At 72.0% G+C, this 55,518-nt stretch carries 51 protein-coding genes and 3 tRNA genes (1 of these 54 only partly in view); 21 read left to right on the forward strand and 33 right to left on the reverse strand.

What is annotated here, in order from left to right:
- The first annotated feature begins 752 nt into the window (after positions 1–752).
- Positions 753–1,727 carry a helix-turn-helix domain-containing protein gene (locus ASG32_RS08585; RefSeq protein ID WP_056524597.1) on the forward strand — a complete coding sequence of 325 codons (975 nt, stop codon included), beginning with the start codon at positions 753–755 and terminating at the stop codon, positions 1,725–1,727.
- Between the two features lie 107 nt (positions 1,728–1,834).
- On the opposite strand, the gene ASG32_RS08590 is transcribed toward ASG32_RS08585, so the two are convergent.
- The 8 genes from ASG32_RS08590 to ASG32_RS08625 form a co-directional block, all read right to left on the reverse strand.
- Complete coding sequence (locus ASG32_RS08590; RefSeq protein ID WP_056524601.1) at positions 1,835–3,553, reverse strand: FAD-dependent monooxygenase; 1,719 nt, start codon at positions 3,551–3,553, stop codon at positions 1,835–1,837.
- The gene (locus ASG32_RS08595; RefSeq protein ID WP_056524604.1) at positions 3,550–4,110 is read right to left on the reverse strand and encodes a helix-turn-helix domain-containing protein; all 561 of its coding nucleotides are present in this window, start codon (positions 4,108–4,110) and stop codon (positions 3,550–3,552) included. The genes ASG32_RS08590 and ASG32_RS08595 overlap by 4 nt, the downstream gene beginning before the upstream one ends.
- Before the next feature lie 154 nt (positions 4,111–4,264).
- Positions 4,265–5,317, reverse strand: coding sequence for a DNA polymerase III subunit delta' (locus tag ASG32_RS08600; protein WP_056524607.1), 1,053 nt, complete (start codon positions 5,315–5,317; stop codon positions 4,265–4,267).
- A 166-nt stretch (positions 5,318–5,483) separates the two neighbouring features.
- The gene (gene tmk / locus ASG32_RS08605) at positions 5,484–6,206 is read right to left on the reverse strand and encodes a dTMP kinase (RefSeq protein ID WP_091977642.1); all 723 of its coding nucleotides are present in this window, start codon (positions 6,204–6,206) and stop codon (positions 5,484–5,486) included.
- Between the two features lie 10 nt (positions 6,207–6,216).
- Complete coding sequence (locus ASG32_RS08610) at positions 6,217–7,437, reverse strand: D-alanyl-D-alanine carboxypeptidase family protein (protein WP_056524610.1); 1,221 nt, start codon at positions 7,435–7,437, stop codon at positions 6,217–6,219.
- A 171-nt stretch (positions 7,438–7,608) separates the two neighbouring features.
- The gene (locus ASG32_RS08615) at positions 7,609–8,952 is read right to left on the reverse strand and encodes a septal ring lytic transglycosylase RlpA family protein (RefSeq protein WP_056524613.1); all 1,344 of its coding nucleotides are present in this window, start codon (positions 8,950–8,952) and stop codon (positions 7,609–7,611) included.
- A gap of 458 nt (positions 8,953–9,410) precedes the next feature.
- Positions 9,411–9,734, reverse strand: a complete 324-nt coding sequence (locus ASG32_RS08620) for a ribbon-helix-helix domain-containing protein (protein ID WP_020095560.1) — start codon at positions 9,732–9,734, stop codon at positions 9,411–9,413.
- Entirely contained in the window at positions 9,718–10,365 is a 648-nt protein-coding gene (locus ASG32_RS08625; RefSeq protein ID WP_012318487.1) for a ParA family protein, read from the reverse strand. Before ASG32_RS08625 ends, ASG32_RS08620 begins: the two co-directional genes overlap by 17 nt.
- Positions 10,366–10,737: 372 nt before the next feature.
- Between ASG32_RS08625 and ASG32_RS08630 the strand changes: the two genes are divergently transcribed.
- Together ASG32_RS08630 and ASG32_RS08635 are read left to right on the forward strand one after the other, a co-directional pair.
- Positions 10,738–11,298 (forward strand): PAS domain-containing protein, encoded by a 561-nt coding sequence (locus tag ASG32_RS08630; RefSeq protein ID WP_020095561.1) that lies wholly within the window; start codon positions 10,738–10,740, stop codon positions 11,296–11,298.
- 106 nt (positions 11,299–11,404) lie between these two features.
- Complete coding sequence (locus tag ASG32_RS08635) at positions 11,405–13,042, forward strand: acyl-CoA synthetase (RefSeq protein ID WP_056524616.1); 1,638 nt, start codon at positions 11,405–11,407, stop codon at positions 13,040–13,042.
- Positions 13,043–13,085: 43 nt separating this feature from the next.
- Here ASG32_RS08635 and ASG32_RS08640 read toward each other — a convergent pair whose 3' ends face one another.
- Positions 13,086–13,271, reverse strand: a complete 186-nt coding sequence (locus tag ASG32_RS08640) for a hypothetical protein (protein WP_056524620.1) — start codon at positions 13,269–13,271, stop codon at positions 13,086–13,088.
- A gap of 285 nt (positions 13,272–13,556) precedes the next feature.
- Here ASG32_RS08640 and ASG32_RS08645 point away from each other — a divergent pair, with 285 nt between their 5' ends.
- Together ASG32_RS08645 and ASG32_RS08650 are read left to right on the forward strand one after the other, a co-directional pair.
- Positions 13,557–14,942 (forward strand): alpha/beta hydrolase, encoded by a 1,386-nt coding sequence (locus ASG32_RS08645; protein ID WP_056524622.1) that lies wholly within the window; start codon positions 13,557–13,559, stop codon positions 14,940–14,942.
- 229 nt (positions 14,943–15,171) lie between these two features.
- Positions 15,172–17,418 carry a TonB-dependent siderophore receptor gene (locus tag ASG32_RS08650; RefSeq protein WP_056524625.1) on the forward strand — a complete coding sequence of 749 codons (2,247 nt, stop codon included), beginning with the start codon at positions 15,172–15,174 and terminating at the stop codon, positions 17,416–17,418.
- A gap of 156 nt (positions 17,419–17,574) precedes the next feature.
- Here the strand turns inward: ASG32_RS08650 and ASG32_RS08655 are convergent, their stop codons facing one another.
- The 8 genes from ASG32_RS08655 to ASG32_RS08690 all read right to left on the reverse strand — a co-directional run bounded on the left by ASG32_RS08655 (position 17,575) and on the right by ASG32_RS08690 (position 28,216).
- Positions 17,575–19,134 carry a hypothetical protein gene (locus tag ASG32_RS08655; protein WP_056524629.1) on the reverse strand — a complete coding sequence of 520 codons (1,560 nt, stop codon included), beginning with the start codon at positions 19,132–19,134 and terminating at the stop codon, positions 17,575–17,577.
- Entirely contained in the window at positions 19,134–19,850 is a 717-nt protein-coding gene (locus ASG32_RS08660) for an ATP-binding cassette domain-containing protein (protein ID WP_056524633.1), read from the reverse strand. Before ASG32_RS08660 ends, ASG32_RS08655 begins: the two co-directional genes overlap by 1 nt.
- A gap of 5 nt (positions 19,851–19,855) precedes the next feature.
- A complete protein-coding gene (locus ASG32_RS08665; RefSeq protein ID WP_244491860.1) occupies positions 19,856–20,818 on the reverse strand; it encodes a putative selenate ABC transporter substrate-binding protein in 963 nt (320 codons plus the stop codon).
- Between the two features lie 136 nt (positions 20,819–20,954).
- Positions 20,955–22,280, reverse strand: coding sequence for an adenylate/guanylate cyclase domain-containing protein (locus ASG32_RS08670; protein ID WP_020095569.1), 1,326 nt, complete (start codon positions 22,278–22,280; stop codon positions 20,955–20,957).
- On the reverse strand, positions 22,280–23,692 hold the full coding sequence (gene hflX, locus ASG32_RS08675; RefSeq protein WP_020095570.1) for a GTPase HflX: 1,413 nt from the start codon (positions 23,690–23,692) through the stop codon (positions 22,280–22,282). Before hflX ends, ASG32_RS08670 begins: the two co-directional genes overlap by 1 nt.
- A 249-nt stretch (positions 23,693–23,941) precedes the next feature.
- Positions 23,942–24,193 carry an RNA chaperone Hfq gene (hfq, locus tag ASG32_RS08680; RefSeq protein ID WP_007563033.1) on the reverse strand — a complete coding sequence of 84 codons (252 nt, stop codon included), beginning with the start codon at positions 24,191–24,193 and terminating at the stop codon, positions 23,942–23,944.
- Positions 24,194–24,389: 196 nt separating this feature from the next.
- The gene (locus ASG32_RS08685; protein WP_020095571.1) at positions 24,390–25,754 is read right to left on the reverse strand and encodes a sigma-54 dependent transcriptional regulator; all 1,365 of its coding nucleotides are present in this window, start codon (positions 25,752–25,754) and stop codon (positions 24,390–24,392) included.
- Positions 25,751–28,216 (reverse strand): PAS domain-containing sensor histidine kinase, encoded by a 2,466-nt coding sequence (locus ASG32_RS08690; protein ID WP_056524636.1) that lies wholly within the window; start codon positions 28,214–28,216, stop codon positions 25,751–25,753. Before ASG32_RS08690 ends, ASG32_RS08685 begins: the two co-directional genes overlap by 4 nt.
- A gap of 131 nt (positions 28,217–28,347) precedes the next feature.
- Between ASG32_RS08690 and ASG32_RS08695 the strand changes: the two genes are divergently transcribed.
- Positions 28,348–28,440 (forward strand) — tRNA-Sec (locus tag ASG32_RS08695).
- 210 nt (positions 28,441–28,650) lie between these two features.
- A complete protein-coding gene (locus ASG32_RS08700) occupies positions 28,651–28,911 on the forward strand; it encodes a hypothetical protein (RefSeq protein ID WP_056524639.1) in 261 nt (86 codons plus the stop codon).
- A gap of 22 nt (positions 28,912–28,933) precedes the next feature.
- Here ASG32_RS08700 and ASG32_RS08705 read toward each other — a convergent pair whose 3' ends face one another.
- A complete protein-coding gene (locus ASG32_RS08705; protein ID WP_056524642.1) occupies positions 28,934–29,329 on the reverse strand; it encodes a hypothetical protein in 396 nt (131 codons plus the stop codon).
- Between the two features lie 197 nt (positions 29,330–29,526).
- Between ASG32_RS08705 and ASG32_RS08710 the strand changes: the two genes are divergently transcribed.
- Together ASG32_RS08710 and ASG32_RS08715 are read left to right on the forward strand one after the other, a co-directional pair.
- Complete coding sequence (locus tag ASG32_RS08710; RefSeq protein ID WP_020095575.1) at positions 29,527–29,763, forward strand: DUF4170 domain-containing protein; 237 nt, start codon at positions 29,527–29,529, stop codon at positions 29,761–29,763.
- A gap of 226 nt (positions 29,764–29,989) precedes the next feature.
- A complete protein-coding gene (locus ASG32_RS08715) occupies positions 29,990–30,934 on the forward strand; it encodes a ribose-phosphate pyrophosphokinase (RefSeq protein WP_012318471.1) in 945 nt (314 codons plus the stop codon).
- A 45-nt stretch (positions 30,935–30,979) separates the two neighbouring features.
- On the opposite strand, the gene glgX is transcribed toward ASG32_RS08715, so the two are convergent.
- The gene (gene glgX / locus ASG32_RS08720; protein ID WP_056524645.1) at positions 30,980–33,103 is read right to left on the reverse strand and encodes a glycogen debranching protein GlgX; all 2,124 of its coding nucleotides are present in this window, start codon (positions 33,101–33,103) and stop codon (positions 30,980–30,982) included.
- A 54-nt stretch (positions 33,104–33,157) separates the two neighbouring features.
- On the reverse strand, positions 33,158–34,579 hold the full coding sequence (locus ASG32_RS08725) for a trehalose-6-phosphate synthase (protein WP_026605310.1): 1,422 nt from the start codon (positions 34,577–34,579) through the stop codon (positions 33,158–33,160).
- 430 nt (positions 34,580–35,009) lie between these two features.
- Between ASG32_RS08725 and ASG32_RS08730 the strand changes: the two genes are divergently transcribed.
- The 4 genes from ASG32_RS08730 to ASG32_RS08745 all read left to right on the forward strand — a co-directional run bounded on the left by ASG32_RS08730 (position 35,010) and on the right by ASG32_RS08745 (position 37,328).
- A complete protein-coding gene (locus ASG32_RS08730) occupies positions 35,010–35,555 on the forward strand; it encodes a hypothetical protein (RefSeq protein ID WP_082557795.1) in 546 nt (181 codons plus the stop codon).
- 4 nt (positions 35,556–35,559) lie between these two features.
- On the forward strand, positions 35,560–36,009 hold the full coding sequence (locus ASG32_RS08735; RefSeq protein WP_199866092.1) for a phage holin family protein: 450 nt from the start codon (positions 35,560–35,562) through the stop codon (positions 36,007–36,009).
- Between the two features lie 5 nt (positions 36,010–36,014).
- Complete coding sequence (locus ASG32_RS08740) at positions 36,015–36,386, forward strand: DUF3618 domain-containing protein (RefSeq protein WP_020095580.1); 372 nt, start codon at positions 36,015–36,017, stop codon at positions 36,384–36,386.
- A gap of 129 nt (positions 36,387–36,515) precedes the next feature.
- Entirely contained in the window at positions 36,516–37,328 is an 813-nt protein-coding gene (locus ASG32_RS08745; RefSeq protein WP_056524648.1) for a hypothetical protein, read from the forward strand.
- Between the two features lie 169 nt (positions 37,329–37,497).
- Here the strand turns inward: ASG32_RS08745 and ASG32_RS08750 are convergent, their stop codons facing one another.
- The 3 genes from ASG32_RS08750 to ASG32_RS08765 all read right to left on the reverse strand — a co-directional run bounded on the left by ASG32_RS08750 (position 37,498) and on the right by ASG32_RS08765 (position 40,989).
- On the reverse strand, positions 37,498–39,015 hold the full coding sequence (locus ASG32_RS08750; RefSeq protein ID WP_020095582.1) for a malonyl-CoA synthase: 1,518 nt from the start codon (positions 39,013–39,015) through the stop codon (positions 37,498–37,500).
- 116 nt (positions 39,016–39,131) lie between these two features.
- Positions 39,132–40,541, reverse strand: coding sequence for a malonyl-CoA decarboxylase (locus ASG32_RS08755; protein WP_056524651.1), 1,410 nt, complete (start codon positions 40,539–40,541; stop codon positions 39,132–39,134).
- A gap of 256 nt (positions 40,542–40,797) precedes the next feature.
- On the reverse strand, positions 40,798–40,989 hold the full coding sequence (locus tag ASG32_RS08765) for a hypothetical protein (RefSeq protein ID WP_012318462.1): 192 nt from the start codon (positions 40,987–40,989) through the stop codon (positions 40,798–40,800).
- A gap of 332 nt (positions 40,990–41,321) precedes the next feature.
- Here ASG32_RS08765 and ASG32_RS08770 point away from each other — a divergent pair, with 332 nt between their 5' ends.
- A complete protein-coding gene (locus ASG32_RS08770; protein WP_056524657.1) occupies positions 41,322–42,497 on the forward strand; it encodes an MFS transporter in 1,176 nt (391 codons plus the stop codon).
- Here the strand turns inward: ASG32_RS08770 and cobD are convergent.
- Positions 42,490–43,524 (reverse strand): threonine-phosphate decarboxylase CobD, encoded by a 1,035-nt coding sequence (gene cobD / locus ASG32_RS08775; protein WP_056524801.1) that lies wholly within the window; start codon positions 43,522–43,524, stop codon positions 42,490–42,492. The two genes, ASG32_RS08770 and cobD, sit on opposite strands and share 8 nt — an antisense overlap.
- On the opposite strand from cobD, the gene cbiB reads away from it, so the two are divergent.
- Positions 43,516–44,511, forward strand: a complete 996-nt coding sequence (cbiB, locus tag ASG32_RS08780; protein WP_056524805.1) for an adenosylcobinamide-phosphate synthase CbiB — start codon at positions 43,516–43,518, stop codon at positions 44,509–44,511. The genes cobD and cbiB overlap by 9 nt on opposite strands.
- Before the next feature lie 175 nt (positions 44,512–44,686).
- Complete coding sequence (locus ASG32_RS08785; protein ID WP_056524660.1) at positions 44,687–45,601, forward strand: NAD(P)-dependent oxidoreductase; 915 nt, start codon at positions 44,687–44,689, stop codon at positions 45,599–45,601.
- Between the two features lie 41 nt (positions 45,602–45,642).
- Here ASG32_RS08785 and ASG32_RS34410 read toward each other — a convergent pair whose 3' ends face one another.
- The 5 genes from ASG32_RS34410 to cobU form a co-directional block, all read right to left on the reverse strand.
- Entirely contained in the window at positions 45,643–45,819 is a 177-nt protein-coding gene (locus ASG32_RS34410) for a hypothetical protein (RefSeq protein WP_010687019.1), read from the reverse strand.
- 101 nt (positions 45,820–45,920) lie between these two features.
- On the reverse strand, positions 45,921–47,267 hold the full coding sequence (locus ASG32_RS08790) for an MFS transporter (RefSeq protein WP_056524663.1): 1,347 nt from the start codon (positions 47,265–47,267) through the stop codon (positions 45,921–45,923).
- Positions 47,268–47,345: 78 nt separating this feature from the next.
- Positions 47,346–48,788, reverse strand: a complete 1,443-nt coding sequence (locus tag ASG32_RS08795; protein WP_056524666.1) for a cobyric acid synthase — start codon at positions 48,786–48,788, stop codon at positions 47,346–47,348.
- 35 nt (positions 48,789–48,823) lie between these two features.
- A complete protein-coding gene (cobO, locus tag ASG32_RS08800; protein WP_056524669.1) occupies positions 48,824–49,426 on the reverse strand; it encodes a cob(I)yrinic acid a,c-diamide adenosyltransferase in 603 nt (200 codons plus the stop codon).
- Complete coding sequence (gene cobU / locus ASG32_RS08805; protein ID WP_199866093.1) at positions 49,423–49,980, reverse strand: bifunctional adenosylcobinamide kinase/adenosylcobinamide-phosphate guanylyltransferase; 558 nt, start codon at positions 49,978–49,980, stop codon at positions 49,423–49,425. The genes cobO and cobU overlap by 4 nt, the downstream gene beginning before the upstream one ends.
- Positions 49,981–50,142: 162 nt before the next feature.
- On the opposite strand from cobU, the gene ASG32_RS08810 reads away from it, so the two are divergent.
- The 3 genes from ASG32_RS08810 (at position 50,143) to ASG32_RS08820 (ending at position 51,258) form a co-directional block, all read left to right on the forward strand.
- Positions 50,143–50,218, forward strand: a tRNA-Glu gene (locus ASG32_RS08810).
- 378 nt (positions 50,219–50,596) lie between these two features.
- The gene (locus ASG32_RS08815) at positions 50,597–51,115 is read left to right on the forward strand and encodes a hypothetical protein (protein WP_056524675.1); all 519 of its coding nucleotides are present in this window, start codon (positions 50,597–50,599) and stop codon (positions 51,113–51,115) included.
- Between the two features lie 70 nt (positions 51,116–51,185).
- Positions 51,186–51,258 (forward strand) — tRNA-Ile (locus ASG32_RS08820).
- A 545-nt stretch (positions 51,259–51,803) separates the two neighbouring features.
- On the opposite strand, the gene dcd is transcribed toward ASG32_RS08820, so the two are convergent.
- From dcd to ASG32_RS33730, 3 genes are all read right to left on the reverse strand, one after another.
- On the reverse strand, positions 51,804–52,424 hold the full coding sequence (gene dcd / locus ASG32_RS32285; RefSeq protein ID WP_082557796.1) for a dCTP deaminase: 621 nt from the start codon (positions 52,422–52,424) through the stop codon (positions 51,804–51,806).
- The gene (locus ASG32_RS33725; protein WP_157861918.1) at positions 52,408–53,295 is read right to left on the reverse strand and encodes a hypothetical protein; all 888 of its coding nucleotides are present in this window, start codon (positions 53,293–53,295) and stop codon (positions 52,408–52,410) included. Before ASG32_RS33725 ends, dcd begins: the two co-directional genes overlap by 17 nt.
- A gap of 145 nt (positions 53,296–53,440) precedes the next feature.
- Positions 53,441–53,764, reverse strand: coding sequence for a hypothetical protein (locus tag ASG32_RS33730; RefSeq protein WP_157861920.1), 324 nt, complete (start codon positions 53,762–53,764; stop codon positions 53,441–53,443).
- A 348-nt stretch (positions 53,765–54,112) separates the two neighbouring features.
- Here ASG32_RS33730 and ASG32_RS08830 point away from each other — a divergent pair, with 348 nt between their 5' ends.
- Together ASG32_RS08830 and ASG32_RS08835 are read left to right on the forward strand one after the other, a co-directional pair.
- Positions 54,113–54,520 carry a hypothetical protein gene (locus tag ASG32_RS08830; protein WP_056524681.1) on the forward strand — a complete coding sequence of 136 codons (408 nt, stop codon included), beginning with the start codon at positions 54,113–54,115 and terminating at the stop codon, positions 54,518–54,520.
- 43 nt (positions 54,521–54,563) lie between these two features.
- Positions 54,564–55,262, forward strand: a complete 699-nt coding sequence (locus ASG32_RS08835) for a thermonuclease family protein (RefSeq protein ID WP_056524684.1) — start codon at positions 54,564–54,566, stop codon at positions 55,260–55,262.
- Between the two features lie 91 nt (positions 55,263–55,353).
- On the opposite strand, the gene ASG32_RS08840 is transcribed toward ASG32_RS08835, so the two are convergent.
- A protein-coding gene (locus tag ASG32_RS08840; RefSeq protein WP_056524687.1) for a helix-turn-helix domain-containing protein crosses the window boundary here: on the reverse strand, positions 55,354–55,518 show its 3' portion. It continues 42 nt past the right edge of the window; the window shows 165 of its 207 coding nt (coding positions 43–207); its start codon lies beyond the right edge, outside the window; the stop codon is at positions 55,354–55,356.

Genomic DNA, 55,518 nt, shown 5'->3' on the forward strand with positions numbered 1-55,518 from the left:
CCGTCGCCCGGGGCGATGGCGGCTGAGAGCCACCGACGCGGGCGCCGCCCCGTCCCCGGACCCGCACGGTCAGCCACCGGGCGGGCCCCCGAAGGACGCCCCGGGATCGCTCCCGGGCCGCCGCGGACAGGTGCGGTCAGGAAGCACAAAATAGGAACATTGTCAAGGTAATTCGAGCCGCGCGCCGCTGTCGACGCGCACCTCTCCGTCATCGCGAGCGCAGCGAAGCGACCCAGGGCGGCGCAACATCGGCAAGGTCGCGCTGCTGGATTGCTTCGCTCCGCTCGCAAGGACGTCGGTGCCGAAGACTCATCGGCCGCGGGCACTGTCACGTGGGCCGAGCCCTGCCGGCGTTCCGTCGCGCCGCCGGATCGGTGCACCACGCACGGCCGCCCTCGACGTCACATCGGCCCGGAATGCCGAGCGCCAGCGGACGCAGATCCGCTCGCTAAGTCATTCTCGGAGCTCGAGGGACGCAGGAGCGTGACATATGAGCGATTCGAATCGGTATTGCCGGGTCTTTGTCGACGAAATGTCTATAGAGATCGGACTTATGGCCGTACACGGTTCGATATATTGCTAGTTATCGGAAAAGTAAGTCGATTATTGCTGAATTGGTCGACCAAATATGGTGGAGATGTGATCTATCCGTCGTCGATGACTTGTCTTCAGGTCACGCTCCGGGGCATCCGGCTCCGCGCAACGGACGGGTCCTCCGGAGGCCGCGCGCCGGCGCCTCTCCGAGCGGCCTGATGCGCCGGGTCTTCTCGACGGCCGGGACACATCCCCGGACGCGCTTCAAGCTCTGGCAGGAGGTCGTCGCCGAACGGATCGGGCCGATCGAGCAGCGCCGGCGCGCCGACGGGCCGTTCGCGGGCGAGATCGAGATCGGCGCCGTCGGCCCGCTGACCTTCAGCCGGATCACACAGAGCGCCCTCACGACCACGATCACCGCCGATACGGTCCGGCGCCGGCCTGACGGGCTGATCCGCGTGAACTTCCGTCTCGCCGGCGCGTCCACCGTCCAGCAGCACGGCCGCGAGGCGGTGCAGGGGACGGGAGACCTCACCGTCATCGACCATCACCCGGGCGTGCTGGACGCGCGCACGGATGGCCAGACCCTGGTCATGGCCCTGCCGCGGGAGCGCCTCGAGAGCCTGCTCGGACCGGCCCGGCTGTTCGCGGCCCTGACGATGCCCGCCGGATCGGCCACGACCCGCCTGGTGACGACCTTCTTCGGGGATCTGCTCCGGGTGAACCGGCAGCTCTCCCCCGAGGCGGCGGAGCGCATGGCGACCATCGGCGTGGATCTGATCGTGGCCGCGCTCGCGGATCGGATGGCCCGGGAGGTGCCGCATTCCCTGCACGGCAGCGTCGTGGTCCAGCGCGCCAAGGCCCATGTCGAGGCGAATCTCGGCGACCAGACCCTCGATCCGCCCCGGCTCGCCGCCGCGATGGGCGTGTCCCTGCGCCGGCTCCAGGAACTGTTCCACGAGCGCGGCCAGCACATCTCCGACTGGATCTGGGCGCGCCGCCTCGCGGCGGCGGCCAGGCGCCTCTCCGATCCGGTCAGCCTGCACCGCCCGATCGGCGTCGTGGCCTACGAGTGCGGCTTCGCGAGCCAGGCCCATTTCGCCCGGCGCTTCAAGGACCGCCACGGCCTGTCGCCCCGCGCCTACAGGAAAGCCGCGATCCTGCGCCTGTCCGGCAGCCGGCCGGATCCGTGAGACGCCGCGACTCCGGTGCCGGTCGCGGGCGGCCGGGACGCGGCGCCGGGACGAGGGGCGGTGCCGTGCCCCGGGGCACGGCTCCGACGTCGCGGCCCCCGCTGCCCTCACCCGGCGCAAGCCGCCTCCGGCCGCACCGCTTCCCCGGCCGCGCGCCCCGCCGCGTCGAAGAGCGCGCGGCAATACGCGATCAGGCGGTCGGTCCGGTCCGCGCCGCTCCGGAAGGCGATGTGCCCGTCCGGGCGCACCAGCACGAGCGCCGGCCGGCCCTCCAGCCCGTAGGCGCCGTGTGCCCGGCCGTCCAGATCCGACAGGACGGGCACCTCCGCCGCCGCGATCAGGGGGCCGGCGAGGACGAGCCGCGGACGCAGCCAGGGCCAGGGCGCCACGGCCCGGACCGCCTCCAGAAGGGCGGGCGCCGCCTCCGGCGACCGTCCGTCGAAGCACAGGAGCGCCCAGCCCGTCGTCCATCCGTCCGGGTTGTAGAGGAACGGGAACAGGCGCGTGCGCACCCCGTCCCGCGTCACCGGCGCGTCCGGCGCGCGCTGGCCCGGCTTCGGCCCCGGCCGCAGCAGGTGCGTCAGGTTCGCGAGGCCCGACAGGTGATCCGCGTTCAGGAGGCTGCCGGGATAGGCGACGCCCATCTGCTGCATGTCGTCCGTCCCCTGCAGCAGGGAGCCCAGGTTCGGCAGCGCCTTCGCGGCCAGCCCCAGCACCGTGTCGGTGACGGGGCTGCGATAGACGGTCCACCGGAATCCGCGCACCTGCTGGGCGCTCAGCCGGGCGTGCTCGCCGCCGCGCTCGCCGTCGTAGGAGTCGAGGATGGCGGGCGCCGCCTCGCCCCGCAGGGTCATGGCCAGCCGCCACGCGATCTCGACCGCGTCGTGGAGGCCGGCATTCATCCCCTGGCCGCCGATCGGCAGGGACAGGTGCCCGGCATCGCCCGCCAGGAACACGCGGCCCCGCGCGTAGCCGGGGGAGACCCCGTAGGCGAAGCGGCTGTGCGTCAGCCATTGCGGGTCGCTCAGGGTGAGGGTCTCGTCGCCGGTGACCTCCCGGGCGAGGGCCTGGATCTCCGCGAGCGTCGGGTCGCGGTCCGGCACGCCGGCGTCGTCGGCCAGGAAGAACAGCCGGTGGTAGCCGCCCCAGACCGGCATGATGCCGGCGAAGCCGCGCGGGTAGTAGAAGAACCAGAGCTGGTCCGGCTCGGACCCGCGGCGCCAGGACAGCCGGGCGTCGACCTGCCGGTTCATGCAGCCCGCGAGCCGCTCGGGCTCGAAATCCAGGCCGAGCCGGGCGCGGACCGTGCTCCGGGCCCCGTCGGCGGCCACGCAGTAGCGGGCGCGCAGCCGCGTCTCCGGCCCGTCCGCGCCCCGCCGGAGGGTCACGGTGACGCCCGCCGCGTCCTGGTCGATGCCGGTCACCGTGCAGCCCCGGTCCAGCCGGCCGCCGCGGGCCTCGAACGCGTCGGTCAGGGTCCGCTCGATCACGTCCTGCCCGCTGTAGAGGACGTCGGGATAGGGGCTGGCGACGTCGGCGATGGGGATCGGCGTCGTCGGCGCGCCGTCGACGAAGAAGTTGATGGTGCGGACCGCGTAGGCGTTCTCCGCCAGGGCGTCGCGCAGGCCGATGCCGGCGAGCAGCTCCTGCGGGCGGGCCCAGAGATTGTTGGCCCGCGAGTACGCCCTGACCTCCGCGCGCTGCTCCAGGATCAGGCACGACACGCCGTGATGGCGCAGGGCGCAGCCCGCGGTCAGGCCGACGGGGCCCGCGCCGACGACGATCACGTCGGCGTCGTAGCCCGGGGCGGCGTGGGCGTCGGTCATCGGTCGGTCTCCTGTCGGGTTTCCTGTCGGGTCTCGTGCGGCGTCTCCTGCCGGGCCTCCGCGGCGATGGACGCGATGGCGGCGTGGGAGGCGCCGATCCGCCGCTGCAGGCCCTGCAGCAGCGCGGCGGCGGCCTCGACGCTCTCGGGCGCGAGGCCCTCGGTGAGCCCGTCCGACCAGAGGGCGTTGCGCGCCATCGCCTGCCGATAGGCCTCCGCGCCCCGCGGGGTCATGGCGACGAGGGGCGCGCGGCGGTGGTGGGGGTTGGGCGCGAGCCGGATCAGCCCGTCGGCCCGCATCTCGCCGACGAGGCGCTGCACCGACTGGCGGGCGAGGCCCATGTTGCGAGCGATGTGGGCGACGGGCAGCGGCGCCGGCGCGAGGGCGATGGCCCCCAGCACCTGCCAGCGGGCGCTGGTGAGCCCGAGATCCTGCACCAGCGTGTCGCCGGCCGCGAGCAGGTCGCCGTTGAGGCGGAACACCGCGACCACGAGGTCCGACAGGGCGTGCCGGGTCCGGTCGCGGTCGCGGGCTGTCCGAGGCGGGTCGGGCTCCATGGGGCACGTCCTGGCGGCAGGATGTTGTCAGAATGACAGTATGCTGTCATCGCGCGGACAACGGCGCCTGGGCCGGGCAGTTCCACGCCGGCGGCGGGCCGGATCCGGATGTCGGATACGGGCGACGGGGACGGGGACGGGTGCCCGCCGGGCCCTAAGCCACCGCCGCGAGATCCCCGAACAGCGACAGCACGACCGGGCGCCGGTCGAGGTTGTAGATCGCCGCCTCGCGGGCGGCGCGGCCGAACCGGTCGGCGACCTCCACCAGGGCCGCGAGGCGGGCGGGGGGCTCATCCCGGCGCCGGTCGACCTCGGCCGAGACGAAGCGCAGCACCGCGTCCTGGGCGGCCTCGAACCGCGCCTCGGCGTCGCGGCCCGCCAGGGTCTCGGCGAGCTTGAGCACCCGGCCCCAGTCGGGCGTGCGCGCCCGCGCCAGCAGGGTCTCGATCTCGGCTACGAGGCCGGCGGTGACCGGATCGAGCATCGCGAGCGCGCGGGCGACCGAGCCCTCGCACTGGGCCAGCGCCCGGGCCAGGGCGGTCTCGTCGGGCTGCGCGAAGGGCTCGGGCAGGCCGCGCACCACCCGGGCGACGTCCTCGGCCGGGAGGGGGCGCAGCATCAGCGCCCGGCAGCGGGAGCGGATGGTCGGCAGCAGCCGGCCGGGCTGGTGGGACAGGATCAGGAACAGCGCGCGGGGCGGCGGCTCCTCCAGCACCTTGAGCAGGGCGTTGGCGGCGTTGGCGTTCAGGTCCTCGGCGCTGTCGAGGATGCAGACGCGCCAGCCCGAATCCGCGGCCGTCGAGGCGAACAGGTCGAGGGCGCGGCGCACGGCGTCGACCGAGATCTTGGTCGGCAGCGTCTTGGCGCCGGCGCTCCGGTGGCGGCGCAGGACCACGAGGTTCGGGTGCGACAGGCCCGCCACCTTGCCGAGGACGGCGTCGCCCGCCGGCACGGCGAGGCCCGCCGGGCCCCCGCCCCCCGGGTAGGCGAGCAGGCGCCGGGCGACCCGGTAGGCCAGGGTCGCCTTGCCGATGCCGGGGGCGCCGCCGATCAGCCACGCGTGGTGCAGGCGCCCCGCCGCGATGGCGGCCGCGAAGGCGTCGGCCGCGGCCGCGTGGCCGACGAGCCCGAGGGTCTCGCGCGGGCGCGGGATCCCGGCGAGGTCCCCGGGCTCGACGTCGTCGGCGGCGCGGTCGGTGGGCTTCACGGGGCGGGTCTCACGGGGCGGGCTTCACGGGCGGGCTTCATGGAGTGGGTCTCACGGCGCGGGCCGGCGGGCTCCGATCTGGGCGGCGCGCCCGCGCGACTGCTTACACGGCCGCCGGCCAGGATGGGACCGGTCGGGCCGGGACCGGCCACGCCCGTACGGCCGCTCACGCGGCGTCGCCGCTCCGGCCCGCCCCCGCCGGCCGGTCGGGCAGGAGCGCCGGCAGCCGGGACGCGACGGCGGCGCGGATCGCCGCCTCGACCGTGTCGGGATCGCGGGACGCGTCGATCACCGCGCAGCGCCCCGGTTCCGCCCGGGCGATCGCCAGGAAGGCCTCCCGCAGCCGGACGTGGAAGTCGAGGGCCTCGGCCTCGAACCGGTCGGCCCCCTGCCCCGTCCGGGCGCCGCGCCCGGCCGCGCGGGCGAGGCCGGACTCGGGGGCGAGGTCGAGGATCAGGGTGAGATCGGGCCGGGTCGGGCCGACGACGACCCGCTCCAGGGCGTCCACGAGCCCGGGATCGAGCCCCCCGGCGGCGCCCTGGTAGGCCCGGGTCGAGTCGATGAACCGGTCGCACAGCACGGTCTCGCCCCGGCGGAGCGCCGGGCGGATCAGCCGGTCGAGATGGTCGATCCGGGCGGCGCTGAACAGCAGGGCCTCCGCGAAGGGGCCGTAGGGCTTGGCGACGCCGTCGAGCAGCGCCGTGCGGATCTCCTCCGCCCGCGGCGAGCCGCCGGGCTCGCGCGTCACGCAGACGGGCCGCCCCGAGCGCGCGCGCAGGGTCGCGGCGAGGCGGGCGATCTGGGTCGACTTGCCGGCCCCCTCCCCGCCCTCGACGGTGATGAAGGTGCCGCCCGCCCCGGCGGGATCCCCGGACAGCGGCCCGGTCACGCGCGCGCCGTCACGACGGGTTGGCCGCCCCGGCAGCACCCTTGTCGGTTCCCTTGCCGGCCCGGTCGAAGGCCTTGCGGACGAGGCCGGTGCCGAATTCCAGCGCCGCGTCCATCGCCCGCTGCGACAGGGTGCCGGGCTCCACCGCGGCGCCGGCGAAGAGCGGCTGGTCGAGGGCGACGGTGTCGCCGCGCTGGACGCGCAGGATCCCGACCCGCTGGCCCTCCTCCACCGGGGCGATGAGCGGCCCGGTATAGATCGCCCTGGCGCTGACCCGGTCGCTGGAGCCCCGCGGCAGCAGCACCCGCACGGGCTTCTTCGCCACCAGCGGCACCGAGCCCGACTGGCCGCCGAACACCGAGGCCTCGGCCACGGTCTCGCCCGGCGCGAAGACCTGCCGGGGCTCGAAGGCGCGGAACCCCCACTCCATCAGCTTGCGCGACTCGGAGGCGCGGTCCCGGGCGGTCTTGAGCCCCGAGACCACCAGCACGAGCCGCTGGCCGTTCTGCACCGCCGAGCCGGTGAGCGCGTAGCCGGATTCCTCCAGGTAGCCGGTCTTGAGCCCGTCCGCGCCGATGTCGAGGGCGAGCAGCGGGTTGCGGTTCTGCTGGCGGATCTTGTTCCAGGTGAACTCCTTCTCGGCGAAGATCTTGTAGTAGTCCGGGTAGGTGTCGATGATGTGCAGCGCGAGCTTCGCCATGTCCCGGGCCGTGACCTTCTGGTCGGGCGCCGAGTAGCCGGTGGCGTTGCGGAAGGTCGAGTTCGTCAGCCCGATCTCCTTGGCGCGCTGGTTCATCAGCCCGGCGAAGGCCTCCTCGGAGCCGGCCATGTTCTCCGCGATGGTGATGGCCGCGTCGTTGCCCGACTGCACGATCAGGCCGCGCAGCAGGTCCGCCATCTTGATGCGGCTGTTCACCTGCGCGAACATCGACGAGCCGCCGCCCCCGGCCCCGCCGCGCTTCCACGCGTCCTCGGTGACGGTGAACTCCGTGTCCATCGACAGGCGGCCGGATTTCAGCGCCTCGAACACGATGTCGGTGGTCATGAGCTTGGCCATGCTGGCCGGCGAGAACCGCTCGTCGGCGGCCTTCTCGAACAGGACCGAGCCGGAATCGGCGTCGATCAGGATCGCGTGCGGGGCCGCGGTCTGGAAAGTCTGCGCGGCGGCGGCGGCGAGGCCGGCGCCCAGCGCGCAGGCGGCCGCGAGAAGGGTGAGAAGGGGTCTGCGCATCACCGTTCCGTCCCGCGCCTGCCGTCGGGCCGGAAGCGTCCCGCCCGTATCCCAATAACAAGCGTGACCATATTACGGTTTCGGCGCCGGATCGAATGCGAAATGCCGCATCGGCCGCCACATCGGCCGCCGGACCCGTCGGGCGGCCGCGGGTCGGCCCGGGCGCCGCCGTCAGTAGATCCCGGCGAGGCGGGCGTGTCCCGCCTTGCCGGCGGTCTTGGTGGCCGGCCCCTTGGCGGCGGGGGCCTTGGGGGCCGTCTTGCCGGAGGCGGTCCCGGCCGGCGCGCCGCCCTTGGGGGCCGCCTTGCCGGGCGCCGCGGCGAGGCGGGCCATGGCGAGCTTGGCCGCGGCCGGCATCGCGGCCGGCGTCGAGGCCGGGGACGCGGCGTGCGGGGGATGGGCCGGGCCGGACGACGCCTTGGCGAGCCTCACGGGCGCCGGGGCCGCCCGGCCCTGGGCCTCAGCGAGCGCCGGGCCGGCCTTCGGGCCGGCCTTCCCGGCGGCATGACCGTGCGCCGGCGGCGCGGCCGGGGCGAGGCCGGGGGTGTGGGCCGGGTTGAGGCCCGCGACCTTCAGGGTCCCGGCCCCGAGGCCGCCCCTGGCGGCGACGGCCGGCACCGGGGCGGGCCGGAACTCGCGCACCCGCGGGGCGGTGGGCTGCACGGCCGCCGGGACCGTCACGGCGGCCGAGGCCAGCACGATCGGCGCGCGCACCGGCGCCGTCCGCTCGGGCCGGGCGGCCGGGGCCTCGGCGGGCGCCTTCCCGGCCGCCGTCCCGGCCTCCTCCGCCTCCTGGGCGGGCCTGAAGGCCAGAGCCGGGGCTGAGCGCGTGTAGCGCTCGGTGTCCTCCGTCGGGCCGAGATCGGCCATCATCACGGTCGAGCGGCCGGCCGGCCGCCCGTCGGTGCGCAGGCTCGCGAGGAGCTTGCGGTCGTCGCTGCCGGCCACCGAGGCCTTGCCGACATACTCGACGCGCACCCGCGCGGTGCCCCTGCGGTGGAAGCCCAGCGCTTCGGCCGCATCCTCCGACACGTCCATGACCCGGCCGGCATGGTAGGGGCCGCGGTCGTTGACGCGCACCAGCATCGAGTAGCCGTTCTCGAGGTTCGTCACCCGGGCGTAGCTCGGCAGCGGCAGGGTCGGGTGGGCGGCGGCGATCGAGTGGCGGTCGAAGACCTCGCCGTTGGCGGTCATGCGGCCGTGGAAGGCCGAGCCGTACCAGGAGGCGAGCCCCTCGCGGACGTAGCCGCTCGGATTCTCCTTCGGCACGTAGGTCTGCCCGGCCACCACGTAGGGCTTGCCGGTGTAGCGGCGCCCGCCGCCCTTCGGGATCACGTCGCCCTCGTTGTAGAGGCGCGGGCTCGCCTTGACCCCGTATTTCGGGTCGATCCCGTTCCCGGCGGCGAGCTTCTGCTGGGGCGAGGTCGCGCAGTTGGCCGTGGCCAGGGCCACGCCCGAGACGGCGATGAGCCGCAGGGCGAGGCGCGCCGGCCGGGGAAGCGTCGTGCGCACCATCGTGGACTTCACCAAACTCTACGCGTGAGCGGGGCCCGACCGGACCGGAGCCGGCCGCGTGCACGGGGCCGCGATCGGTCCACCCAGATTTGTAGCGGTCGCGTAAAGGAAGCCTGAACGATGGGCTGCGGCCGGGTTCAGGAAGCGGGCCGCGCGGCCGGTCGGTTCTCGAGCATTGCGCGCGGATCGACGGGCAACATCTTGTTCGGGAACGGATTTTTCAAATTCTTACTGGCGCGCCCGTCCGACCGCCCCCGGGCGCGGCGCTCCACTTTTCCGTGTGGGAGCGGGGCCAGGATCGCGATGGCTCGGGACCGAGCCGGTGCGGAGGCCGCGGGCCGCTTGATCCGCGCCGGCCCTCCGCGGCGCCGCGGTCCCGGAGGGCCGGAAGGCGCCGCGCGCAGCAGCAGCACGCTCCGGAGCGGCCGCGCCGCCCCGGGTTCGAGCCCGGTCCGCCCTCAGCGGGACTGCGTGTCGGTGAGCTGCCCGATCGACTGGGCGCCGCGCTGCTTGAACAGCAGGTCGAGGCCTTCCAGCATCAGCGCGTGCATCTTGGTCCGCTCGGCGTAGGCGAGGTCGCGCAGCTGGTCGTAGACCGGCGGCTCCAGGTAGACCGACATCTGGCGGGCGCGCTGCTTGAGCGTGGCCGCCTGCTTCGGCGCCGGGGGCGCGAGGGTGAGCGACACGATCTCGGCGCCCTGCGGCCGGGCCGCCTGGGGCCGGGCCGGCGGGCTCGCCGAGGCCACGATCGCCGCGAGGCTGAGCTTAGGCGGCTTGGACATGCTGGCCCGTCCTCAGGGACTGCGTGCGGCGCTCGATCCACGACCAGAGGCGGCGGACCTCGCCGGCGGCCTGGCCCTTGGGGTTGAACTCGGTGACGCCCTGGCCGAGGCCGATCGCGTCCTGGTGGTCGGTGCGGGCGACGATGTTCACGTCGGGCAGGATGCCGAGCACCGCGAGCCCGTCCGCGGCGTCGCGGACCCGGTAGGAGCGCGGCGGGGTCTGGTTCAGCACGAAGGCGAACTTCTTCTCCAGCCGGTAGACGGCGGCCAGGGTCGGCTTGAACGCCCGCAGGTCCGCGGGGGTCGGCCGGCACGGGATGATGCAGAGATCCGCGGCGCGGATCGCCGAGAGGGTGCCGGTGGAATCGACGCCGGGCGTGTCGATGAACACGTAGTCGTAGGCGGAGTCGCGCAGGCGCTCCATCACGGCGTCGATCTGGGTGGCGTCGATCTGCGCCACCTCGGGACCGTCGGCCGTGCGGTGGTCCAGCCAGTCGGAGATCGTGGCCTGCCGGTCCATCTCCAGGATGCAGACCGTGTGGCCCGCCTCCCGGGCGGCCACCGCCAGGGAGATGCACAGCGTGCTCTTGCCGCTGCCGCCCTTCTGCGTGACGAAGGTGATCGCTTTCATCCCGGGCGTCCTCCAGAAGGCCCCATGCATCCGTCCGGGCGCCCGCAACTGCCGGTCGCCGCGCCGTCTGTGCCAACCTCAGGTATGGGATTCGCGGCGTGCCGCGATCCTGTGACCCAAGGATGTCGGGGCACAGGTTGGGGCCGACATGGTTAACGAGCCGTTAAGACAACGGTCCCTCCCGGATATCCCCGCCCAGTGCGGCAGCAGGACAGCAGTCTAAACTTCAAGTTAAGATTCTTGGCATATAGAGGGTTAACAGCCTTTCCAGCGACGCCCGGATACCGTAGCGTGAGCGCGGGTGAGACGAGGAGCTTGGTGGGGGTGAAAACCTCAAGTTTAAAGACAAGGATCGCCCTATCGAGGAATGGCATGTCCGAAGCCCCGATCCCGCAATCCATTCTGGAGGCCTCCGGCGTCGTGGGCACCTGGGCCCACGATTACTGGGCGGGGCAGCTGGCGCTCTCGGCCCCGCTCGCGGATCTGCTCGGCCTGGACCCCGAGGCGGCCGCCGCCGGCGTGTCCCTGGAGGCCTTCCTCGACCGCACCCATCCCGAGGACCGCGTCCGGATCGAGAGCTATCTCCACGCGGTGGCCGAGACCGGCGGTCCCGTCGAGGCGGAGTTCCGCACGAAGGACACCCGCACCGGGATCCGCACGCTGCTGATGCGCGGCCGGATCGAGCGCGACCCCGCCGGCGGGGCGACCCGCGGGCGCGGCATCGCCATCGACCGCACCGAGGAGCAGGCCGCGAACCTCGTGCAGAGCGAGCGGGTGGTGAACCGGATGGCCGAGCACGTCATCGCCCTGCGCGACCTCGCCCGCGCCCTGCACCGGCCGTCGCTGACCGACCGGATCGAGCACCTGATGATCGAGATCGGCTTCGAGCTCGCCCGCTTCCTGCCCGAACCCGAGGACGAGCCGCGCCACTGAGCGCGCCATTGAGAGCGCGACGGGACGCGGAAGCCCCGCCGGACCGATTGATCGCGCCCGTTCCGGCAAGCTACTGTCCCGGCAACACTTTGCCGGGAGGACGGGGATGGCCCGCGACACGATCTACGACCGCGACCTCGACCGCGTCCCGGCCAACCACCAGCCGCTGACGCCCCTGCTCTACCTGGACCGGGCCGCGCGGGTGTTTCCCGACCACGTCGCGGTGGTCCACGGCCCCCTGCGGCGGCCCTACCGGGAGGTCTACGCCCGGGCCCGCCGCCTCGCCTCGGCGCTGGCGGCGCGCGGGATCGGCCGCGGCGACACCGTGGCGGCGCTGCTCGCCAACACCCCCGAGATGATCGAGTGCCACTACGGCGTGCCGATGACCGGGGCGGTGCTCAACACCCTCAACACCCGCCTCGACGCCGACGCGATCCGCTTCTGCCTGCAGCACGGCGAGGCCAAGGTGCTGATCACCGACCGCGAGTTTTCCCGGACGGCCGCCGGGGCCCTGGAGGGGCTGGAGCCCAAGCCCTTCGTGATCGACGTCGACGATCCCGAGTACGACGGCCCGGGCGCCCGCCTGGGCGCGACCGACTACGAGGCCTTCCTGGCCGGCGGCGACCCGGAGCACGACTGGCGGCTGCCGGACGACGAGTGGGACGCGATCACCCTGAACTACACGTCGGGCACCACCGGCGACCCGAAGGGCGTGGTCTACCACCATCGCGGGGCGGCGCTGCTGGCCCTCGGCAACGTCATCACGGGCGGGCTCGGCCAGCACCCGGTCTATCTCTGGACCCTGCCGATGTTCCACTGCAACGGCTGGTGCTTCCCCTGGACCCTGTCGATCGTGGCCGGGACCCATGTCTGCCTGCGGCAGGTGCGGGCCGAGACGATGTACCGGCTGATGGCCGAGCACGGGGTCACGCATCTCTGCGGCGCGCCGATCGTCATGCAGATGCTGATCAACGCCCCCGATGCCGAGCGCCGCGACCTGCCCCGGCGCGTCGCCTTCTTCACCGCCGCGGCCCCGCCGCCGGAGGCGGTGCTGGCCGGCATGTCGGAGGCCGGGTTCGACGTGACCCACCTGTACGGCCTGACCGAGAGCTACGGCCCGGCGGTGGTCAACGCCTGGCACGCCGACTGGGACGCGCTGGCGGCCGACCAGCGGGCAGCCCGGAAGGCCCGCCAGGGCGTGCGCTACCCGGTGCTCGAGGCCCTCGACGTGCGCGACCCGGAGACGCTGGAGCCGGTGCCCGCCGACGGGGCAACGATCGGCGAGGTGATGATGCGCGGCAACGTGGTGATGCGCGGCTACCTCAAGAACCCGGCGGCCACGCAGGCCGCCTTCAAGGGCGGCTGGTTCCGCACCGGCGACCTCGGGGTGAAGCACCCGGACGGCTACGTGCAGCTCAAGGACCGCTCGAAGGACATCATCATCTCGGGCGGCGAGAACATCTCGTCGATCGAGGTCGAGGACGCCCTGTTCAAGCACCCGGCAGTGGCCGCGGCCGCGGTGGTGGCCAAGCCCGACGCGAAGTGGGGCGAGACGCCCTGCGCCTTCGTCGAGCTCAAGGCCGGCGCGACCCCCACGGCCGACGAGCTGATCCAGTGGTGCCGGGGGCGGCTGGCCTCCTACAAGCTCCCCCGCCACGTGGTCTTCGGCGAGTTGCCGAAGACCTCCACCGGCAAGGTGCAGAAGTTCATCCTGCGCGAGCGGGCCCGGCAGGACGGGGCCTGATCCGCGCCCGGCCCGGCACCCGTCGATCGGAGCGGCGGGCCGGTCAGGCCTGCGGCGGATCCCGGCGGTCGACGCGCACCGGCACCGGCACGGGCTTCGGGGCGGACCCGGCGTCGCGCAGGTCGGCCAGGATCTGGGCGACGAACGCCTGGAGCGACACAAGGCTGAACAGGGTGATCGACGCGACCAGGGCGGCGGAGACCAGGGTCTTGGCGGTTTCGGGATCCACGGCGGGAGTCCTTGGCTTCGCCCCGCCGCGGGCGATCCGGGCGGGGGGCGCCGCTGTGGCGCCGGTGCCTCCCCAAAGTGGGCGCGCCGCCCGCGCCGCGCCAGCGCCGCCGCGGTCGCGCCTGGCATGCGCGGAGGGCCGGGCTCGGCCGCGATCCCGGTCGCCGCGACGCTTCGTCCGGCCGGGGATGATCGCGCGGGACCGTGCAGCTTTCCTGGCTGGTGGAACGTTGCGTTTCCCGCAATAAGCGCCGGCGCGGAGCGGCGCGCATCCGGGAGAGACGGCATGGCCGGCAGCGGCATCGCGGGCGGCATCGCGAACGGCATCGCGAACGGCACCGCGAACGGCACCCGCCCGGCGCTGCGCGCCGCTCAGGGGCTGATCCTGGCCGCCGGACTGGGAACTGTGCTGGGAGCCGGGCCTGTCGCGGGCCCCGCCCGGGCGCAGGGGCCGGTCCCGGCCCAGCCCGCGCCCCTGCCCGCTCCCCAGCCCGCGACGCCTCCGAACGCCCCGCCCCGGAGCGCGGCGCCCGCCCCCGCCGCGCCGGGAGCGCCGGCGGCGACGGCGGAGCCGGGCCCGGCCGAGCCGGTGACCCGCGCCGGCTACTTCTACATCGGCGGCCGCTACCAGAAGCTCGGCGACAAGACCGTGATGGTCGGCCAGATGTTCGTGCAGTCGCGCACCCCGGCCCGGGTCACGCAGCCCTACCCGGTGGTGATGGTCCACGGCCTCGCCCAGACCGGCGTGAACTACCTCGCCACCGCGGACGGCCGCCCGGGCTGGGTGCAGCGCTTCGTCGAGAAGGGCTACCAGGTCTACGTGGTCGATCAGGTCGGGCGCGGGCGCTCGGGCACCAACCCGGAGGTCTACGGCCCCTACGACCGGCTCGGCACCCGCAGCCTGGAGCGCACCCACACGGCCCCCGAGGTCTACGACCTCTACCCGCAGGCCAAGCTCCACACCCGCTGGCCGGGCGGGGCCGGCGTGCAGGGCAACGCCGCCTTCGACCAGTTCTTCGCCAGCCAGGTCCCGTTCCTCGCCAACAGCCAGCAGACCGAGGAATGGGTCGACCCGGCCCTGGTGGCGCTGCTGGACAGGATCGGGCCGGCGATCCTGCTCACCCACGGTCAGGCGGCCCTGTTCGGCTGGGCGGCCTCGGACGCGCGGCCGGACCTCGTGAAGGCGCATGTCGCCGTCGAGCCGAACGGCCCGCCCTTCTTCGACGTGCAGTTCCGCGGCGGCAAGGAGTTCTGGGAGAAGACCGGCGACGGGCGCGCCCGCGCCTACGGGCTGACCCGCATGCCGCTGACCTTCGACCCGCCGGTCCGGGCGCCCGAGGACCTGACGGTGGCGCAGGCGGCCAAGGGGTCCGAATCCAAGTCCGACAGGGCCGCGGACGGGCGGATCCGCTGCTGGCTGCAGGGCGAGCCCGTCCGGTCCCTGCCGAACCTCGCCAAGGTGCCGGCCGTGGTGGTGACCGCGGAGGCCTCCTTCCACGCGACCTACGACGACTGCACCGTCGCGTTCCTGACCCAGGCCGGCGCCAGGCCGGACGTGGTCCGGCTGGCCGACCGCGGCCTCCACGGCAACGGCCACATGATGATGCTGGAGACGAACAGCGACGCCGTCGCGGACGTCCTGGCCGGCTGGCTCGCGGACCGGGTGAAGTAGCCGCACGGGACCGCCCCCCGCCCCACCACCGATACGTGTCGCTACGGCAACAGGCGTCGCCTTCCGCGTGAAGGCCGCTTGCGGCCGCGTCCGGCTGCCCGTAGTCCGGATGGAGAAAGATCAAGTTTTACAGTACTTTATCACAATTCTAAACAGCGCGGCCGAGACGCCGGGGTGGGTCCCGGCGCGCGCGGTCGGCTGCCCGCAGCGTCGCATCCGGCAAGAGACCATGAGAGCCGTCCACCCCCTCCCCGGCATCACCCTGCGCGCCCTGCTCGCCGGGGCCTCGCTCGCCGTGCTGGCGCAGGCCGCGCCGAGCCTCGCCCAGGACGCGCCGCGCCGCGGCGGCGCCGGCCCGACCGCCGGCGGCAGCGTGCAGCTCGAGGAGCTGAGCGTCACCGGCCAGGGCGGCGGCCCGGCCTCCGGGGGCCCCGCTGGCGCGCCCGTGCGCGGCGCGGAGAGCCCGACCGGCCCGATCGACGGCTACGTGGCCCGGCGCTCGGCGACCGCGACCAAGACCAACACCCCGCTGATCGAGACGCCGCAATCGATCAGCGTCGTGGGCCGCAAGCAGCTCGACACCCAGAACGCCCAGACCCTCACCCAGGCGACCCAGTACGTCGCCGGCACCTACGCGGGCACCTTCGGCGCCGACACGCGCCTCGACTTCTTCCAGCTCCGCGGCTTCGTGGTCAGCGATTACGGCCTCTACCTCAACGGCCTGCAGCTCCTGAACTACGGCTTCGCCTACAGCCGCGTGAACACGTTCGGGCTGGAGCGCATCGAGGTGCTGCGCGGCCCCTCCGCGGTGCTGTTCGGCGCCGGCAATCCCGGCGGCCTGATCAACCAGATCAGCAAGCGCCCGACCGAGACCCCGTTCGGGCTCGTCGAGGTCGGCGGCGGCTCCTTCGACCAGCGCTACGCCGCCTTCGACGTCGGCGGCCCGGCCGACGCCGAGGGCCACTGGTTCGGCCGCCTGACCGGCTACGCCCGCAACGGCGGCACGCAGGTCCAGGGCGCGCCGGACGACAGCTACTACATCGCCCCGGCCTTCACCTATAAGCCGGACGGGTCGACCAAGTTCACGATCCTGTCGAGCTTCCAGCACGACAACACGGCCGTGACGGCGAACTTCCTGCCCTATTACGGCACGGCCCGGCCGACCGTGCTCGGCCTGCGCATCCCGCGCTCGCTCAACGTGGGCGATGCCGGCTTCAACACCTTCCGGCGCGACCAGGCCTTCATCGGCTACGAGTTCGAGCACGTCTTCGACGACACCTGGGCGGTGCGCCAGAACGCCCGCTACGGCTACACGCAGAGCTTCCAGAACTCCTATATCGGCCAGCTCGGCTACACCGACCCGCTCCAGACCCAGCTCGGCCGCTACCTGTTCCGGGATTCCGCCAAGATCGCGCAGCTCGACGTCGACACGCAGGCCGAGGCCAAGTTCTTCGACGGCTTCTTCCGCCACGACTTCCTGATGGGCGTGGAGTACCGGAACTTCCAGATCCACGACAACCAGGCCTCGGGCTTCCCCGGCCCCGACCTCAACATCCTCGCGCCCTCTTACGGCCCGCAGGCGGTCTCGGCCTCGCCCTACCTGATCAACGCCAACTCGTTCCAGCAGGTCGGCCTCTACTTCCAGGACCAGATCAAGCTCACGCCGGAGCTGACCCTGATCCTCGGCGGCCGCCAGGACTTCGTCCAGAACACCGTCTACGACCGCCTGACGCCCGCCAACACCAACGGCCGCAACGACAGCGCCTTCACCTACCGGGCGGCGGCGATCTACAACTTCGACTTCGGCCTCGCGCCCTACATCATGTACGCGACCTCGTTCCAGCCCCAGATCGGCGTGGACATCAACAACCGCACCTTCAGGCCCGATACCGGCGATCAGGTCGAGGGCGGCGTCAAGTTCGAGCCGCCCGGCCAGGGCTACTTCCTGACGCTGGCGGGCTTCGACATCCACCGCAGCAACGTGCTCACCCCCAACCCGGTGAACACGATCTTCCAGACGCAGGTCGGCGCGGTGCGCTCCACCGGCTTCGAGGCGCAGCTCGTCGCCAACGTCGCCGACGGCCTCAACCTCGTGGCGTCCTTCACCAAGTTCGACTTCACCACCGAGCGGGATGCCGATCCGGTGCGGGTGGGCAAGACGCCGGTCAACATCCCCCAGACCCTGGCCTCGCTGTTCGCCGACTACACCATCCCGCTCGGGCCGTGGCGCGGCTTCGGCTTCGGCGGCGGCGTGCGCTACGTCGGCAGCTCCTTCGCGGACGTGGCCAACACCCTGCGGGTGCCCGACTACGTGCTGTTCGACGCGCAGGTGCACTACGATTACGAGAACTGGCGCTTCCAGGTGAACGCCTCGAACCTCGCCGACCGGCGCTACGTCGCCTCCTGCCAGTCGAACGTGTCCTGCTTCTACGGCGACGCCCGGCGGGTGCTGGCGAAGGTCAGCTACAAGTGGTGAGGTGGCCCGGGCGGTTCTTGTTTGCGGCCGCCCGCAGCATGGTGACCAGCCCCCCGTCATCGCGAGCGCAGCGAGGCGATCCAGGGCAGCGCGACATCGGCGGGCGTGGCGCTGCTGGATTGCTTCGCTCCGCTCGCAACGACGGCGGCGCTCCGATCAGCCGTCCGCAGCCTCCGCCCCGGTGATCGGCTGCGGCCCGGAGAGCCGGGTCGGCAGGGTGTCGATCCGCAGGGACCGGCGGAGCGCCCGCGAGAACGCGTCGACCGCCATCGTCACCAGCGCGGTGGCGGCGATCAGCACCAGGGTCACGTCGAGGCGCAATTCCGAGATCGCGGCGTCGACATAGAAGCCCAAGGTCGTGACCCCCAGGATGCCGAAGATCGCGCTCTCCCGCAGGATCAGCTCCCAGCGGTAGAGCAGGTAGGCCAGGAACTGCCCGTAGAGCCGCGGCACGGTCTCGTAGGCGTAGAGGTCGAGGCCCCGGGGGGCGTCCGCCCGGTAGGGGATCGCGTCGGCGTGCCGGCCCATCAGGTAGGCGACGATGCCGGCATTGTGCAGGGCGAGCGCCAGGATCGCCGGCAGCATCGAGGGGCCGAGCAGCTGCAGGGCGACGTAGGCCAGCATGTATTCCGGCGTGGAGCGCACCACCACGAGGAGCGCCCGCCCCAGCGGCCGCCCGATCGGCCCGGCGAAGCGCCGCGCGGTCAGCGGGAACAGGACGAGGGCCCCGAGGGCGGTGGCGGCCAGGGCGATCTGCGCCAGGATCAGGGTCTGGGCGGTCCCGGGCAGGACCTGCTCGGTCAGGATCGGGCGCAGCCACGACCAGAGCCGCGCCCAGGTCTCGGGCTCGGCGAGCGGCGCGCCCCGGAGCGGGGCCGGCACGACGTCGTGGCCGAGGAAGCGGGCGAGGCTCGGGCCGATCGCCGCGCTGCCGACGGTCGGCGGCAGCGCCAGCACGGCGCCGACGAGGAGGAACGGCAGGGTCCGGGCGCGCACCCAGAGCCGGCGCGTGCCGATCAGCGCGTAGAAGATCAGGAGCAGCGCCCCGGCCTCGGCGTAGCGGCCCTGGCGGAAGGCGGATTCGAAGGCGAAGCCCATGGTCGGCAGGCCGATGAAGCCCAGCACGAGGCTGGAGCGCAGGCCGCATTCGAGGCGATAGAGGGTGTAGTCGCGCATCCGTCCGGCCACTTCGGGCAGGCGCGCGTACAGGAAGGCCGAGACCGCGCCGGTGCCCGCGGGCAGGACGCGGAGCGCCGCGAGGTCGGCCTCCTCGATCAACTCGGCGTAGACCTTGGCGCAGATGCCCGCGTAGGGCAGCGCGATGGCGAGGACGCCGGTGGTCGCCGACAGGCCGAAGACCTGCATCAGCAGCAGCGCCCAGAACAGCTCGTGGACGGCGCGCAGGCCCGCGCAGGCGAGCCGGACGGCGCGCGAGCGGGCGAAGGGGACGGCGAGCAGCAGCCCCGTCCCGGCCCCGAGCCCGACGCCGAGCATCGCGAAGGCCACGGTGTAGAGGACGCTCCAGCCCTCGACGGCGGGGAAATCGGGCCGGATCAGGCCGCCCAGCAGCCGGGCGAGGTCGGCGAAGGGGTGGAGGGTCGTGACCTGCAGGTCGGCGACCAGCAGGCCGGCGAGCGCCGCCGCCAGGAACCAGCGGCTCACCGCCGCGTAGCCCGGCCGCGGCAGGAACGCGGCCTTGCCGGCGAGAGCGCCCATCAGGCGGCCTCGTAGAACGGGCTGAGCCGCGCCGGGTCGAGGCCGGCCGAGGGCGCGTCGAGGACGATCCGGCCGGCCTCCAGCACCACGACCCGGTCGGTGTGGGCGAGGGCCAGGGCCACGTCGTGGAGCGCCAGGATCAGGGTCTCGTGCCCGCGGGCCAGCTCGACGAGGATCCGGCCGCCCTGCTGGCGGTCCAGCGCCGAGACCGGCTCGTCCGCCACCAGGATCGGCCGTCCGTTGTAGAGGGCGCGGGCCACCGAGACGCGCTGCTGCTGGCCGCCGGAGAGTTCCCCGGCCCGGTCCCAGAGCCGGTCCGCGAGCCCGACCCGGTCGAGGACCGCCTCCACGGCGGCGACGTCGGCCCGCGCCGGCCGGACCAGGGTGCGCAGGTTGTGCAGGGTCGAGCGCCGGTCGAGGCGGCCCATGTAGACGTTGTGGAACACCGAGAGCGGCCGCACCAGGGCGGCCGCCTGAGGCACCAGGGCCACCCGCCCGGGGGCCTGCCCGTGGATCAGGCCGATCAGGGTCGACTTGCCGGCCCCCGAGCGCCCCATGAGCGCGACCCGCTCGCCCGCCCGCACGGTCAGGTCGAGGCCCGACAGAACCGGGCGCCCGTCATAGGCCGCGGAGGCGTTCGCCAGGACGATGGCCGCGCCGGACCCCGCGCCCGACTCCTCGCCGGCTGCCGTGCCGGCTGCCGCGCCGCGCGACACGCGCGTCAGTCCAGGAGGCCGGTGGAGCGTCCGACCTCGACGAGGGGCTCGTAGGCCGCGTTGGTCACGGGGATGAACTTCGAGCGCCCGAACGGCTCCAGGATCGCCGGGTCGGCGATGCCGGTCAGCGCGGCCCGCAGCCTGTCGGTGAAGCCGGCGCCGTAGGTCTGCTCCACGTCGCCCCGCACGGTCCACTGGTAATCGGGGAAGGTCGGGCTCTCCCAGATCACCGAGACGGCCTTCGGGTCGACCTTGCCGGCCTTCGAGTCGAGGTCCCAGACCGAGTAGTCGACGGCGCCGACCGCGAAGGCGCCGGACTGGACCAGCTGGATCGTCCGGGTGTGGTCGCCCGAGAAGCCGACCCGGGCGAAGACCTGCTCCGGGGTCTTCCCCGGGAAGGCCTGCCGGACGAAGTACTCGGGCATCAGCCGCCCGGAGGTCGAGGCGCGGGCGCCGAACGTGAAGGTCCTGCCCGCGACGGCCTTCGGGAAATCCTTCGCCGGCTTCAGCCCGGTGGCGGCGTTGGCGATGACGTAGGTCTTGAACGCCGCGTCCTCGGCGCCCTGCGCGATCGCCTGGGAGCCCGGCACGGCCTTGCGCGCCTGGACGCCGGTGAAGCCGCCGAACCACGCGAGCTGCACCTGCCCGTTGGTGAAGGCGGTGACCGCCGCCGGGTAGCTCTTCACCGGGATGTAGCGCACCGGCACGCCGAGCTCGGCCTCCAGATAGGCGGCGACCTTGCCGAAGCGCTCGACCAGCCGGCTCTCGTCCTGGTCGGGGATGCCGGTGAAGACGAGGGGCGGGAGCGCCTTCGCGGCCGGCTTCTCCTGCGCCCGCGCCGGCCCGGCGGCGGCCAGGGCCGCCAGGACGCCCAGGGCGAGCCGCCCCAGCCAGCCCGGTCCTCGCCTCGAGCTCAGCGTCGATCCCGACTTCGAGCCCGCCTTCGATCCCAGCGTCGATCCCTGCATCGCGTCCTCGTGGCACCACGCCCACGCACGGTGGGCCCGCAAGACGGCGGGCGTAGCAGAAGACGCCGTGCGTGCCAGCCTCGATCCTCGCGATCCGGGCGCCCTGGGGCCGCCGGGAGACCGCCGTGAAGCCGCCTCAGGCGCCGGGCGCCACCGCGATCGCCGACAGGGTGAGGTGCTCCGGCAGGGCGGCGTCCGGCACCGGCACGGCCCGGATCCCGGCCGGGAGCACGCCGCCGAGCAGGTCCAGGAAGTCTCCCGACGCGGCGATCTCGATCTCGGCCGCCTTGGCCTGGGTCTCGATCCGCGCCAGGGCGTTCATCGCCGGACCCAGCACCGTGTACTCGGCCCGCACGCCGTCGTCGAAGACCCCGACCAGCAGGTCGCCCGCGTGCAGGGCGACCACGACCCGCAGGGGGAACAGATTCTCCCGGGCGCGGGCCGCGTTGAGCGCGGCGATCCGGTCGCGGATCGACAGGGCGCAGGCGAGCGCCGCGCGCGCCTGGACGTCGGGATGGCCGACGACGAACTGCACCAGCACCGCGTCGCCGATATACTTGTCGACGAGGCCGCCCTGCTCCGCCACTGCCGCCTGGGCCGCCGCCCGGACCCCCAGCAGGGCCGTCACCATGGCCTCGGGCGGGTGCTCGCGGGAGAGCCGCGAGAAGCCGCGGATGTCGAGGATCATCAGGCAGGCGTGGCGCCGGTGGATGCCGAGGCCGGAATCGCCGTCGTCGGCGGCGAGGTCGAGGGCGACCGTGTCGGGCACGAAGCGGGCGAGCTGGGTCCGCTCGTGCTCCATGCGCAGGGCCCGGACCACCGCGGCGCGCAGGCGGACCATGCCGTCGACCACCAGGAGGCCCGCCGCCATGAAGGTGGCGAGCCCGGTGAGCTGCGCGGTCGGGAAGGTGTCGGCGTTCGGGAACAGGTCCGGATGGATCAGGCCGACCAGGAAGGCCGCGCTCCAGCAGACGGTGACGAGCCCGCAGAACAGCAGGGTCTGCGCCACCCGCATGCTCAGGCCGGTCTGGAGCAGGAGCAGGAAGGCGGGCAGGCGGCTCACCGCGTCGGCGCCGAGCCCCGCCCCGCCCCCGGCCAGCATGTGCTCGATGATCACGTAGACGGCGAGCCCGGCATTGAGGCCGGTGCCGGCCCAGCTGTAGACGGTGGCCGCGGGGCCGCCGCCCCGCTCCCGCAGCCCGAACCAGATCGTGCCGAGGCCGTACAGGCCGAGGATGAACCAGTGGCTCAGGGCGTGCAGCGAGCCGTCATAGGCCTGGGCCGCCATCAGCAGCACCAGCACGATCACCACCCGCAGGCCGAGCAGGCGCAGGCCGCCGCCGGCCTGCATGGTCCGCAGCACCGCCTCGTCGTCCGATCCGGGATCCGCCCGGCCCTCGGCAGGAGCCCGCGCGGGCCGCAGCGCGGAGAGCGTCGGGTTGCCGGCGCTGCCCGAGGCCATCAACCGCCCCGGCCGAGGCGCCGGGCCGCCGCGAAGCGGTTGAGGAAGCGCGGCTCCTTCTCGGGGGCGATCCGGATCGCGAGGTGCAGGGTGCCGTCGGCCTCCGACCGGCGGTCGAGGATCTCGGCGTTCTCGTAGAGCCAGTTCAGCGCCGCCCCGTCCTCCGGCGGCAGCGCCACCGCGAAGCTCGCGCGGTTGCGCCCGATCCGCGCCTCGATCCGGGCCGACAGCGCGGCGAGCCCCTCCCCGGTCACCGCCGAGACCAGGACCGGCGCGGCGCTGTCGCGGTCGTTGCGGGCCCTGGCCTGGCCGCTGAGGTTCAGGAGCCGCGCGCGCTCGTCGTCGTCGAGCAGGTCGGCCTTGTTCCAGACCTCGATGATCCGGTCGGTGCTGGTCTCGATGCCGAGCTCGCGCAGGACCTCGCCGACATCCTCGGCCTGGGCCTCGGAATCGACATGGGCGACGTCGCGCACGTGGAGCAGCACGTCGGCCTCGATGGCGTCCTCGAGCGTCGCCCGGAAGGCCGCGATCAGGGGCGTCGGCAGGTCGGAGATGAAGCCCACCGTGTCCGACAGGATCACGGTCTCGCCGTGGGGCAGCTTGGTCGCCCGCGCGGTGGGGTCGAGGGTCGCGAACAGCATGTCCTTGGCGGTGACCTCGGCCCGGGTCAGGGCGTTGAACAGGCTCGACTTCCCGGCGTTCGTGTAGCCGACGAGCGCGACGATCGGGTACGGCACACGGGCCCGGCTCTGCCGGTGCAGGCCGCGGGTGCGCACCACCGCGTCGAGGTCGCGCTCGATCCGGGTCATGCGCTCCTGGATCATGCGCCGGTCGGCCTCGATCTGGGTCTCGCCGGGGCCGCCCAGGAAGCCGAAGCCGCCGCGCTGGCGCTCCAAGTGGGTCCAGGAGCGGACGAGGCGGGACTTCTGGTAGGCGAGGTGGGCGTGCTCGACCTGCAGCGTGCCCTCGCGCGTGGAGGCGCGGCGCCCGAAGATCTCCAGGATCAGGCCGGTGCGGTCGATGACCTTGGCGCCCCAGGCCTTCTCGAGGTTGCGCTGCTGCACCGGCGACAGGGCGCAGTCCATCACGACGAGGCCGATCTCGCGGGCGCGGATCAGGCCGGCGATCTCCTCGACCCGGCCCTTGCCGAGATAGGTGGAGGGCCGGATCCGCGGCAGGCTGACGGCGAGGCTCTCGACCACGTCGAGCTCGATCGCGGCGGCGAGCCCGGTCGCCTCGTCGAGGCGGGCCTCCACGGAGCGCGACGGCGCGGCCGGTCCGGGGCCGGCCCCCGCCGCGCCGCGGGCGAGGTAGGGGCCGATCACCAGGGTGTGGGTCGCCGCGGCGATCTCGCCCTCGGGGGCGGCCTGCGCCTGGAGGCGGGCTTCGCCGGACGTCAGCGTTTCGGTCATACGGCCTTCGGCGCCGCCGCCCCGGGCGACGGCTTCGTTGGAGAGGTCGGAGTGTCAGAATGGGGATGCGGGCGGGCCGGGCCAAGATGCCGGCCGCGAACGGGCACAGATATCCGTCGGCGGGCGGGGTCTCCGCCCTCCCCCCGCCGCGGCCGCGCCGGTCGCGCGGCGTCGCCCGCGCGGCGCATTGGGCCTCCGACCCGCCCGATCCCCGGCTTCCGGCCCGCTAGGCGCCGGGGCCGCCGGCCCTCACGCCTTCTCGGCGGTCTCGTCCGGCTCGAACAGCTGCACCGGGTGGCCCGGCATGATCGTGGAGATCGCGTGCTTGTAGACCAGCTGCGAGTGCCCGTCCCGGCGCAGCAGCACGCAGAAATTGTCGAACCACGTCACCACGCCCTGCAGCTTGACGCCGTTGACGAGGAAGATGGTCAGCGGAATCTTGTTCTTGCGGACATGGTTGAGAAAGGTGTCCTGAAGGTTCTGTGCGCGTTCGCCCGCCATCTTCTTGGCCTTCTTGTTGTCCCGGCTCGCTCGGTCCGGGAGGAGTATGCCGCGGGCCGGATCGTCCGATCATCCGGTCCAGGGCCGTGTATACCAACACCATGACGACGTGAAAGCGTGGGTGCAAGCAACCCCCGTTCCAGCCGATCCGTGACGGATCGGCCCCGCCCTCAACGCGCGCCCCGGCGCCGCGGCCTCACGGGCCGATGCCGAGGGACTTCAACTTGCGGTGCAAGGCCGAGCGCTCCATGCCGATGAACTCGGCGGTGCGGGAGATGTTGCCCGAGAACCGCGCGATCTGCGCCACGAGGTACTCGCGCTCGAAGATCTCGCGGGCCTCCCGGAGCGCGAGGCTCATCAGCTTCTCGCCGCCCGCGCCGCCCGGCGTCGTCGGCACCAGGGCGCCGATCTCGGAGGGCAGCATCTCCGAGGTGACCTCCTGCTCCGGGTCGGCCTGGGTCAGGATCATCAGCCGCTCGACGTTGTTCTTGAGCTGGCGCACGTTCCCCGGCCAGTTGTGCGACTGCAGCACCGCCATGGCGTCCTCGGCGATCCGGCGCTTGGGCAGGCCGGTCTGGGACGAGATGTTGTCCATGAAGAACTGGATCAGCTCGGGCACATCCTCCCGGCGCTCCGACAGGGCCGGGACCCGGATCGGCACCACCGACAGGCGGTGGAACAGGTCCTCGCGGAAGCGGCCGGCGGCGATCTCCTCCTGAAGGTCCCGGGAGGACGAGGAGATGATGCGGACATCGACGTGGACCCGCGTCGTGCCGCCGACCCGCTGGAAGTTCTGGTCGACGAGGACGCGCAGGATCCGGTTCTGGGTCTCCCGCGGCATGTCGGCGACCTCGTCGAGGTAGAGGGTGCCGCCGTGGGCCTCCTCCAGGGCGCCGACCCGCCGGCCGCTCTCGCCCTCGACCCCGAACAGCTCGGCCTCCATGGTCTCGGGCAGGATCGCCGCCGCGTTGAGGAGCACGAACGGGCCATTCGAGCGGGCCGAGGCCTTGTGCAGGCTGCGCGCCGCGAGCTCCTTGCCGGCGCCCAGCGCCCCGGTGATCATCACCCGGGCGTTCGTCGGCGCCACCCGGTCGAGGGTCTGGCGCAGCTGGTTGATGGCGAGCGACGTGCCGACGATGCGGTTGGTGGCGCCGGAGCGCGCCGTCAGGTCGCGGACCTCGCGCCGGAGCCGGGAGGCCTCCAGCGCCCGCTCGGCCACCAGGATCAGCCGGTCGGCCTTGAACGGCTTCTCGATGAAGTCGTAGGCGCCTGCCTTGATGGCCGAGACCGCAGTCTCGATGTTGCCGTGGCCCGAGATCATCACCACCGGCAGGTCGGGGTTCGCGGCCTTGATCAGGTCGAGCACCTGCAGGCCGTCGAGCCGGGAGCCCTGCAGCCAGATGTCGAGGAAGACGAGGTGCGGCCGGCGCGCCTCGATGGCGGCGAGCGCCTCGTCCGAGCCGCCGGCCGTGCGGCAGCGGTGGCCCTCGTCGTCCAGGATCCCGGCGACGAGGTCGCGGATGTCGGCCTCGTCGTCGACGATCAGGATATCGGCGCTCATGCGTGCATCTCCGCGATCCGGGGGGCCGTCGGCGCGGCGCCCTTCTCCTCTGTCGTGACGGGACTGGTCTCAGAGGCCGCCGCCGCCGGCTCGGGCCCGTGCTCGCGCGGGACCCGCATCCGGACCTGGCCGCCGCGGCCGGCGGGATTGTCGTTCAGCTCGATCCCGCCGCCGTGCTCCTCGAGCACCTTGCTGACGATAGCAAGCCCCAGCCCGGTTCCACCCTCGCGGGTGGTCATGTAGGGCTCGAGCAGGCGCTGGCGCCCCTCGGCCGGGAATCCCTTGCCGTTGTCGGTGACGGCGATCACCGCGAACCCGTCCTCGACGGCGAGGTTCAGGCTGATCTTGCCCTTGCCGAGCTCGGCCTCCGGCACCTCGGCCACCGCCTCGACGGCGTTCTTGAGGATGTTGGTGATCACCTGGCTGAGCAGCCTGATGTCGAAGGCCGCAACGATCTTCTCCGCACTGCCCGCGCCGCCCTGGGCCGAGAACGCGAAGTCGATGTCCGGGTGCGCGACCCGCATCATGAACAGGTTCTGCTTGGCGATCTCGGTGAGGTCGTTCGGCGCGATGGCGGGCTTCGGCATCCGCGCGAAGGCCGAGAACTCGTCGACCATGCGCTTGATCTCGTCCACCTGCCGGACGATCGTGGCGGTGCATTGGTCGAACACCTCCTTGTCGGCGGTGATGACCTTCCCGTACTTGCGCCGGATCCGCTCGGCGGAGAGCTGGATCGGGGTCAGCGGGTTCTTGATCTCGTGGGCGATGCGGCGCGCCACGTCGCCCCAGGCGGAGCTGCGCTGCGCCTGGACGAGGTCGGTGATGTCGTCGAGCGTCACCACCGAGCCGCGGGACGCCCCCTGCGCCTGCTCGCTCGTGACCCGCACCGTGATGGTGCGCTCGCCCCGGGACCGGGTGAGCTGGACCTGCTGCTGCTGCAGGCTGCGCGGGCGCGCCTCGCTCTCGGCCAGCACCGGCGCGAGCTCCGGCACCGCGCGGGCCAGCGGCTCGCCGACCAGGGCGTCGCTCGCGAGGTCGAGCATCCGCTCGGCGGCGGGGTTGGCGATGGTGACGAAGCCCGCCGCGTCGAGGCCGATCACCCCGGGCGAGACCCCCGACAGCACGGCCTCGGTGAAGCGGCGGCGGGTGTCGATCAGGTCGCTCGCGGCGATCAGGCCGGCATGCTGGCGGCGCAGCTCCTGGGTCATCTTGTTGAAGCTCTCGCCCAGGTGGGCAAGGTCGCCGCTGGTCTTCTTGGTCGGCACCTGGGCGTAGAAATTGCCCGACGCCACCTGGTCGGCGGCGTTGATCAGCCGCCGGATCGGCGCCACGAACCGGTTGGCGAAGTTCATGCCGAACCAGACGGCCGAGAGCAGCGCGATCAGCGCGATCAGCAGGAACACCGACGCGAAGGTGATCTGGATCGAGCGGCGCAGCGAATCGTAGGTGAGGTACTCGGCCGCCGCCGCCCGGGACACGCCGGGGAACTCGATGGCGAGCTGGCTCACCTCCCGCTGCACCATCAGCACGGCGTCGTCGTAGGCCGGCATGCGCAGCAGCGCGGCGAAGACCCGGCCCTCGGTGGGCAGGAGGCAGATCGGATCGGCGGAGTTCGCCGCGTCCTCGAAGGCCGCCGCTGAGGGCAGGCGGTTCGTCTTCAGGACGTCGATCTTGGCCCGGGCCACCACCTCGGTGGGGCCGCGCATGATCTGCGCCACCGGCAGGCCGAGATTGGTCGCCCGGGTGGTCAGGAAGGTCTGGAACCAGTCCCGGTTCACGTCGAAGTTCGGCCGGGCCCGGGTGAGGTCGTCGGCGAGGATGCGGATCTCGCGGGCGAGGCTCTGGCACTGGTTCTCCTGGTAGGCGTCGGCCACCTCCACGGATTTCAGCACCACGTCCCGGACCCGGTCGGTGAAGCCGAGCGACAGGCCCCGGTCGATCGTCACCGAGGCGACCACGGCGAGCAGGATCGTCGGCAGGATCGCGATCAGCGAGAACAGGCCGACGATGCGGGTGTGCAGGCGCGCCACCGCGGCGTTGGCCTTGCGGGCGTGCAGGAAGACCCGCGCCTCCCAGGCGATGATGACCGCGAGGCCGAGCACCAGGGCGGCGTTGATGGCCAGCAGCGTCACGCCATAGGCCGGCGTCGGCGTCACCCGGATCACCCCGGCCAGGATCAGGAAGGTCGCGAGCGCCGAGACCAGGGCGGTGATCACCATGGCGGCGCCGATCCAGCCGGGACCGCGCGGGCCCGGCCGCAGCGATTCCGCCAGGGGCGTGCCGGACGGCAGGGACGCCCCGGGGCCCGCGGGCGTGCCCGCGTCCCGCTGATCCGCGGCCGGCTGGACAGCGTCCGGCTGGACCGCGTCCTGCTGGACCGCGTCCTGGCCCGCCCCGTCGGCACCCCTCTCGGGGACCGACGCGGGGCCTTCCTCTGTCCGTGAGCGTCTCAGGAACGGCATGACTGGTGCAGGGCCACAACAGTGTGGCGGAATTAATACGAATCCGGGCATCCGGGCGGCGGATCGGCGGCGCGATCCGCCGCACGCGGGCGGCCTTGACCCCGCTCCGCCCCGCCCGTACCCCCGGTCGCGGAGGCGAACGGGGTCTGGTGGCCCTCCTGGTCTTCAAAACCAGTGGTACGCCAACAGCGTACGGTGGGTTCGATTCCCATCCGCTTCCGCCACGCTTCAGACAATCGAAACCGATGAACCAGTGTTCGCCGATATTCAGGCGACACGTGCGATTAAATTCGCGATACTGCTTCATCGGAACTGTGGGGGTGCCGGCTCGTTTCCCGCGATCGATCCCGCACGGGTGCCCGCGTGAAGAACCGATCCGCCGCCACCGTCCCGTTCCCGCCGGCCGCGGCCGGCCGCGCGCGCTGAGGCCGGCCATGCTGGACAGACTCGTCACGCTCCTCCCGCCCGGCGCCCGCGAGGCGCTGCGAACCCTCGCGGCGCGCCGGCCCGTGCGACTTCCCGTGCGACTTCCCCCGCGTCGGCCGGGCGCCGAGGCCACGATCCTGCCGGGGCTCGACGCGCGGCCCGCCCCGATGGCGCCGCTGCACCCGCCCGCCGCCATCAACGACAATCCCCTCCAGGCACTCCACGACGCCGTCGAGCGGGACCTGCGCGCCAGCGGCCACCTGCGCTGAGCGCGGGCCGCGCGGCCGACCGTCAGCGCTTGGCCGGTGCGGGGCCTTCGGGAATCGTCCCGGGCGCGATCCAGTGGCAGGCCGTGGTGCCGCGCACGGCGGCGCAGTCGTAGCTCGCGCCGCCCAGCGTCACCTTGTCGACGATGCCGGCGAGGTCCGTGCGCGCCAGTGCCGCGCAGCCGAGATGGTCCGCCTTGGGGTCGGCCAAGTGCGCCGCGGCCGCCGCCGCACCGTCGCGCATCAGCATGCGGTAATTGGCCAGCGACGGGCAGCCGATCACCGGCGGCCCAGCCCGCCGGTCCGGGACGCTCCTGTCGGGGCGGGGCGCGCGGGGCGCCTGCTGGGCCTGGACCGGCGCCGCGCCGAGGCCGAGGGCCAGCGCGACGAGGACGGCGTCGGGGAGGAGGCGGCGTGTCATGGGCCGCTCGTAGCACGGCGCGTCCGGTGTTGCGCATCCACCGCGCCGCTACGCTCAGCCCCCCGGCGGGCCCCCTCGCCCGGCCCCCTCGCCCGGCCGCCGCAGACCTGCGGCGGATTCGGGGCTCGCCTGCGGATGTTCAGGCTTGACCGCGGGCCCGCCATTTGCGAGCGCCGCGCAGGAACGGAGGACGGGCCATGACGACGGAAATCGACAGCGACCAGAGACTGCACTTGGTCTTCGGCGGTGAATTGCAGGATCTCGACGGGGTCCGGTTCCGGGACATCAAGAACCTCGACATCGTCGGCATCTTCCCGGACTACGCCACCGCCCAGGCCGCGTGGCGGGCCAAGGCCCAGGCCACCGTCGACAGCGCGCAGACGCGCTACTTCGTGGTGCACCTGCACCGGCTGCTGGAGCCGCCGGCCCCCTGAGGGGACCGGGCGCGCGGGGATCCGAACCCGGGTCCGAGTCCGGGTCCGCCGCGCGCGTCCGCGGTGAGAGCGGGGTAAGAGCGCGGTGAGGGCGCGGCCGTGAAGGCATTGTGACACTTCCGGCCCGCTGCTAAGAGCCTCGCCCGTCATCGGATCGTTCCGGCTCCTCGGGAGACCGGTCTGAACAAGAGCGGCGGGAGGTCCGGCCGCGAGCGAGCGGCCGCCCATGAAATCCTCGATCAAGATCATCGCCGGGAATGCCAGCCGGCCCCTGGCCGAGGCGATCGCGGCCTATCTCGAATTGCCGCTGGCCAAGTGCATGGTCCGGCGCTTCGCCGACATGGAGATCTTCGTCGAGCTCCAAGAGAACGTGCGCGGCGAGGACGTGTTCATCGTCCAGTCGACCTCGTTCCCGGCGAACGACCACCTGATGGAGCTGCTGATCATGATCGACGCCGCGCGCCGGTCCTCGGCCCGGCGCATCACGGCGGTGATCCCGTATTTCGGCTACGCGCGGCAGGACCGGCGCACCTCCGGCCGCACCCCGATCTCGGCCAAGCTGGTGGCGAACCTGATCACGGAGGCCGGCGCCGACCGCGTCCTGACCCTCGACCTCCACGCCGGCCAGATCCAGGGCTTCTTCGACATCCCCACCGACAACCTGTTCGCCGCCCCCGTGATGGTGCGCGACATCAAGGAGCGGCTGCCGAGCGCCGACCGGATGGTGGTCTCGCCGGACGTCGGCGGCGTGGTCCGGGCGCGCGCCATCGCCAAGCGGATCGACTGCCCGCTCGCCATCGTCGACAAGCGCCGCGAGCGCCCCGGCGAGTCCGAGGTGATGAACATCATCGGCGAGGTCGAGGGCCGCTCCTGCATCCTCGTGGACGACATCGTCGATTCGGGCGGCACCCTGGTCAACGCCGCCGAGGCCCTGCTCAACGCCGGTGCCAAGGACGTCTCGGCCTACATCACGCACGGCGTGCTGTCGGGCGGCGCGGTCTCGCGCATCGCCGCCTCGCGGATGAAGGAGCTGGTGATCACCGACTCGATCCAGCCGACCCAGGCCGTCAAGCTCGCCCGCAACATCCGGGTGGCGACGATCGCGCCGCTGCTCGGCGAGGCGATCGGCCGGACCGCGACCGAATCCAGCGTCTCCAGCCTGTTCGACTGACGGCGCCGTCCGGCCGATTCCGGCCGGCCCTGAGGCGCCCCGCCCCTACCGGCCCGACACCCAGCCGCCCCGGTTGCCGGTCTCGGTGCCCGGCGCGGTGAGCACCAGGACCGTGCGGCCCGGCAGCGGCACGGCGGTCCCGGCCGCGATCGCCGGCGCGCCGGGGGTGCGGGCGCCCGCGGGCTCGCCCGTGTCGAAGGCCGGCGTCCACGGGCCGCCGATCACCGGGGCGAGGCGGAAGCTGACGGCCTCCGCCCCGGCATTGAACAGCATCAGGAGGCGGTCGCCCGGGTCGCCGTCGTTGCCGATCTGCATGCCGAAGACCTGGAGCCCGTCGTCCGACCAGTGCCGGACCTCCATCTCGATGCCCTCGGGGGAGAGCCAGTGCACGTCGCGCAGGGGCTCGTCGGGGTCGATCAGCGCGCCCGTGAAGAAGCGCCGCCGCCGCAGGGCCGGTTGCGCCCGGCGCAGGGCCAGCAGGTTGGCCACGAAGTCCGTGAGGGCCGGATCCGGATCGACGCTCCAGTCCATCCAGCTCGTCGGGTTGTCCTGGGCGTAGGCGTTGTTGTTGCCGCCCTGGCTGCGGGAGCGCTCGTCGCCCATGAGCAGCATCGGGACGCCCTGGGCCAGCATCACCGTCGCCAGCATGTTGCGCTTCTGGCGGGCGCGCAGGGCGAGGATCGCCGCGTCGTCGGTGTCGCCCTCGACGCCGTAGTTGCGGCTGACGTTGTGGTTATGGCCGTCGCGGTTGTCCTCGCCGTTCGCCTCGTTGTGCTTCTCCTCGTACGACACCGTGTCGGCGAGCGTGTAGCCGTCGTGGCTGGCGATGAAGTTGACGCTGGCCAGCGGCGAGCGCCCGGACGGGGCGAACACCTCGCGCGAGCCGGTCAGCCCCTGCGTGACCTTGGCGAGCGTGGCGGAATCGCCCTTCCAGAAGCCCCGGGCGGCGTCGCGGAACTTGTCGTTCCACTCGCTCCAGCCGCGCGGATAGCCGCCGAGCTGGTAGCCGCCCTCCCCGACATCCCACGGCTCGGCCACCATCTTGACCCGCGCCAGCACCGGGTCCTGCGCCACGGCCTGGAAGAACGCCGCCTGCGGGGTGAAGGCGAAGGGCGCGCGCCCGAGGCTCGAGGCGAGGTCGAAGCGGAAGCCCGCGATGCCGTAGGCGGTGACCCAGTGGCGCAGGGAATCGAGCACGAGCTGCATCACCCGCGGGTGGCTCGCGTCGAAGGTGTTGCCGCAGCCGGTGCAGTCGCGGTTGCGGCGCGGGTCGGCGGGGTCGAGCTTGTAGTAGCTGGCGTTGTCGATGCCGCGGAACGACAGGGTCGGGCCGGTATGGTCGCCCTCGGCGGTGTGGTTGTAGACCACATCGAGCCAGGTCTCGATCCCGGCGGCGTTCAGCTCCCGGATCGCCGCCTTCAGGCCGCCGAGGCCGCCCTCCCCCAGGTAGCGCGGCTCCGGGGCGAAGTAGCCCAGGGGCTGATAGCCCCAGAAATTGACGAGCCCCTTCTCCACCAGGAAGCGGTCGTCCGCGAAGGCCTGGATCGGCAGCAGCTCCAGGGCGGTGACGCCGAGCTTGACGAGGTGCTCGATGATCGCCGGGTGGGCGAGCGCCCCGTAGGTGCCGCGCTCCGCCTCGGGAATGTCGGGATGGGTGCGGGTCAGCGCCTTGACGTGCGCCTCGTACACCACCGTCTCGGCGAGCGGCCGGCGGACCGGGTTGAGGGCGAGGTCGGGCACCTCCGGCGCGGTGACCACGCAGCGCGGCATGTAGACCGCGCTGTCGCGCCGGTCGATCCGGTCCTCGCGCCCGCCGCCCCGGCGGTGGCCGTAGAGCGCGTCGTGCCAGCGGATCCGGCCGCGGATCTCCCGCGCGTAGGGGTCGAGGACGAGCTTCGAGGCGTTGAACCGGTGGCCCGCCGCCGGGTCCCAGGGGCCGTGCACCCGGTAGCCGTAGAGCTGGCCCGGCAGCACGCCGCGCAGGTAGCCGTGCCAGACGTCGTCGGTCCGGCAGGGCAGCCGCACCGTGCGGGTCTCGTGCCGCTCCCCCGGCTCGAACAGGCAGATGTCGACCGCGGTGGCGTGCTCGGAGAACAGGGCGAAGTTGACGCCGCGCCCGTCGAAATGGGCGCCGAGCGGTGCCGGCACCCCGTCGTCGACGGCGATCATGCGGGGCGTCCGGTCACACGGATGGCGGCGGGCGGGAGCAGCGGGAGGCGCCGGCTATTCGGCGGCCGCGGCGGCGGTGGGCGGCTCGCGCTCGACCGTGCGGAAGTTCTCGAGCTCCGCCAGGAAGTTGCGCGCCCACCAGTCGACGTCCTCGCGGGTCATGCGCTCGACCATCGGCTTCCAGCGCGCCAGCCGCTCGGCCTTCGGCATGTAGAGGGCCGCGCGGATCGCCTCGGCGACCTCGAACCGGTCGTAGGGGTTGATCAGCAGCGCCTCGGGCAGCTGCCGGGCGGCGCCGGCGAATTTCGACAGGACCAGCACCCCCGGATCGTCCTCGCTCTGGGCGACGACGTACTCCTTGGCGACGAGGTTCATGCCGTCGCGCATCGGCGTGACGAGCCCGACCCGGGCGGCCCGGTAGAGGCCGGCCAGCACGGGCCGCGGATAGGCCTTGGTGATGTACTGGATCGGCGTCCAGGCCGGGTCGCCGAGCGAGCCGTTGATCTCGCCGACCTTCTCGTTCACCTCGCGGGCGAGCTGCTCGTATTCCGGCACCTCGCTGCGGGATTTCGGCGTGATCTGGATGTAGGTGACGTTGCCGCGCTGGTCGGGATTCGAGGCGAAGAAGCTCTCCACCGCCTCCATCCGCTCGGGCACACCCTTGGAATAGTCGAGCCGGTCGACGCCGATCAGCAGCTTGCGGGTGCGCAGGCCCGCGATGGTCTCGCGCACGACCTTGTTGGAATTGGCCTTCTCGGCGGCCTCCTTGAAGCCCGCGACGTCGATGCCGATCGGGAAGGCACGGATCCGGGTCCGGCGGCCGTCGACCATCAGCGAGCCGCCGCCGAGCGGGATCGCCCGCTGGGTGTCGACGAGGTTGCGCTGCAGGTTCTGGACGTCCGCCTCGGTCTGCAGGCCGATCAGGTCGTAGTCGACGATGGCGCGCAGCAGTTCGGTGCTGGCCGGCAGCGAGTTGAACACGTCGGCGGCGGGCCAGGGAATGTGGTGGAAGTAGCCGATCGGGTTGTCGAGCCCGAGGCCGCGCAGCTCGGCCGCGAGCGGCAGCAGGTGGTAATCGTGGACCCAGATGATGTCGTCGGGCTCGACCAGCTTGGCCAGCGCCCGCGCGAAGGTCCGGTTCACGCGGCTGTAGCCGGCATAGTCCGAACGCGAGAAGGCGCCGAGCCCGAGCCGGTAATGCATGATCGGCCACAGGGCGCGATTCGCGAAGCCGGCGTAGTATTCCAGGTGATCCTGCGGCGAGAGGTCGACGACGGCGTACTGGACCCGGCCCCGGTCGATCAGCGTCGGCTCCTCGGACGGCTCGTCCGTGATGGTGCCGCTCCAGCCGAACCACAGACCTTCGTAGGCCGTGAAGGCCTCCTTGACCGCGACGGCGAGGCCGCCCGCCGCCACCGCCTTGCCGCCCTCCTCCGGGACGGCGACGCGGTTCGATACGATCACAAGGCGTGCCACGCGGGTCGGCTCCGGATCAGGGGCGCGGGTCGGGTCGAGGATCTCGCCGCGCCTGCATCGGGACGTCACTACTATGTCAGAACGCGCGGAGGCCCTGCGCGATCCTTTGTCGGTCGTCCCGCAACCCAAGCGTGAAGCCGGGCGCGGGTCAAGTCGAGGCCCTGCCGTTCCGGGACAGGGCGGCCGCTCCGTCCCGGTCGGGCGCCTCAGTCGAGCGCCCCGTGCGAGCGTTGTACAAGCGTGGCGGTTCTGGCAGATCTTGCCTGAACGGCGCGTGAGCGGTGCCGCCCGTCGCGCCGGACCCCGCGCACGCATCGGAAGGGCGCACAGGGACCGGAACCCGCGACAGCCGAGTCGGTTACTCAGCCATCGCGGGGCCCGCGGTCGCCGCGAGCGGCCCCGTCCCCGCGCCGCGAGGAGTGTTTTCGAGATGGCCGGCAACGAGTTACCGCAAGGCACCCCCGCGGATCCGATCGCGGATCCGCACCGCGAGGGGCCGCACGCCGCGCCGCACGACGCGCCCCACACCGCCGCGGAGGAGCGCGCGCAGTGGCGGGCCCTCCAGGGCGACGTCGAGGGGCTCGCCGACGTGGCGGCCGAGCGCGGGCGCGGCCTGCTCGACGCGGCCCGGCTGCAGGCGCAGAGCTACGTCGAGCAGCGCAAGAGCGACGCCGCGCAGTCGGTCCACGACCTGGCGCAGACGATCCGCAATTCCGGCCGCGATCTCGGCGACAAGCCGAACGTCCGCGCCTTCTTCGACAGCGCCGCGGACGGGCTGGAGCAGCTCGGCTCCTCGATCGAGCGCCGCAGCCTCGGCGAGTTCTACAGCGAGGCCGAGTCCTTCGCCCGGCGCGCGCCGGTGGCGGTGGCCGTGGGGACCTTCGTGGCCGGCCTGATCGCCGCCCGCTTCATCAAGTCGTCCAGCCTGCCGCCGGAGGCGCCGGACGGCGACGCCCGCGACAGCTTCCGGGCCTGACGCCATGACCTACGGCTCCGACCCGCGCCAGGCGGGCACCTCCACGGGCCCCTCCACGGGCCCAGCCACGGGCCCCTCCAGCATCCAGAGCCTGATCGGCGACGCCCTGCGGGAGACCAACGAGCTCGCCCGCAAGGAGATCGCGCTGTTCCGGGCCGAGATGGCCGGCAACGTCCGCCAGCTCATCGTCGGCCTCGCCTGCATGGTCGGCTCGGCGGTGTTCGCCGTGGTCGCCCTGCTGGTGCTGATCGGCGCCTTCGTGAAGTGGCTCGCCACCATCGTGGGCTCCGAGTGGCTCTCGGCCCTGATCGTCGGCGGCGTTCTGCTGCTCCTCGCCCTCGGGATGGCCCTGTGGGCGCGCAGCGTCCTCTCCCTCTCGACCCTGGCCCCGAAGCGCACGACGCGCCAGGTCCGCCAGGATGCCCAGGCCCTCTCGGAGCGCGTGTCCGGATGAGTACGATGAACGACCTCGAGAAGGAGATCGAGGAGAGCCGCGCCCGGCTCGACGACACGATCGACCGCATCCAGGGCCGGCTCTCGGTGCCGAATCTCGTGGACGAGATGCTGGGCAATGCCCGGCGGGTGCCGGCACTGAACACGACCTACGATTCGGCCTTGGAGGCGGTGCGCCGCAATCCCGTGCCGGTGCTGCTGATCGCGGCGGGCGTCGGCCTGCTGTTCAACCGGATGGCCCGCGACGCCCAGCGCCGCCGCACCGAGGTCTCGGCCGAGCGCGTGCCCACCCTGAACACCGGCGCGGCCCGCGGCTACGACCCCGACCGCCCGACGGTCCGCCCGGCCCGCGATCCGCTGGACACGACCGAGATCTGAGGACCGGACCCGTCCAGGTCCGGCCGGATCCGGCCGGGTCCGGGACGAGACACCGTGCCGCCCGGCCGGACGACCGGGCAGACCGGCGCCGAAGGCGGGCCGGCGAGACCGACATCTGAGGACAGCGCCATGACCGACAAGCCGGGTATCCCCTCCAGCACCCCCGAGCAGCTCGCCGCCGCGGCGGGGATGCCGCACGGCGCCGACGACAAGAGCCTGCGGCCGGATCCGGCCGGCCTCGGCGATCCGGGCGCGCCCGGCACCGCCGCGGGCGACTTCACCCTCCGGCCGGATCCGCGCGGCCTGCACGACCCGCTCCGGCCCGGCGCGGCGACGGGCTCGCACGACGCCGCCCATGACACTGCCCAGGACGCTGCCCAGGACGCCGCTTCGGCCGCGAAGGACGGCATCCGGGCGGCGGGCGACCGGGCCACCGAGTTCGCCGGGCAGGCGCGCCGCACCGTCTCGGGCCTCGCCGACGACATCAACGACCGCCTCGGCGGGGCGGCCGATCAGGCGCGCGACCGCGCCACCGCGGCCTACGACGAGGCCCGGGAGCGGGCCGGCGCCCTCCATCGCCGCAACATGCGGGCGCTGGATGACCTCACCAACCAGGGGATCGAGGGGATCAACCGCGGGCGCACCGCCGTCGAGCGCTTCGTCGACGACAACCCGCTCCTCGTCGGCGTCGTCGGCGTGGCCGCCGGCCTGCTCCTCGGCGCGCTGCTGCCGCGCACCCGCCAGGAGGACCGGAGCATCGGTCCCTGGGCCGACGAGGTCCGCGACCAGGGCCTGCGCTACGCCCGCGAGGTGACCAATATCGGCCGCGAGTTCGTCCAGACCGCCCTCGATCCGGACAACCTCAACGCCGCCGCCCGCAAGGTGGTCGATCCGGAGAGCCCCACGCCGCCCGCGGGCGAGCGGACGCAGCACAATCTCTGATTCGGTGGCCGGGGCCCCTCCGGGGGGCCTCGGCGCCGTCATCCCGGGCGAGGCGACGTGCCCCGGAGTTGCGCGACGTCGAGCAGCGTGGCGCCGCCTGGATTGCTCCGCTCGCAGCGACGCGGTGGCCGGATCCTCGCTCCGTCGACCCTTCTGACAGGACGGCGCGTCAGTCCCGATACAGCCCCGCATGCGCCTCGCGGAGCAGATTCTTCTGGACCTTGCCCATCGTGTTGCGCGGCAGCTCGTCTACGAACAGGACGCGCTTGGGGCACTTGAACCGGGCGAGGCGCCCCTCCAGGGCGGCCTGCACGCCGGCCTCGTCCGGGCAGCCGGCGCCGCCCACCACCACGGCGGTGACGGCCTCGCCGAAATCCGGGTGCGCCAGGCCGATCACGGCGGATTCGACCACGCCCGGCAGGGCGTCGATCTCGGTCTCGACCTCCTTCGGGTAGACGTTGAAGCCCCCCGAGATAATCAGATCCTTGCCGCGCCCGACGATGTGGACGTAGCCCCGGCCGTCGACCTTGCCGAGGTCGCCGGTGATGAAGAACCCGTCGGCCCGGAACTCGGCCGCGGTCTTCTCGGGCATGCGCCAGTAGCCCTGGAACACGTTCGGGCCCTTCACCTCGATCATGCCGACCGCGTCGGGCCCGAGGGCCGCGCCGGTCTCGGGATCGACCACCCGCAGGGACACGCCCGGCAGGGGGAAGCCCACCGTGCCGGCGACCCGGTCCCCCGCGTAGGGGTTCGAGGTGCTCATGTTGGTCTCGGTCATGCCGTAGCGCTCGAGGATGGCGTGGCCGGTGCGGGCCTGCCATTCCCGGTGCGTCTCGGCGAGCAGCGGCGCCGAGCCCGACACGAACAGGCGCATGCCCCGGGCCGCCTCCGGCGTCAGGCCCGGCTCCTTGAGGAGCCGGGTGTAGAAGGTCGGGACGCCCATCAGGGCGGTCGCCCGCGGCATCAGGCTCAGGATCAGCTTCGGGTCGAGCCGGGGCAGGAACAGCATGGAGCCGCCGCTCGCCAGCACCGTGTTGGTCGCCACGAACAGGCCGTGGGTGTGGAACACCGGCAGGGCGTGGATCAGCACGTCGTCGGCGGTGAAGCGCCAGTACGCGACCAGCGTCCGGGCGTTCGACGCGAGGTTGTCGTGGGTCAGCATGGCGCCCTTGGAGCGCCCGGTCGTGCCCGAGGTGTAGAGGATCGCCGCGAGGTCCTCCGGACCCCGGGGCACGTCCGCGAAGGCGGCGCCCGCATCGGCGGCCCGGTCAGCGGCCTCCGCGGCGCTGCCGCCGCCCGCCGCGTCGAGGGTCCAGACCTGCCGGACGCCGGCGGCGGCCTCGGCGAGCGCGTCGCGCCGGCCCGGGTCGCAGACGAACACGGTCGGCTCGGCGTCGCCCAGGAAGTAGCCGATCTCCGCCGGGGTGTAGGCGGTGTTGAGCGGCAGGAACACGGCGCCGGCCCGGACCGCGCCGAGATACAGGAAGATCACCTCGGGGCTCTTCTCGACCTGCACGGCCACCCGGTCGCCGGGCGCGACGCCCGCCGCCCGCAGGGCCGCCGCGTAGGCGCCGGAGCGGGCGATCAGGTCCGCGTACGCGTAGCGGCGCCCGTCCGGCGTCTCGATCACGGTCTTGGCGGGATCGGCGGCGCCGTCCCGCACCAGGGAGAAGAGGTGGTTCGTCATCGTGAGGCTGGGCTATCACGGGCTATGGGTCGCGCGCACCCATAGCCGCCCGGAGGCCCCCTCGGCGAGCCCTTTCCGGCGGCGCGTCGTCCGCGCGGTCCGGTGAGTCGCGACGCCTACGCCTCGGCGAGCACCACGGCCCGGGGCGGCGGCAGCTTGGCGCGCAGCTCCCGAGTCACCGCCGGGGCCGCCACCACGGTGCCGAGATTGGCGTAGGTCTCGTGGTTCCGCTCGATGGCCGCGAGGTCGTAGAGGTAGTTGACCATCAGCCCGTGGGACTGCGCCAGCCCCTTCTTGGAGGTGTCGCCCAGGAAGTTGATCCGGTCGAGGCGCGCGCCGTTGCCGAGATGGAACCGCGCGACCGGGTCGAGGGGGCGCCCGCGCTCGTTCTTGGCGCGCAGGAAATAGGCGGCCGCGGCCGGGATCAGCGCCCGGCGCACCGTCTCGGCCCGGGCCTTGTCGGCCGGCCAGGCCGGGTCGTCCAGCGCCCGCAGGGTCTCGACATCCTCGGGCAGCAGACCCTGCGGGCTGTCGGCCCGGCGCTCCCGCGCCAGCCACGCCGCGAAGCCCGGCACCGGCGAGAGCGTCACGAAGGTCTTGAGCGTGGGGACCTCGCGGGTCAGGTCCTCGACCACCTGCTTGATCAGGAAGTTGCCGAAGGTGACGCCGGCGAGGCCCTTCTGGCAGTTCGAGATCGAGTAGAACACCGCCGTGGTGGCCGCCTGCGGCTGCAGCGGCTTGCGCTCCTGCGACAGGATCGGGGCGATCGCCGGGGCGATCTGGTCGGTGAGCGCCACCTCGACGAAGATCAGCGGCTCGTCGGCGAGCGCCGGGTGGAAGAACGCGAAGCAGCGCCGGTCCGGCGGCTCGATGCGGGCGCGCAGGTCGTCCCAGCCGGAGATGGCGTGGACCGCCTCGTAGCGGATGATCTTCTCCAGGATGTGCGCCGGCGTCGTCCAGTCGATGTGGCGCAGCACGAGGAAGCCGCGGTTGAACCACGACGCGAACAGGTGCTCGAAGTCGCAGTCGAGGCTGTCGACGGCGTCCATCAGGGCGGGGTCGGCCTCGTCGCCGGCGCGCAGGGCCCGGCGCAGGTCGAACAGGTCCTCGCGCATCCGCACGAGGCTCAGCGTGCCGCCGCGGGCGAGGTTGAGGCGGCGAATCAGCTCCTGGCTGCGCGGCTCGGCGGCCTCGTGCAGGCTGCCCAGGCGGGCGCGGGAGGGGGCGGCGCGGTAGGCGGCGATGGCCTCGTCGACGGCGGCGTGGTCCGCGTCGAAGTCGAGGGCGATGGCCCGCAGGAAGGCGTGGCGCTCCGCCTGGCCGAAGCTCGCGTAGCGGTCGAGGATCAGGCGGGCCAGCGCCACCCCGGAGGCCTCGCCGCGCCGGGAGATCAGGTCCTCGCAGAGCTTGACGAGGTCGCCGGCGCTCGCCCGGGGCCCGATGTCGCCGCGCCCGATCCCGATCAGGTCGCGGCCGCGCTCGCTGATGGTCTGAAGCAGGTCGCCGAAGAAGGAGATCGCCGCCATGACCTTCGCACTGACCCCCGATGACCCGGATTCGAGACGTGTCCGGTCCCGCGACGCCGGCTCGTCGGTCGGGCGCGGACGGAACGGGATCCGGACGCCGGCGGGCGTCCCGATCCGCCCGTCATTCTACGGCGCCGCGGCCGCCGCGACCAGAGCTTCACCGGTCGCGGACGCGGGGCTCCCCACGGGGCTCCCCGTGTGCGGGCGCGGCACGACCATCGTGTGACGGGGGTGGTGCGACGGATCCGGACGGTCGTCAGAGCCGCTCGGCCACAGTGGCGAGGTCCGCCCGCTCGCGCCAGTCGCCGACGCCGTGCTGGCGGGCGAAGCGCAGCTCCGCGGCGCGGCGGGCGCGCTCGGGATCGCGGGCCCGCGCGATCGCGACCGAGCCGATCGTGAACGGCACCCCGAGGATCTCCTTGGCGAAGTCGACGCGGTAGTTCGGCATCCCGTACTCCCTGCTGCGGCGGCCCGGCGCCGTTCGCACGGAACGAAACCGCCCTCTCGTTCGTAGTCCGGTCCGTAAACCTCGCGAGGCCCGGCGCCCGGCGCATCGGTCGCGGCGCCCGCTGGCATGCGGGCGGCGCCGGCTGCGTCTGTTGCATATGGTGCGCCGCCGGCTCCGGTGAAGGGGCCCGGGGCGTCCCGGCAGGGATGCATCGCCGCAGCTTGCCCGGCGGCGCGCTCCGCCCGTATCGCTCGCCGCTCCGATCGCCCTCCCCACACGGACCCGACCATGGCTCTCCCGCGGCGGCCCACCCGCCTGCCCCCGACCCGGCCGTGACCGCACCCCTCGACGCGAAGGCCCGGCTCGGCCTGACGCTGATCGCCGGCGGGGCCGTGGCCAACATCTACTACAACCAGCCGCTGCTCGGCCTGATCGTGGCCGAGTTCGGCGACCGCGCCGCCCTGTGGGTGCCGACCACGGCCCTGGTCGGCTACGGGCTCGGCATCGTCGGGCTCGTGCCGCTCGGCGACGCCCTGCCGCGCCGCGCCCTGATCGTGGGGCAGTGCCTCGGCCTCGCCCTGGCCCTGCTCGCCGTGGGCCTCGCGCCGAACCTCGCCTGCCTCGCGCTCGCCCATCTGGTGGTCGGCGTGCTGTCCTGCGCGGCCCAGCAGGCGGTCCCGTTCGCGGCCGAGCTCGCCCCGGACGCGAGCCGCGGGCGGATCGTCGGCCAGGTCATGACCGGGCTCCTCACCGGCATCCTGCTCGCCCGCACGGCGAGCGGCTTCCTGGGGGCGCATCTCGGCTGGCGGCCGGTCTTCCTGGTCGCCTCCGTGCTGGCGCTCGCCATGGCGGGCATCGCGCGGGCCACCCTCCCCCACACGGTGCAGACGCACCCGCTGCGCTACCGCGCCCTGATGCTGTCGATCCTCCACCTCGCCCGCACGCAGCCGGTGCTGCGCACGGCGAGCCTGTCGCAGGCGCTGTTGTTCGCGGGCTTCAACGCCTTCTGGGCGACCCTGGCCCTGCTGGTCGAGGCGCCGCCCTTCGGCCTCACCGCCGCCGGGGCCGGGCTGTTCGGCGTGATCGGCGTCTGCGGGGCCTTCGTGGCGCCGATCTCGGGCCGCTTCACCGACCGCCGGGGCGCGAAGCCCGTCGTCCTCGGCGGCAGCCTGCTGGTCGCCCTGTCCTTCGTGGTGCTCTGGGCGGGGGGCACGTGGTCGCTCGCCGCGGTGGCGCTCGGCGTGCTGCTCATCGACATCGGCATGAACGGCGCGCTCATCGCCAACCAGACCCGGGCCTACGCGCTGGTCCCGGGGGCGCGGGGCCGCATCAACACCGTGCTGTTCACGACCCTGTTCGTGTTCGGTGCGGTCGGCGCCTATGCCGGCTCGCAGGCCTTCCTGCTCGTCGGCTGGCCGGGCGTCTGCGCGGTCGGCCTCGCCTTCTCGGCGCTGGCCGTGCTCGTGGCGGCCCGCGACCCGCACCCGCCGGGGGCCCGGGCTACCTGAGCACCCGCGACAGCCGGCACCAGCCCGCCCTGTCGGGCGGAAGCCCGAAGCGCAGGCGCTCCGGGCGCCCGGCGAAGCGCCGCACCGCGATGCCGGCCGCCGCCAGCCGCCGGTAGAGGTCCGGCCCGTCGGGGAAATCGGCGGTCCGGAACAGGCAGGTGCCGCCGACGATCCGGCCGCCGGCCCGGGCGATCATCCGGTCGAGGCGGCCCGCATCCGCGGCCCGGACCCGGGCGGCCTCGACGCGCCAGCCCGCGTCCGACAGGGCCGCGCGCCCGATCGCCAGGGCCGGGCCCGACACCGCCCAGGGGCCCAGCGCCGCGGCGATCCGGGCCGCCGTGCCGGGCTCGGCGACCGCGAAGCCGAGGCGCAGGCCGGCGAGCCCGTAGGTCTTGCCGAAGGAGCGCAGCACCACGGTGCCGGGCCCCGAGTCCGGTGCGGAGACGTGCGGGCACAGGCTCTCCACCGGCTCGAGGTCGGCGAAGGCCTCGTCGGCGACGAGCAGGCCGCCGCACCGGCCGAGCGCCGCGGCGAGCGCCCGGCGCTCGGCCAGGGGATGGGTCCGCCCGTCCGGGTTGTTGGGATCGACGATCACCGCCACCCGGGCCGCGCCGAGGGCGTCGACGCTCGAAACCTCCGCCACCGCGTGCCCGGCCCGCGCCCAGGCGGCGGCGTGCTCGGCGTAGGTCGGCCCGAGAACCGCGACCCGGGTCGGGGCCAGGAGCCGGGGCAGGGTCTCGATCAGGACCTGCGTGCCGGGCGCGGGCACGACGTGGTCGGCGTCCGGCGCGCCGTAGGCCGCGGCGGCGGCCTCCCGGAGCGCGCGGACCTCGGCGGCCTCGGGCAGGCGCGCCCAGGCGCTGGCCTCCAGCGCGGGCACGGGATAGGGGACCGGGTTGATCCCCGTCGAGAGGTCGAGCCAGGGCTCCGGCGCGTCGGGAAAGGCTTGTCGGAGCCCGCCGAGATCGCCGCCATGCGCGATCGGGGCGGCCTCACGCGCGGGAACGCTCCACACCGAATGGTCCATCTGCCCGGTACGTTCGCCGACACGCTCGCCGTCCTCGCCGTCGCCCTCGGGATCGAGGCGGCGGCCGGCTATCCCGACGCGCTCTACAGGGCGGCCGGTCACCCTGTCACCTGGATCGGCCGGCTGATCACCGCCCTGGAGCGCGGCCTCAACCGCGGCTCGGCGCGCCGGCGGCGGGTCGCCGGCTGCGCCGCGCTGGCGCTGCTCCTCGCCGCGGTCGGCTCGGCCGCCCTCGCCGTCACGGCGCTGGCGGGGCTCGCCGGCCCCCTCCCCGCTCTGCTCCTCCTCGGCCTGCTCGGCGCGAGCCTGCCGGCGCAGCGCAGCCTGCACCAGCACGTCGCCGCCGTGGAGACGGCCCTGCGCGCGGGCGGCCTGGAGGCCGGGCGCCGGGCCGTGGCGATGATCGTGGGGCGCGACCCCGACCGCCTCGACGAGGCGGCTGTCTGCCGGGCCGCGATCGAGAGCCTGGCGGAGAACTTCTCCGACGGGATCGTGGCGCCGGCCTTCTGGATCGGCTGCCTCGGCCTGCCGGGGGGTGCCCTCTACAAGGCGGTCAACACCGCCGACAGCATGATCGGCCACCGCAGCCCGCGCTACGCCGCCTTCGGCTGGGCGGCGGCCCGGCTCGACGACGGCGTGAACCTGCCGGCCTCCCGGCTCGCGGGCCTGCTGATCGCCGGGGCGGCGGCCCTGCGCGGCGCCGACGCGCGCGGGGCGCTCCGGGCCATGGCCCGGGACGCGCGCCGGCACCGCTCGCCCAATGCCGGCTGGCCCGAATCCGCCATGGCGGGGGCGCTCGGCCTGCGGCTCGCGGGGCCGCGGGTCTACGACGGCACCCTCGTCCCGGACGCCCATATGGGCGACGGCCGGGACGCCGCCACGGCCGACGACATCGCCCGGGCGCTGGCCCTCTACCGCACCGCCTGCTGGCTGCAGGGCGGGCTCGTGCTGGCGCTCCTCGCGCTCTGCCTGTCGCTCACCGGCTGAGCCGTCCTCGCGACCGGAGCGAAGCGCGCCAGGGCCGCGCGACCTCTGAGATCGTGGCGCCGACGGGATCGCTTCGCTCCGCTCGCAGAGACGGCGGCAATTCCCGATCGGGCCTTGGCACGGCCCGCGCACCGGACGCATCGTGGCCGGACGGGGCAGGATGAGGGAGACGCCGATGCGTGCCGTGTTCGTGGATGCCAGCGAGACCCTGGCGGCGGTGGCCCGGCGGCTGCTGCGGCCGGACGATCCGCCCTTCGCGATCCACGCGGATCCCGGAATCGCGCCGCAGGACCTGCCCGCGATCCTCGACGGCGCCGAGACCGCGGTGATCGACCACACCGCCCTCCCCCTCGACGTGGCCCGGGCCTGCGCGGGCCTGAAGCACGTCGTGTTCCTCGGCACCGGCGCCCGCAGCTACATGGACCCGGAGGCGCTCCGGGACGCCCTCGGCGTCACCGTCCACACCATCAAGGGCTACGGCGACACGGCGGTCGCCGAGTGCGCCTTCGCGCTGATGTGGGCCGCCGCCCGCGGCCTGCCCGAGATGGACCGGGCGATGCGCGCCGGATCCTGGCTGCGCACCGAGGGGATCCAGCTCACCGGCAAGACCGTCGGCCTCGTCGGGTTCGGCGGGATCGCGGCCGAGATGGCGCGCCTCTGCCGGGGCGCGGGCATGCGGGTGCTCGCCTGGAACCGGACCCCGAAGACCCATCCCGGCGTCGACTTCGTCCCGCTCGACCGCCTGCTCGCCGAGAGCGACGTGGTCTCGCTCCACCTGCTCCTGACCGACGCGACGCGCGGCTTCCTGTCGGCCGCGCGGATCGCCGCGATGAAGCCCGGCGCGATGCTGATCAACACCGCCCGCGGGGCGGTGCTCGACGAGGACGCCCTGGTCGCGGCCCTGCGCACCGGCCACGTGGCGCGGGCCGGGCTCGACGTGTTCACCGTCGAGCCCCTGCCGCCGGATCACCCGCTGGCGCACCTGCCCAGCGTCACCCTGTCGGCGCACTCGGCATTCCGCACGCCCGAGGCGAGCGACAACCTGATCGGCGCCGCCCTCGACCATTGCCGGCGGATCGCCGCCGGCTGACAGCTGCGCCGCGGGAGCGGCCGCCCCGGTGCTCGGCTCTCCTAGTGCTCGGTGCCCTGCATGTTCGGGCGCGGCTCGCCGCCGTGGTGATGGATCACGCTGGAGCGCTCCGGGCTCCCCTTCGCGTCGGCGACCTGCTTCCGGGCCGCGGCGGCCAGGAACCAGATGCCGCCGAGCGTCCCGAAGGCGAGGATCATGAGCGGAAATCCCTGACTCATCGCGGTGCCCTCCTCGACGATGGCCCGCGGGCTTGCGGGTCTGCATCATCCTGCCGGTCGTGCCGGCCTGAGGAAGGATAACGCACGAATCCGGACCGTGTTCAGGCCGGTCTCGCGGCCGTCGGCACCGCCCGCCGCGCCGCGTCGCGGCGCAGGGCGGAGAGCACCACGAACATGAGGCCCGCCCCCACGGCGAGGCAGGCGCCCAGGAACAGCATCGGCACCAGGTCGCTCTGGGTCTGGTCGCGGATGAACGGCACGGCGTTCTGGGCGACGAAGCCGCCGAGATTGCCGACCGAATTGATCGCCGCGATCCCGGCGGCCGCCGAGGCACCGCGCAGGAACGTCCCGGGCATCGACCAGAAGACCGGCTGGGCCGCGAAGGTCCCGGCCGCGGCCACGCACAGGCAGGCGAACTTCACGGCGTTGCCCGGCAGGACGACGGAGAGCGCGAGGCCCGCCGCCCCGACCAGCGCCGGTCCGACCACGTGCCAGGTCAGGGCGTTGCCCTGCGCCCCCGTGCGGGCGGCGTGGCGCGGCACCCACCACAGGGCGAAGGCCGTGGCGAGCCACGGGATGATGTTGAGGAAGCCGTTGGTGAGGTTCGAGACGCCGAAGCCCTTGACCACGGTGGGGAGCCAGTAGCCCAGGCCGTAGGCGGCGAGCGGCAGGGAGACGTAGACCCCGGCGAGCATCAGCACCCGCCGGTCGAGGAGCGCCGCGAACGGGTTGCCGTGGTCGACGTGGCCGCCGTCCTCGCGCTCGGCCCGGAGCGTGCGGGCGAGCCAGTCGCGCTGGGCCTGCGAGAGCCAGGGGGCGGTCTCGGGGCCGTCCGGCAGGACGAACAGCACCACCGCGGCCATGAGGATCGCCGGCGCGCCGGTGGCCAGGAACACCCACTGCCAGCCCTGGAGGCCGAGGAGCCCGTCGAGGCCCAGCAGCGCGCCGCCGATCGCCGCACCGACCGCGTTGGCGATGGCGCTGGCGATCATGAACCAGCCGATCATCCGCGCCCGGTGCGCTTGCGGGAACCACAGGGTCAGCGCGAACAGCACGCCGGGGAAGAAGCCAGCCTCGGCGGCGCCGAGCAGGAAGCGCAGCACGTAGAACATCGCCGTGCCCTGGGTGAAGCCCAGCAGGACGGTGACGATCCCCCAGGTGATCATGATCCGGGCGAACCAGATCCGCGCGCCGACCCGCTCCAGGAAGACGTTGGCCGGCACCTCGAACAGGAAATAGCCGAGGAAGAACAGCGAGGCCCCGAGCCCGTAGGCGGTCTCGGAGAGGCCGAGGCTGCCGACCATCTCCAGCTTGGCGTAGGAGACGTTCTGCCGGTCGATATAGGCGATCAGGTAGAGCAGGCCGAGGAGCGGCATGAGCCGCAGGGTCACGGTCCGGACGGTGCTCGCGGCGAGATCCTCCCCGGCGGGGGACGGCGTGGGCGGCATGGGGCGTTCCTCCGGGGGCGTGCGGCCCTTCGTGGCGAGGCCGGCATAACACAGAGTAATCCCTGGCCCGCGCCCCGCCTACCGGGCAAGCGCCAGGAGGCGGTCGCAGTCGACATGGGCCGCGATGTGTCGCGCGAGGCCGTCCAGCGCCGCCTCGACCCCGGCCTCGTAGCCGGCGCCCGCCGAGGCGGTGCCCAGGCGCGCGAGCCACGCCGCCCGCTGGGCGTCGTCGGCGAAGAGGCCGTGCACGTAGGTCCCGGCCACGCGCCCGTCCGCCGAGACCGCCCCGTCCGGGCGCCCGTCGGCGAGGCGCAGCAGCGGCCGGTCCGCGTCGGGGCCCTCCGTCGCGCCGATATGCATCTCGTAGCCGGCGAACGGCACGCCGTCGGGCAGGCTCGTGCCGGTGACGGCGGCCAGGCGCTTCTCGGGCGTCATCACGGTGTCGACGGCGAGGAGCCCGAGGCCCGGCACCGTCCGGGGCGCCCCCTCGATCCCGTGCGGGTCGGCGAGGCTCTTTCCGAGCATCTGGTAGCCGCCGCACAGGCCGAGCACCCGGCCGCCCCGGCGGACATGGGCGCGCAGGTCGACGTCCCAGCCCTCCCGGCGGAAAGCCTCCAGGTCGTCGATCGTGGTCTTCGACCCCGGCAGCAGCACGAGGGCGGCCCCGGCGGGGATCGGCGTGCCGGGCCGGACCAGGACCACCGACACGTTCGGCTCCGCCCGCAGCGGGTCGAGATCGTCGAAATTGGCGATGCGCGGCAGCACCGGCACCGCCACCGTGACGGAGCCGGGCCCGCGCGACTCCGAGCCGGCGAGGCCCAGCACGTCCTCGGCCGGCAGGCGCGCGGCGTCGGGGAAGTGCGGCACGAGGCCGAGCGCCGGCCAGCCAGTCCGCTCGGCGATCAGCCGCATCCCGTCGGCGAACAGGCTCGGATCGCCGCGGAACCGGTTGACGAGGAAGCCGGCGACCATCGCGGCGTCCGCCGGGTCGATCACCGCCTTCGTGCCGACGAGGCTCGCGATCACCCCGCCCCGGTCGATGTCGCCGACCAGCACCACCGGCGTGTCGGTGGCCCGGGCGAAGCCCATATTGGCGATGTCGCCCGCGCGCAGGTTTATTTCCGACGCCGAGCCCGCGCCTTCGACCAGAACCAAGTCGGCCTCGTCCGCGAGCTGGGAGAAGCTGTCGAGGACGGCGGACATCAGCCGGGGCTTCCAGGCCTGGTAGTCGCGCGCCTTCACGGTGGCGACCATCCGGCCCTGCACGACCACCTGAGAGCCGACCTCGCTCTGCGGCTTCAGCAGGACCGGGTTCATGTGCACGGAGGGTGCCACCCGGGCGGCCCGGGCCTGGAGCGCCTGCGCCCGGCCGATCTCGCCGCCGTCGGCGGTGACGGCGGCGTTGTTCGACATGTTCTGCGGCTTGAACGGCCGGACCCTCAGGCCCCGCTCCGTGAAGGCGCGCGCCAGCCCCGCCACGATCAGGGACTTGCCGACGTCGGAGCCGGTGCCCTGGATCATCAGGGCCTTCTTGGGCGCCGTCGCGCGCGGCGGGCTCAGAACTCGATCCCTTCCTGCGCCTTCACGCCGGCGGCGAAGTGGTGCTTGACGCTGCCCATCTCGGTGACGAGGTCGGCGGCCTCGATCAGGGCCGGCTTGGCGTTGCGGCCGGTGACGACGACGTGCAGGTCCGGCCGGCGCGCGCGCAGGGCGGCCAGTACCGCCGCGAGGTCGAGATAGTCGTAGCGCAGCGCGATGTTGAGCTCGTCGAGGACGAGCAGGCGGATCGTGGGGTCGGCCATCAGCCCCGCGGCGACCGCCCAGGCGTGGCGGCAGGCGGCGATGTCGCGCGCCTTGTCCTGGGTCTCCCAAGTGAAGCCCTCCCCGAGGGTGTGCCACACGACCCTCTCGCCGAAGGCCGCCACGGCGTGGCGCTCGCCGGTGTCCCAGCCGCCCTTGATGAACTGCACCATGCCGACCCGCCAGCCGCGGCCGAGCGCCCGCAGCATCAGCCCCAGAGCCGCCGTGCTCTTGCCCTTGCCGGGACCGGTATGGACGAGGAGCAGGCCCTTCTCGAGGGTTTTGCCCGCGACCTCGGCGTCCTGGACGGCCTTGCGCTTCTCCATCTTCTCGCGGTGGCGCGCGGCGTCGTCGCTCATGCGGAGGCTCCTGTCTCGGGGGCTCGTGTCTGAGGGGCCTGCGGCTTCACCACCAGCGGCAGGCCGGCCACGGTCAGGACGACCCGGTCGGCCCGCGCGGCGAGCTGCTGGTGGAGGCGGCCGGCGGCGTCGCGGAATCGCCGGGCGAGGGCGTTGTCGGGGACGATCCCGAGCCCGACCTCGTTGCCGACCAGCACGAGCGGGCCCGGGACGTCGGCGCAGGCGGCGAGGAGCCGCGCCGTCGCCTCCGCCACGTCGGCCTCCGCCAGGATCAGATTGGTGAGCCAGAGCGTGAGGCAGTCGACCAGGGCCGGTCCCTCGGCCTCGGCGACCGCCTCCGGCAGCGCGAGCGGCACGTCGCGGGTGCGCCAGGCGCCGCCGCGCCGCGCGCTGTGCTGGGCGATGCGGTCGACCATCTCGTCGTCGAAGGCCTGGGCGGTGGCGAGATAGAGCCACGGGCCGGGGCAGGCTTCGATCAGCCCCTCCGCGTAGGCGCTCTTGCCGGACCGCGCCCCGCCGAGGACGAGGGTCATGCGAGGGGTGGGCTGGGGCATGGCTCTCCATCGCCCCAACCCGGTGCGCGGTCAAACCCAGGACCGACAGACTCGGGGTCTGTGACCTCAGGACCTGCAAACTCGGGACCTGTGGCACCTGTGCCGCGCCTGGACGGTTGCCGGGCGTCTCCGGTCCGACTATAGAACCCCGGCCCAGCCAGAGCGCCCTTCGTCTAGCGGTCCAGGACGTCGCCCTTTCACGGCGAAAACACGGGTTCGATTCCCGTAGGGCGCGCCAGCAAAATCAAGCACTTAGCTGAAATTGCTGACGCGGCTCACACTGGCGTCTCACACAGCCGATCTCAACAGCGTGTGTGGGTGCTGCCTGAGCGCGTCTACGTGTGAGACGCTGCTAGCGTGGCCGCCCATGCAGTGTCGGGACCTTGCGGTTTCACACGACCACGATGCCGTTGTCGTTTGCGGTTCGTCCCGGAGCCGCGGCGGAACCAATTGGCCGGGAGATCGCATCCACGAAGCGTGGCGGCATGCCGTGCGACGTTGAGAGGCTTCGGGCGGGCGTCACGTTCAGCATCGCGAGAACCAGGGGAGCGCAATGATACGGTTTGCAACCGCGCCTCTGATCCCGAGCGCCAAGAAGGAAGAAGTCGAGTCACCGATGGCAAATGACGACACGCTCGCGAGGGCCTTGGCTAACGTGAGGCACCAGCGCGAGAGCCTTGAGGCTGAGTACGAGCGCGTGAGCGGCGAGCTGACGAAGCTCCGCCTGGCTGAGCGGTCACTTGCATCTATCGTGGAAGGCACACCGCTGGACGAGCCTGCCGACGATCTGTCGACTCGCCGTCGCGCGCCGGCGAGTGAGGACCGGCCTCGTGGTAGCCGTGGTCCCCGGGGACCGCGCGCCAATTCTGCCAAGGGGCGGTTGAAAGCGCTTCTTGAGGAAGCTGGCTCTGAGGGTCTGACGCACGCCGAGATCAGCGAGCGCCTGACGGACGTGGCCACCAACACCCTGAACACGTACCTCAGCGTGATGGCCAACAGCGGCGAATTGGAGCGGCACGGAGATAAGTACCGGGCCGGTGCTGCGGCGGGTAGCGCAGCGGACGAAGGCTTGGTTGAGGATGATCGGACTGCAAGCGATCAGGAAGATAGCGAGAGAGCTGAGGCAGCCGAATAGGCTCGCCAGTTCCTACGCTGCCCTGTCGGCAGGTTGAATTTGCAGGACAGCGAAGGCTATGCGGGCTCGGGGGCCTGTAGCTCAATGGTTAGAGCCGACCGCTCATAACGGTCTGGTTGCAGGTTCGAGTCCTGCCGGGCCCACTAAACCTCATTGCCTCGTGAAAGAAACGCCGATGTTTGAGCGTCAGGTAGGCTGACGCCCAGCTGCCGCTGCCTCGACAATCATCCGATGCATGGCAGCGTCTTGCTTCGCCCGCATCAGGATGATGCGAGCCGCGGTCCGTGCCCTTTCGGCGCGGATCCGCCCCCTTGGCTTCCCATCTCGCAACACCCGGCTTGCCATGTTGCGGAACCAGTTTGCGTCGGCGATTGCGACCGCGCACCGCTCCGCGAGTGTGCTGTACTCGGTTGGATCCTGGCTCCTAGTCGGCATGAGGGTGCCTTCTGCAGGGTCAATCGCAATGGACGTGCAACGGCCATACCAGGGGCCACCGGCGTCATTTTCATCGACGGGAACGGCCAGGGGCCGGGCGTCAGGCTCCGTAAGACCGATCCAAGCGGGCACCGAGCCCGGCATGACGAAGCTACCGATCGGCATGCTGCCTCGATGGCTGAGCCGTGAGGCGTGAGCAGGCCGCAGATTACTCCGGCTGGGGCTCGGTCTCGCGACCACCTGGGCAGTGGCCTTAGCGGGAGCGGACCTCGCGTATGTTCTCCAGTACCTTCAAATCCTCATCATCTGGAGCTCGTGATGTAACCGGGCGAACCGTGCCAAAATATTTCCTTCTCTCTGCAGAAGAATGGTAGTTCGTCTCCGACCCAATTGAGAAAAGTCTAGCTTGCAGAACTCTGCTTCCAACAACCAATTCAACCGGCGAATTTCCGTGATTAAACAGCTCTATAGATAGACATCCTCTGAAACCCGGCTGTACCATAGTATTAACATCTACACCCAGGCGCGTGTAGCTGCTCCTAGACAGAACATCAGCGTAAACGTCGTTCGGAAGTCCAATATATTCTAGCGTTGATGCAAGTACAACTTGGTTCGGATATAGAATAAATCTATCCCCGAGCTCACGGCGGGTTGGCCGGAAATATGTAGCAATCCCTCGAGGATCGTCGCCAGTTTTTTGAATTCCGATATATGCCTTGCGAGTAAGCAGAGATACTAGAAATTCCGTGCCCAGTCGCAAATCTAGCGTAACTTCACCAACTTGTCGCGCATCAAGTAGAGGATCTATGTAGAGCGCATCAGGGCCATTTTTTGCAAGTCGGGTCTCAATTTCTGTTTTATGAAGCAACTGCACTGGACCATCTTTCCCTTATAGACATATTACGGATAGTCTTCTCGGAAAGATCGTTAACAATTCTCTCGATATCAGACTCGGTGAAGTTGGGCGCAATCCACGGCGCCATCCGAGCATCTAGACAGCTTCCTAGATAATCCCAAGCTGCCTCAAAAATCCCATGCAAATGCTCATCGGTGTTGAGCACAAAGGGGCGCATATCGTTGAAGTTTTCCGAAATGTCGGGCAACGTAAATAGCGGCATCAAGGCTGGCGCGCCCAAGTCCATAAGGCATTCCTGAAGATGATCTATAATCTGATTGGTTCGACCAGCCAGAAAATCCTCAATCAAAGCTACGCGTACAGCTGTTGCGGGATGAGTAAGAGATGGCGGAGCGTTCGGCGCTATTGTCTCGAGAGTTCGCGCGCTGGCACGACCTGTGTAACAAGCGCAAAATAGATCAGCAAAATATTCCCGCCTATGGTACCACTCTAGCTGACGATGAGCCGGCGTAGGAGGAGGCAGCTTTAACAACGAATAATTACAGACACCCAATGTGTTGTCGACAAAATGTCCTAATTCGTGATAAAGCGGGATGCAGAAAACTGGTTTATGCCGGTATATGCGTGGAACCCCGATCAGAACCAGCAGAGGATCGTATCCGCCAGCGTCATAGCCCGTAATGGTCTTGGTGATAAACTGCCACGGATCAGCCGGCTGCAAATGAAAATCGTGGCCCGACGTGAGCGCAGTCGTGATTATGGTTCGGCGACTAGTCCACCTGGGCAATGCCTTCCTCAAGCAGTACCCCATTTCGTAGGGGGACTCTTTGGCGACACTACCAGCTAAGTATGTCTGCGCCGTACGCACGTGACGGGCAAACTCAAACACGACATCGTCCGGATAAACTCCCGGACTTGATAGGACGTGATCTATCACCTCTACAACTTTGCGCGTAAATTCATGCAAAGTTGCGCTGAAGTAAGTTATTTCGTCGAGCTGAAGAAGATTGTCTCTAGTGAGATAAAGATCGATTCTAGGGCGCAACGCGACGCTCCAGACGCATCAGTATGCGATCAGCCAGTGCAGGTGAGACCGTGCTGGCGTCGTGTGCCCCTTCTATCTCATCTTTGAGGCCATCCAGGTCACGAATATCGAGCGCCAACTGAATGGCTTCGGGCAGGAGCTGTCCTTGGACCGCCCGAGGGTCATTGGACAGGCTACGCGCCTGTGCAAGCACCGAATTGAAATATCGTTCCAACTCGGGCGGAACTCCGCCTTGACCCTGCCTGATCAAGCGCAAAGCGAGCTGGAACAAAGCTAGTACGCGGGTCTCCTCGGCCGGTGCAGCAGCAAGCACGTCAGACCTCACCCGTTCGTTCGTTGGTCAGATTTTGCGTGCAGGACATGATTCACGTCAATGGGTGTGGGAGGCACTTGTTGCTTGAGCGACGCCCTGTGTCACAGATCAGACGCCATGCGAAGCCTCGCGGAAGGATCGCAACCTCCGTGATTCGCGAGCAATTTTCGCTAGCGCGGGCATGCGTTAAGACTTTTTTCGCCAACCCCTGCCCCGCAAAGTCACCCGAGGCGGGTCCAATCCCCGAAATTATCCACAGATTTTCCTGCCTCTGGCTGCAAACCCCACCTATCAGCCGGCATCATGCCGCTTGGTTCCCATGTGAGTAGGCTGCGTTGGCCTGTCGCCATGCGTAGCGTTCTCGCCGCCCTCGCTCTCGTGGTCGCGGCTGGCGAGGCTCAGGCGGCAGGCAAGGTCACTCTGACCGTCAGCCAACTTCTAGCAGATCCGAAAAGGCATCGAGGCGAAACGGTCACCGTCCGTAGGATTCGGTGCGTTGATCCCGGGCCTGGCGGGTTCATCTGCGAGGCCAAGGTAGGTGACCAGCAGCTGCGGTTGGATGCCGCTGGGATCGGCGGTGGGACGACGGAGGCGATTGCCGAAGAGCTGATTGGCCCGTGCAACGGGATCGCCGCGCTCGCCAAGCCGGACTGCACCTTTGACGTGACGTTCGTTCTTACCGGCTCGGGCTTCGAGGACGGTGTGACGATCATCCACACGCCCGAGATCGATATGAGCGTTCCGCGGCGTCGGTAAAGCCTCTGGTTGCCGGCGCCAGCAGCGCCTCTATCCTGGCGGGATGCGCTCAGCCCTCGCCGCCCTTCTGATCCTCACCGGCCCTGCCCTGGCCGCCGAGCCAATCGTGGGCCGTGCCTCCATCACCGACGGCGACACCGTGGTGATCCGTGGGACCCGCATCCGGCTGCACGGCATCGACGCGCCCGAGAGCGCGCAGCTCTGTCAGAACGCTGCCGGCAAGTCCTACCGCTGCGGGCAGGTCGCGGCGCTCGCGCTTGCGGGCAGGATCGGCGAGGTGAACATCTCGTGCGAGCCGCGTGACACCGATCAATATGGTCGCACCGTTGCCGTGTGCCGGAAGGGCGACGAGGACCTAAACGCCTGGATGGTGAGCCAGGGCTACGCCACGGCCTACCAGCGCTACTCGCGCGACTATGTCGGGGCCGAGACCACCGCGAGGGCGTTGAAGCTTGGCCTCTGGGCCGGCACCTTCGACCCGCCGTCGGACTGGCGCCGCGCCAAGCGAGCTAGCGGAGTGGAGACCCGGTTGGAGATAGAGAAGCCTCCGGCGGCCGCTCCGGTACCTGTACAGGCCGCCTGCGCGATCAAGGGCAATATCTCGCGCAAGGGCGACAAGATCTACCACCTGCCCGGGACTCGGGACTACAACCGGACCGTGATCGACACGAACTCCGGCGAGCGTATGTTCTGCAGCGAGGACGAGGCGAAGGCGGCGGGCTGGCGAGCCGCGCGAGGCTGATTGGATCTGACCAACGCGAGCCAGTCGAGCGCTATCCCCTGGTCACAGCGCTAGCCATAGCGTGGAACGCAACAGCGGTACCGCTGCTGAATCAGCGCCCTCCTCCGGCGTCGCGCTGTTGGATGTACTCGGCAAGCTTCTTCTTGATGATGGCCCACCGACCATCCGTCGTCCTGAAGGCCTCGATCTCGCGAGACGCACACATACGCTCGGCCTCAGCCAGGCTGACGTCGAGATATGCGGCAATCACATCAAC

Origin of the sequence: Methylobacterium sp. Leaf361 (genome assembly GCF_001424445.1) — a bacterium.
GTDB lineage: Bacteria > Pseudomonadota > Alphaproteobacteria > Rhizobiales > Beijerinckiaceae > Methylobacterium.

Coding starts and splice junctions, on each gene's coding strand:
- ASG32_RS08585 (WP_056524597.1), top strand. CDS start 753: ATGCGCCGGGTCTTCTCGACGGCCGGGACACATCCCCGGACGCGCTTC.
- ASG32_RS08590 (WP_056524601.1), bottom strand. CDS start 3,553: ATGACCGACGCCCACGCCGCCCCGGGCTACGACGCCGACGTGATCGTC.
- ASG32_RS08595 (WP_056524604.1), bottom strand. CDS start 4,110: ATGGAGCCCGACCCGCCTCGGACAGCCCGCGACCGCGACCGGACCCGG.
- ASG32_RS08610 (WP_056524610.1), bottom strand. CDS start 7,437: ATGCGCAGACCCCTTCTCACCCTTCTCGCGGCCGCCTGCGCGCTGGGC.
- ASG32_RS08615 (WP_056524613.1), bottom strand. CDS start 8,952: ATGGTGCGCACGACGCTTCCCCGGCCGGCGCGCCTCGCCCTGCGGCTC.
- ASG32_RS08620 (WP_020095560.1), bottom strand. CDS start 9,734: ATGTCCAAGCCGCCTAAGCTCAGCCTCGCGGCGATCGTGGCCTCGGCG.
- ASG32_RS08625 (WP_012318487.1), bottom strand. CDS start 10,365: ATGAAAGCGATCACCTTCGTCACGCAGAAGGGCGGCAGCGGCAAGAGC.
- ASG32_RS08630 (WP_020095561.1), top strand. CDS start 10,738: ATGTCCGAAGCCCCGATCCCGCAATCCATTCTGGAGGCCTCCGGCGTC.
- ASG32_RS08635 (WP_056524616.1), top strand. CDS start 11,405: ATGGCCCGCGACACGATCTACGACCGCGACCTCGACCGCGTCCCGGCC.
- ASG32_RS08645 (WP_056524622.1), top strand. CDS start 13,557: ATGGCCGGCAGCGGCATCGCGGGCGGCATCGCGAACGGCATCGCGAAC.
- ASG32_RS08650 (WP_056524625.1), top strand. CDS start 15,172: ATGAGAGCCGTCCACCCCCTCCCCGGCATCACCCTGCGCGCCCTGCTC.
- ASG32_RS08655 (WP_056524629.1), bottom strand. CDS start 19,134: ATGGGCGCTCTCGCCGGCAAGGCCGCGTTCCTGCCGCGGCCGGGCTAC.
- ASG32_RS08665 (WP_244491860.1), bottom strand. CDS start 20,818: ATGCAGGGATCGACGCTGGGATCGAAGGCGGGCTCGAAGTCGGGATCG.
- ASG32_RS08670 (WP_020095569.1), bottom strand. CDS start 22,280: ATGGCCTCGGGCAGCGCCGGCAACCCGACGCTCTCCGCGCTGCGGCCC.
- hflX (WP_020095570.1), bottom strand. CDS start 23,692: ATGACCGAAACGCTGACGTCCGGCGAAGCCCGCCTCCAGGCGCAGGCC.
- hfq (WP_007563033.1), bottom strand. CDS start 24,193: ATGGCGGGCGAACGCGCACAGAACCTTCAGGACACCTTTCTCAACCAT.
- ASG32_RS08685 (WP_020095571.1), bottom strand. CDS start 25,754: ATGAGCGCCGATATCCTGATCGTCGACGACGAGGCCGACATCCGCGAC.
- ASG32_RS08690 (WP_056524636.1), bottom strand. CDS start 28,216: ATGCCGTTCCTGAGACGCTCACGGACAGAGGAAGGCCCCGCGTCGGTC.
- ASG32_RS08700 (WP_056524639.1), top strand. CDS start 28,651: ATGCTGGACAGACTCGTCACGCTCCTCCCGCCCGGCGCCCGCGAGGCG.
- ASG32_RS08705 (WP_056524642.1), bottom strand. CDS start 29,329: ATGACACGCCGCCTCCTCCCCGACGCCGTCCTCGTCGCGCTGGCCCTC.
- ASG32_RS08710 (WP_020095575.1), top strand. CDS start 29,527: ATGACGACGGAAATCGACAGCGACCAGAGACTGCACTTGGTCTTCGGC.
- ASG32_RS08715 (WP_012318471.1), top strand. CDS start 29,990: ATGAAATCCTCGATCAAGATCATCGCCGGGAATGCCAGCCGGCCCCTG.
- glgX (WP_056524645.1), bottom strand. CDS start 33,103: ATGATCGCCGTCGACGACGGGGTGCCGGCACCGCTCGGCGCCCATTTC.
- ASG32_RS08730 (WP_082557795.1), top strand. CDS start 35,010: ATGGCCGGCAACGAGTTACCGCAAGGCACCCCCGCGGATCCGATCGCG.
- ASG32_RS08735 (WP_199866092.1), top strand. CDS start 35,560: ATGACCTACGGCTCCGACCCGCGCCAGGCGGGCACCTCCACGGGCCCC.
- ASG32_RS08740 (WP_020095580.1), top strand. CDS start 36,015: ATGAACGACCTCGAGAAGGAGATCGAGGAGAGCCGCGCCCGGCTCGAC.
- ASG32_RS08745 (WP_056524648.1), top strand. CDS start 36,516: ATGACCGACAAGCCGGGTATCCCCTCCAGCACCCCCGAGCAGCTCGCC.
- ASG32_RS08750 (WP_020095582.1), bottom strand. CDS start 39,015: ATGACGAACCACCTCTTCTCCCTGGTGCGGGACGGCGCCGCCGATCCC.
- ASG32_RS08755 (WP_056524651.1), bottom strand. CDS start 40,541: ATGGCGGCGATCTCCTTCTTCGGCGACCTGCTTCAGACCATCAGCGAG.
- ASG32_RS08765 (WP_012318462.1), bottom strand. CDS start 40,989: ATGCCGAACTACCGCGTCGACTTCGCCAAGGAGATCCTCGGGGTGCCG.
- cbiB (WP_056524805.1), top strand. CDS start 43,516: ATGGTCCATCTGCCCGGTACGTTCGCCGACACGCTCGCCGTCCTCGCC.
- cobD (WP_056524801.1), bottom strand. CDS start 43,524: ATGGACCATTCGGTGTGGAGCGTTCCCGCGCGTGAGGCCGCCCCGATC.
- ASG32_RS08785 (WP_056524660.1), top strand. CDS start 44,687: ATGCGTGCCGTGTTCGTGGATGCCAGCGAGACCCTGGCGGCGGTGGCC.
- ASG32_RS34410 (WP_010687019.1), bottom strand. CDS start 45,819: ATGAGTCAGGGATTTCCGCTCATGATCCTCGCCTTCGGGACGCTCGGC.
- ASG32_RS08790 (WP_056524663.1), bottom strand. CDS start 47,267: ATGCCGCCCACGCCGTCCCCCGCCGGGGAGGATCTCGCCGCGAGCACC.
- ASG32_RS08795 (WP_056524666.1), bottom strand. CDS start 48,788: ATGATCCAGGGCACCGGCTCCGACGTCGGCAAGTCCCTGATCGTGGCG.
- cobO (WP_056524669.1), bottom strand. CDS start 49,426: ATGAGCGACGACGCCGCGCGCCACCGCGAGAAGATGGAGAAGCGCAAG.
- cobU (WP_199866093.1), bottom strand. CDS start 49,980: ATGCCCCAGCCCACCCCTCGCATGACCCTCGTCCTCGGCGGGGCGCGG.
- ASG32_RS08815 (WP_056524675.1), top strand. CDS start 50,597: ATGGCAAATGACGACACGCTCGCGAGGGCCTTGGCTAACGTGAGGCAC.
- ASG32_RS08830 (WP_056524681.1), top strand. CDS start 54,113: ATGCGTAGCGTTCTCGCCGCCCTCGCTCTCGTGGTCGCGGCTGGCGAG.
- ASG32_RS08835 (WP_056524684.1), top strand. CDS start 54,564: ATGCGCTCAGCCCTCGCCGCCCTTCTGATCCTCACCGGCCCTGCCCTG.